General features: G+C 63.4%; 55 protein-coding genes and 7 pseudogenes (1 of these 62 only partly in view). 27 read left to right on the forward strand and 35 right to left on the reverse strand.

Going from position 1 to position 54970, the window contains the following annotated elements; genetic code table 11:
- Positions 1-31 (reverse strand): annotated as a pseudogene (gene gluQRS, locus ACHMW6_RS07165) (tRNA glutamyl-Q(34) synthetase GluQRS) (it extends 874 nt beyond the left edge of the window).
- A gap of 308 nt (positions 32-339) precedes the next feature.
- Between gluQRS and ACHMW6_RS07170 the strand changes: the two are divergent.
- Positions 340-1972: pseudogene (locus tag ACHMW6_RS07170) on the forward strand (M28 family peptidase).
- Positions 1973-2081: 109 nt separating this feature from the next.
- On the opposite strand, the gene ACHMW6_RS07175 reads toward ACHMW6_RS07170, so the two are convergent.
- Positions 2082-2837: an FCD domain-containing protein gene (locus ACHMW6_RS07175; protein WP_395406427.1), complete on the reverse strand. Its 756-nt coding sequence runs from the start codon at positions 2835-2837 to the stop codon at positions 2082-2084.
- 182 nt (positions 2838-3019) lie between these two features.
- Here ACHMW6_RS07175 and ACHMW6_RS07180 point away from each other — a divergent pair, with 182 nt between their 5' ends.
- The 3 genes from ACHMW6_RS07180 to ACHMW6_RS07190 are packed head-to-tail and all read left to right on the forward strand — an operon-like array spanning position 3020 to position 7586.
- Positions 3020-5719: a TonB-dependent receptor gene (locus ACHMW6_RS07180; protein WP_395406428.1), complete on the forward strand. Its 2700-nt coding sequence runs from the start codon at positions 3020-3022 to the stop codon at positions 5717-5719.
- Positions 5719-6855 (forward strand): acyltransferase family protein, encoded by a 1137-nt coding sequence (locus tag ACHMW6_RS07185; protein ID WP_395406429.1) that lies wholly within the window; start codon positions 5719-5721, stop codon positions 6853-6855. The genes ACHMW6_RS07180 and ACHMW6_RS07185 overlap by 1 nt, the downstream gene beginning before the upstream one ends.
- Entirely contained in the window at positions 6852-7586 is a 735-nt protein-coding gene (locus ACHMW6_RS07190; RefSeq protein ID WP_395406430.1) for a GntR family transcriptional regulator, read from the forward strand. Before ACHMW6_RS07185 ends, ACHMW6_RS07190 begins: the two co-directional genes overlap by 4 nt.
- Here ACHMW6_RS07190 and ACHMW6_RS07195 read toward each other — a convergent pair.
- The 10 genes from ACHMW6_RS07195 to ACHMW6_RS07240 form a co-directional block, all read right to left on the reverse strand.
- Positions 7583-8059 (reverse strand): DUF1003 domain-containing protein, encoded by a 477-nt coding sequence (locus ACHMW6_RS07195; RefSeq protein ID WP_395406431.1) that lies wholly within the window; start codon positions 8057-8059, stop codon positions 7583-7585. The two genes, ACHMW6_RS07190 and ACHMW6_RS07195, sit on opposite strands and share 4 nt — an antisense overlap.
- A gap of 57 nt (positions 8060-8116) precedes the next feature.
- Complete coding sequence (locus ACHMW6_RS07200) at positions 8117-9058, reverse strand: redoxin domain-containing protein (RefSeq protein WP_395406432.1); 942 nt, start codon at positions 9056-9058, stop codon at positions 8117-8119.
- Between the two features lie 40 nt (positions 9059-9098).
- A complete protein-coding gene (locus ACHMW6_RS07205; protein WP_395406433.1) occupies positions 9099-9701 on the reverse strand; it encodes a hypothetical protein in 603 nt (200 codons plus the stop codon).
- A 62-nt stretch (positions 9702-9763) separates the two neighbouring features.
- On the reverse strand, positions 9764-10459 hold the full coding sequence (locus ACHMW6_RS07210) for a hypothetical protein (protein WP_395406434.1): 696 nt from the start codon (positions 10457-10459) through the stop codon (positions 9764-9766).
- Positions 10446-11393, reverse strand: coding sequence for an AraC family transcriptional regulator ligand-binding domain-containing protein (locus tag ACHMW6_RS07215; RefSeq protein ID WP_395406435.1), 948 nt, complete (start codon positions 11391-11393; stop codon positions 10446-10448). The genes ACHMW6_RS07210 and ACHMW6_RS07215 overlap by 14 nt, the downstream gene beginning before the upstream one ends.
- A 16-nt stretch (positions 11394-11409) precedes the next feature.
- Positions 11410-11937: a DUF2059 domain-containing protein gene (locus ACHMW6_RS07220; RefSeq protein WP_395406436.1), complete on the reverse strand. Its 528-nt coding sequence runs from the start codon at positions 11935-11937 to the stop codon at positions 11410-11412.
- Between the two features lie 10 nt (positions 11938-11947).
- Entirely contained in the window at positions 11948-13549 is a 1602-nt protein-coding gene (locus ACHMW6_RS07225) for an OmpP1/FadL family transporter (protein ID WP_395406437.1), read from the reverse strand.
- Positions 13550-13559: 10 nt separating this feature from the next.
- On the reverse strand, positions 13560-14573 hold the full coding sequence (locus tag ACHMW6_RS07230; protein WP_395406438.1) for a transporter: 1014 nt from the start codon (positions 14571-14573) through the stop codon (positions 13560-13562).
- 21 nt (positions 14574-14594) lie between these two features.
- Positions 14595-15017, reverse strand: coding sequence for a C39 family peptidase (locus ACHMW6_RS07235; RefSeq protein WP_395406439.1), 423 nt, complete (start codon positions 15015-15017; stop codon positions 14595-14597).
- The gene (locus ACHMW6_RS07240; RefSeq protein ID WP_395406440.1) at positions 15014-15361 is read right to left on the reverse strand and encodes a hypothetical protein; all 348 of its coding nucleotides are present in this window, start codon (positions 15359-15361) and stop codon (positions 15014-15016) included. The genes ACHMW6_RS07235 and ACHMW6_RS07240 overlap by 4 nt, the downstream gene beginning before the upstream one ends.
- A gap of 523 nt (positions 15362-15884) precedes the next feature.
- Here ACHMW6_RS07240 and ACHMW6_RS07245 point away from each other — a divergent pair.
- From ACHMW6_RS07245 to ACHMW6_RS07260, 4 genes are read left to right on the forward strand one after another with little or no spacing between them, the layout of a single operon-like run.
- Positions 15885-16412: a DUF6160 family protein gene (locus tag ACHMW6_RS07245; protein ID WP_395406441.1), complete on the forward strand. Its 528-nt coding sequence runs from the start codon at positions 15885-15887 to the stop codon at positions 16410-16412.
- Positions 16413-16466: 54 nt separating this feature from the next.
- Complete coding sequence (locus ACHMW6_RS07250; RefSeq protein WP_395406442.1) at positions 16467-17246, forward strand: hypothetical protein; 780 nt, start codon at positions 16467-16469, stop codon at positions 17244-17246.
- Positions 17243-18103 (forward strand): hypothetical protein, encoded by an 861-nt coding sequence (locus tag ACHMW6_RS07255; protein ID WP_395406443.1) that lies wholly within the window; start codon positions 17243-17245, stop codon positions 18101-18103. Before ACHMW6_RS07250 ends, ACHMW6_RS07255 begins: the two co-directional genes overlap by 4 nt.
- The gene (locus tag ACHMW6_RS07260; RefSeq protein WP_395406444.1) at positions 18100-18561 is read left to right on the forward strand and encodes a hypothetical protein; all 462 of its coding nucleotides are present in this window, start codon (positions 18100-18102) and stop codon (positions 18559-18561) included. The genes ACHMW6_RS07255 and ACHMW6_RS07260 overlap by 4 nt, the downstream gene beginning before the upstream one ends.
- Here ACHMW6_RS07260 and ACHMW6_RS07265 read toward each other — a convergent pair.
- The 3 genes and pseudogenes from ACHMW6_RS07265 to ACHMW6_RS07275 all read right to left on the reverse strand — a co-directional run bounded on the left by ACHMW6_RS07265 (position 18558) and on the right by ACHMW6_RS07275 (position 21373).
- Positions 18558-19178, reverse strand: a complete 621-nt coding sequence (locus tag ACHMW6_RS07265; RefSeq protein WP_395406445.1) for a hypothetical protein — start codon at positions 19176-19178, stop codon at positions 18558-18560. The genes ACHMW6_RS07260 and ACHMW6_RS07265 overlap by 4 nt on opposite strands.
- A gap of 10 nt (positions 19179-19188) precedes the next feature.
- On the reverse strand, positions 19189-20388 hold the full coding sequence (locus ACHMW6_RS07270) for an MFS transporter (protein ID WP_395406446.1): 1200 nt from the start codon (positions 20386-20388) through the stop codon (positions 19189-19191).
- Positions 20385-21373, reverse strand: a pseudogene (locus ACHMW6_RS07275) (LLM class flavin-dependent oxidoreductase). Before ACHMW6_RS07275 ends, ACHMW6_RS07270 begins: the two are co-directional and overlap by 4 nt.
- 7 nt (positions 21374-21380) lie before the next feature.
- Here ACHMW6_RS07275 and ACHMW6_RS07280 point away from each other — a divergent pair.
- From ACHMW6_RS07280 to ACHMW6_RS07290, 3 genes and pseudogenes are all read left to right on the forward strand, one after another.
- Positions 21381-21833 carry a hypothetical protein gene (locus tag ACHMW6_RS07280; RefSeq protein ID WP_395406447.1) on the forward strand — a complete coding sequence of 151 codons (453 nt, stop codon included), beginning with the start codon at positions 21381-21383 and terminating at the stop codon, positions 21831-21833.
- A 54-nt stretch (positions 21834-21887) separates the two neighbouring features.
- Positions 21888-23402 (forward strand): dipeptidase, encoded by a 1515-nt coding sequence (locus ACHMW6_RS07285; protein ID WP_395406448.1) that lies wholly within the window; start codon positions 21888-21890, stop codon positions 23400-23402.
- 197 nt (positions 23403-23599) lie between these two features.
- Positions 23600-24480, forward strand: a pseudogene (locus tag ACHMW6_RS07290) (TraB/GumN family protein).
- Between the two features lie 6 nt (positions 24481-24486).
- On the opposite strand, the gene ACHMW6_RS07295 reads toward ACHMW6_RS07290, so the two are convergent.
- Complete coding sequence (locus ACHMW6_RS07295; RefSeq protein ID WP_395406449.1) at positions 24487-24870, reverse strand: hypothetical protein; 384 nt, start codon at positions 24868-24870, stop codon at positions 24487-24489.
- A gap of 142 nt (positions 24871-25012) precedes the next feature.
- Between ACHMW6_RS07295 and ACHMW6_RS07300 the strand changes: the two genes are divergently transcribed.
- Positions 25013-25243, forward strand: a complete 231-nt coding sequence (locus tag ACHMW6_RS07300; RefSeq protein ID WP_395406450.1) for a hypothetical protein — start codon at positions 25013-25015, stop codon at positions 25241-25243.
- Here ACHMW6_RS07300 and ACHMW6_RS07305 read toward each other — a convergent pair.
- The 7 genes and pseudogenes from ACHMW6_RS07305 to ACHMW6_RS07335 form a co-directional block, all read right to left on the reverse strand.
- Positions 25187-25585, reverse strand: coding sequence for a VanZ family protein (locus ACHMW6_RS07305; RefSeq protein WP_395406451.1), 399 nt, complete (start codon positions 25583-25585; stop codon positions 25187-25189). The two genes, ACHMW6_RS07300 and ACHMW6_RS07305, sit on opposite strands and share 57 nt — an antisense overlap.
- 143 nt (positions 25586-25728) lie before the next feature.
- Complete coding sequence (locus ACHMW6_RS07310) at positions 25729-27603, reverse strand: methyl-accepting chemotaxis protein (RefSeq protein ID WP_395406452.1); 1875 nt, start codon at positions 27601-27603, stop codon at positions 25729-25731.
- A 208-nt stretch (positions 27604-27811) separates the two neighbouring features.
- Positions 27812-28576 (reverse strand): SDR family NAD(P)-dependent oxidoreductase, encoded by a 765-nt coding sequence (locus ACHMW6_RS07315; protein WP_395406453.1) that lies wholly within the window; start codon positions 28574-28576, stop codon positions 27812-27814.
- Positions 28577-28744: 168 nt separating this feature from the next.
- Positions 28745-28885 carry a hypothetical protein gene (locus tag ACHMW6_RS07320; protein WP_395406454.1) on the reverse strand — a complete coding sequence of 47 codons (141 nt, stop codon included), beginning with the start codon at positions 28883-28885 and terminating at the stop codon, positions 28745-28747.
- Entirely contained in the window at positions 28882-29268 is a 387-nt protein-coding gene (locus tag ACHMW6_RS07325) for a TPM domain-containing protein (protein ID WP_395406455.1), read from the reverse strand. Before ACHMW6_RS07325 ends, ACHMW6_RS07320 begins: the two co-directional genes overlap by 4 nt.
- 533 nt (positions 29269-29801) lie before the next feature.
- Positions 29802-30341 (reverse strand): annotated as a pseudogene (locus ACHMW6_RS07330) (TPM domain-containing protein); the annotation flags it as partial.
- Between the two features lie 267 nt (positions 30342-30608).
- Entirely contained in the window at positions 30609-31202 is a 594-nt protein-coding gene (locus ACHMW6_RS07335) for a LemA family protein (RefSeq protein WP_395406456.1), read from the reverse strand.
- A 123-nt stretch (positions 31203-31325) separates the two neighbouring features.
- Between ACHMW6_RS07335 and pyrF the strand changes: the two genes are divergently transcribed.
- Positions 31326-32144 (forward strand): orotidine-5'-phosphate decarboxylase, encoded by an 819-nt coding sequence (pyrF, locus tag ACHMW6_RS07340; protein ID WP_395406457.1) that lies wholly within the window; start codon positions 31326-31328, stop codon positions 32142-32144.
- 114 nt (positions 32145-32258) lie between these two features.
- Here pyrF and sbcB read toward each other — a convergent pair.
- Positions 32259-33700: pseudogene (gene sbcB / locus ACHMW6_RS07345) on the reverse strand (exodeoxyribonuclease I).
- A 50-nt stretch (positions 33701-33750) separates the two neighbouring features.
- Here sbcB and ACHMW6_RS07350 point away from each other — a divergent pair.
- Together ACHMW6_RS07350 and ACHMW6_RS07355 are read left to right on the forward strand one after the other, a co-directional pair.
- A complete protein-coding gene (locus ACHMW6_RS07350; RefSeq protein WP_395406458.1) occupies positions 33751-34080 on the forward strand; it encodes a DUF5610 domain-containing protein in 330 nt (109 codons plus the stop codon).
- A 31-nt stretch (positions 34081-34111) separates the two neighbouring features.
- Positions 34112-34288 (forward strand): DUF5610 domain-containing protein, encoded by a 177-nt coding sequence (locus tag ACHMW6_RS07355; protein WP_395406459.1) that lies wholly within the window; start codon positions 34112-34114, stop codon positions 34286-34288.
- 97 nt (positions 34289-34385) lie between these two features.
- Here ACHMW6_RS07355 and ACHMW6_RS07360 read toward each other — a convergent pair whose 3' ends face one another.
- A complete protein-coding gene (locus ACHMW6_RS07360) occupies positions 34386-35363 on the reverse strand; it encodes a GGDEF domain-containing protein (protein WP_395406460.1) in 978 nt (325 codons plus the stop codon).
- Positions 35364-35459: 96 nt separating this feature from the next.
- Here ACHMW6_RS07360 and ACHMW6_RS07365 point away from each other — a divergent pair, with 96 nt between their 5' ends.
- Positions 35460-36239 (forward strand): helical backbone metal receptor, encoded by a 780-nt coding sequence (locus tag ACHMW6_RS07365; protein ID WP_395406461.1) that lies wholly within the window; start codon positions 35460-35462, stop codon positions 36237-36239.
- Between the two features lie 24 nt (positions 36240-36263).
- On the opposite strand, the gene ACHMW6_RS07370 is transcribed toward ACHMW6_RS07365, so the two are convergent.
- The 4 genes and pseudogenes from ACHMW6_RS07370 to ACHMW6_RS07385 form a co-directional block, all read right to left on the reverse strand.
- A complete protein-coding gene (locus tag ACHMW6_RS07370; protein WP_395406462.1) occupies positions 36264-36617 on the reverse strand; it encodes an HPF/RaiA family ribosome-associated protein in 354 nt (117 codons plus the stop codon).
- Between the two features lie 59 nt (positions 36618-36676).
- Positions 36677-37330 carry a DUF1345 domain-containing protein gene (locus ACHMW6_RS07375; RefSeq protein WP_395406463.1) on the reverse strand — a complete coding sequence of 218 codons (654 nt, stop codon included), beginning with the start codon at positions 37328-37330 and terminating at the stop codon, positions 36677-36679.
- Positions 37331-37344: 14 nt separating this feature from the next.
- Positions 37345-38567, reverse strand: a pseudogene (locus ACHMW6_RS07380) (MFS transporter).
- 80 nt (positions 38568-38647) lie between these two features.
- A complete protein-coding gene (locus ACHMW6_RS07385) occupies positions 38648-39676 on the reverse strand; it encodes a CDP-6-deoxy-delta-3,4-glucoseen reductase (RefSeq protein ID WP_395406464.1) in 1029 nt (342 codons plus the stop codon).
- Between the two features lie 12 nt (positions 39677-39688).
- On the opposite strand from ACHMW6_RS07385, the gene ACHMW6_RS07390 reads away from it, so the two are divergent.
- The 3 genes from ACHMW6_RS07390 (at position 39689) to ACHMW6_RS07400 (ending at position 41402) form a co-directional block, all read left to right on the forward strand.
- Positions 39689-40570: an NAD-dependent epimerase/dehydratase family protein gene (locus ACHMW6_RS07390; protein ID WP_395406465.1), complete on the forward strand. Its 882-nt coding sequence runs from the start codon at positions 39689-39691 to the stop codon at positions 40568-40570.
- 110 nt (positions 40571-40680) lie between these two features.
- Positions 40681-40923, forward strand: coding sequence for a hypothetical protein (locus ACHMW6_RS07395; RefSeq protein ID WP_395406466.1), 243 nt, complete (start codon positions 40681-40683; stop codon positions 40921-40923).
- A gap of 236 nt (positions 40924-41159) precedes the next feature.
- A complete protein-coding gene (locus ACHMW6_RS07400) occupies positions 41160-41402 on the forward strand; it encodes a hypothetical protein (RefSeq protein ID WP_395406467.1) in 243 nt (80 codons plus the stop codon).
- A 74-nt stretch (positions 41403-41476) separates the two neighbouring features.
- On the opposite strand, the gene ACHMW6_RS07405 is transcribed toward ACHMW6_RS07400, so the two are convergent.
- The 3 genes from ACHMW6_RS07405 to ACHMW6_RS07415 form a co-directional block, all read right to left on the reverse strand.
- Positions 41477-42436, reverse strand: a complete 960-nt coding sequence (locus ACHMW6_RS07405; protein WP_395406468.1) for a glycine-rich domain-containing protein — start codon at positions 42434-42436, stop codon at positions 41477-41479.
- Between the two features lie 349 nt (positions 42437-42785).
- Positions 42786-44570 (reverse strand): CHASE domain-containing protein, encoded by a 1785-nt coding sequence (locus ACHMW6_RS07410; RefSeq protein WP_395406469.1) that lies wholly within the window; start codon positions 44568-44570, stop codon positions 42786-42788.
- Between the two features lie 200 nt (positions 44571-44770).
- Positions 44771-46531, reverse strand: a complete 1761-nt coding sequence (locus ACHMW6_RS07415) for a glutamine--tRNA ligase/YqeY domain fusion protein (protein ID WP_395406470.1) — start codon at positions 46529-46531, stop codon at positions 44771-44773.
- A gap of 134 nt (positions 46532-46665) precedes the next feature.
- Here ACHMW6_RS07415 and ACHMW6_RS07420 point away from each other — a divergent pair, with 134 nt between their 5' ends.
- The 4 genes from ACHMW6_RS07420 (at position 46666) to ACHMW6_RS07435 (ending at position 49226) form a co-directional block, all read left to right on the forward strand.
- Entirely contained in the window at positions 46666-46959 is a 294-nt protein-coding gene (locus ACHMW6_RS07420) for a DnaJ domain-containing protein (protein ID WP_395406471.1), read from the forward strand.
- A 113-nt stretch (positions 46960-47072) separates the two neighbouring features.
- Positions 47073-47501, forward strand: a complete 429-nt coding sequence (locus tag ACHMW6_RS07425) for a hypothetical protein (protein WP_395406472.1) — start codon at positions 47073-47075, stop codon at positions 47499-47501.
- Positions 47502-47577: 76 nt separating this feature from the next.
- Positions 47578-48354: a hypothetical protein gene (locus ACHMW6_RS07430; RefSeq protein WP_395406473.1), complete on the forward strand. Its 777-nt coding sequence runs from the start codon at positions 47578-47580 to the stop codon at positions 48352-48354.
- Positions 48354-49226 carry a hypothetical protein gene (locus ACHMW6_RS07435; protein WP_395406474.1) on the forward strand — a complete coding sequence of 291 codons (873 nt, stop codon included), beginning with the start codon at positions 48354-48356 and terminating at the stop codon, positions 49224-49226. The genes ACHMW6_RS07430 and ACHMW6_RS07435 overlap by 1 nt, the downstream gene beginning before the upstream one ends.
- A gap of 148 nt (positions 49227-49374) precedes the next feature.
- Here the strand turns inward: ACHMW6_RS07435 and ACHMW6_RS07440 are convergent, their stop codons facing one another.
- Together ACHMW6_RS07440 and ACHMW6_RS07445 are read right to left on the reverse strand one after the other, a co-directional pair.
- The gene (locus tag ACHMW6_RS07440) at positions 49375-50277 is read right to left on the reverse strand and encodes a LysR substrate-binding domain-containing protein (RefSeq protein ID WP_395406475.1); all 903 of its coding nucleotides are present in this window, start codon (positions 50275-50277) and stop codon (positions 49375-49377) included.
- 31 nt (positions 50278-50308) lie between these two features.
- The gene (locus tag ACHMW6_RS07445) at positions 50309-50536 is read right to left on the reverse strand and encodes a hypothetical protein (protein WP_395406476.1); all 228 of its coding nucleotides are present in this window, start codon (positions 50534-50536) and stop codon (positions 50309-50311) included.
- Between the two features lie 50 nt (positions 50537-50586).
- On the opposite strand from ACHMW6_RS07445, the gene ACHMW6_RS07450 reads away from it, so the two are divergent.
- The 3 genes from ACHMW6_RS07450 to ACHMW6_RS07460 all read left to right on the forward strand — a co-directional run bounded on the left by ACHMW6_RS07450 (position 50587) and on the right by ACHMW6_RS07460 (position 52799).
- Entirely contained in the window at positions 50587-51576 is a 990-nt protein-coding gene (locus ACHMW6_RS07450; RefSeq protein WP_395406477.1) for an MFS transporter, read from the forward strand.
- Between the two features lie 152 nt (positions 51577-51728).
- Complete coding sequence (locus tag ACHMW6_RS07455) at positions 51729-52373, forward strand: DUF1223 domain-containing protein (RefSeq protein ID WP_395406478.1); 645 nt, start codon at positions 51729-51731, stop codon at positions 52371-52373.
- A 99-nt stretch (positions 52374-52472) separates the two neighbouring features.
- Positions 52473-52799, forward strand: coding sequence for a hypothetical protein (locus ACHMW6_RS07460; protein ID WP_395406479.1), 327 nt, complete (start codon positions 52473-52475; stop codon positions 52797-52799).
- A gap of 110 nt (positions 52800-52909) precedes the next feature.
- Here ACHMW6_RS07460 and ACHMW6_RS07465 read toward each other — a convergent pair whose 3' ends face one another.
- The gene (locus ACHMW6_RS07465; protein WP_395406480.1) at positions 52910-54136 is read right to left on the reverse strand and encodes a CaiB/BaiF CoA transferase family protein; all 1227 of its coding nucleotides are present in this window, start codon (positions 54134-54136) and stop codon (positions 52910-52912) included.
- A 69-nt stretch (positions 54137-54205) separates the two neighbouring features.
- Between ACHMW6_RS07465 and ugpQ the strand changes: the two genes are divergently transcribed.
- On the forward strand, positions 54206-54958 hold the full coding sequence (gene ugpQ, locus ACHMW6_RS07470; protein WP_395406481.1) for a glycerophosphodiester phosphodiesterase: 753 nt from the start codon (positions 54206-54208) through the stop codon (positions 54956-54958).
- Positions 54959-54970 lie beyond the last annotated feature (12 nt).

A 54970-nucleotide genomic window follows, 5' to 3' on the forward strand; every position in this document is an offset into this window, starting at 1 on the left:
AGCGGCCGATATAAGGCATGTGAGACGTCATAGCCCCAGTATACCTTGCGTCCCGCCCCACACCGTGGGCACACCCTGGGGTCAGATCCGACATTCGGACATTCACTTTGATAGCTATTGTCAGTGCGGGCGTCGTTCGGTAATTTTTGATGATGAGCCCGATTCAAAAGTTGCAGCGTCTTTGTAGAGGAGAAAAGCGGCACTAGGGCTGTGCTCGTGTCCGAATGTCGGATCTGACCCCATGGTGCGGCGCACATTTTTCGGGGAGGCAAATCGCATACAATGCGCTCGCGGCGCTGCCGCCGCCATCAATTCACCTCATCGGATTATCAAAACAGCATGCAGAAAATTATCCCGACTCTGATTGCCTCTTTGTTCGCCACGAGCGTCGCCACAAGCGTTGCGGTGGCGGCCGCGCCGAAGGCGGCGCTGCCGCAAGTGCAGGAAGCGCCGTTGCGCGGCCACCTTGCTTTCCTGTCCAGCGACTTGCTGGAGGGACGTGGCACCGGACAGCGCGGCGGCGAGCTGACCGTGTCCTATCTCGAAAACCAGGCGATGGCCGCAGGCCTGAAGCCGGCCAATAACGGCAGCTACCGCCAGCTGGTGAAGATCGCCGGCGTAAAGACTGATGCCGCCGCTAGCACGCTGCGCCTGGAAGCCAATGGCGCCGCAGTGCCTTTCAGCTTCGGCAAGGACTGGGTCTATGCCCCCGGCGACGCGCAGGCGTCGCACAGCTTCAACAGCGATCTGGTTTTCGTCGGCTACGGCATCAATGCATCGGAAGAGGGGTGGGAACGATTTCAAGGGCCAGGATCTGAAGGGCAAGATTCTCGTGATGATGGTCAACGATCCGCAGCCGACCGCGGAGCAGCCGAACCGCTTCGGCGGCAAGGCGCTGACCTATTACGGCCGCTGGACCTACAAGTTCGAGGAAGCCGCGCGCCAGGGCGCGAAAGGCGTGCTGCTGATTCATACGACGGAATCCGCATCCTACAACTACAGCGTAGTGCAGAACAGCTGGGCCGGCGTGGAACGCTTCCAGCTGGCGCAAGGCACGCCGGGCACGGAGCTGCAGGGCTGGATCACGAATGAAACCGCGCAGGCCCTGTTCAAGGCTGCCGGCCAGGACCTGGATGCGCTGCGCAAGGCCGCCGAGAACAAGGACTTCAAGCCCGTGCCGCTGAACGTGAAGCTGGCCGGCGACATGAAGGCCGAGGTGCGCAATGTGGACCAGTACAACGTGGCAGGCGTGGTGCCGGGCACCGATCCGAAGCTGAAGGCGGAAGTCGTGATCTATTCTGCGCACTGGGACCACCTGGGCAAGCAGGGCGAGGGCAAGGACAATATCTTCAACGGCGCCGTGGACAATGCGTCCGGCACCGCGGCGCTGCTGGCGATGGCGCAGGCAGCCGTGCAGGCGCCTGCCAAACGCTCGCAGATGTTCTTGTGGGTGGCAGCGGAAGAACAGGGCCTGCTGGGCAGCTCGGCCTATGCGGAGGCGCCGTTGTGGCCACTGGATAAAACGGCTGCCGCCCTGAATCTGGATTCGCTGAACTGGATCGGCGTGACGCGCGATATCGGCACGGCGGGCAGTGAGCGCACGGACTTGCGCAAGCTGGCCGAGGCGACGGCGAAGTCCATGCATATGGTGCTCGCCGAGGAGCAGCCGGATTTGAGCGGCGGTTACTTCCGCAGCGATCACTTCAGCTTTGCCAAGGTTGGCGTGCCGGCGTTCTCCGTTGGCGCGGGACGCGATTATCTGGGGGACAAGGAGGCGGCGAAAGTCAAGAAGGAGGCTTACCGCAAGTCTTATCATCAGGTGTCGGATGAATATGATCCGTCGTGGAACCTGGCGGGGATGACGCAGCAGGCGCAGTTCACGCTTAACCTGGGACGCGCGGTGGCGGATGCGCCCAGGATGCCGGAGTGGCGGGCGGGGGATGCGTTTGGGAAGGCGCGCTTGAAACCCTGAGGCGAAACCCTGGTGGCAGGCACCAAGGTGCCAGCCACCTGTTCGAAGTCCGTGGCCGCAATCAGGTGGCTGGCACATCGTGCCTGCCACCAGCCTTTGGGGTGGGTTCTCAGGCCATCAAGCGCCGCGACGCGCGGTTGCGCCGCTCTTCATTCTTCAGCGTCTCCACCATCGTCTGCTGCACGAACTCGATGTGATGGCAGGCCGCGCGGGCGGCGGTGTCGGTGCGGCGTTCGCGCACGGCGTCCCAGATCGCGCGGTGCTGCACCTTCAGCTGCTGCCACAGTTCGGGACGCGCATTCAGATACTCCAGGTTACTCTGCACATGCCCCTGCACCACTTTGTGCAGACTCGCGCTCAGGTGGCCGATCAGCACATTGTGCGACGCCTCGGCGATGGCCTGGTGGAAGGCCACGTCGGTGCTGATGCAGGTTTCCATATCGTCGTTCTCGAAAGCTGACTCCAGCGCCTCGTAGCAGACGCGGATGCGTTCGATGTCCTCGTCGGTCGCGCGTTCGGCCGCCAGCTGGGCCGCCTGGCCTTCCAGCATATGGCGGAATTCCAGCATGTCGCCGTGGATGTTCGGGTGGCCCTTCAGCATCTGCTGCCAGGGGTCGACAAACGGCGCTTCCATGAAGTCGGTTACAAACGTCCCGCCGCCGTGGCGCGTGACGAGCAAGCCCTTGGCCACCAGCGCCTGCAGCGCGCCGCGCAGTGAAGGGCGCGACACGCCCATTGCCACTGCCAGCTCGCGTTCGGCGGGGAGGCGGTCGCCGGGCTTCAGCGAGCCCTCAAGAATTCGTGTTTCCAGTTCGTTCGCGACAACGTCCGAAAGGCGGGCCGCCGCAGGCATGCGAGAGGTCATAAATGTGCGTCTGGTTTGCGTTTTATTAGTGGTATTACCAATAAATCGTAACGAACATTCACCGCACGGTCAAGAAAAACAATTGACCCTTAAAAATAGATGGTTTATATTGTTTTGCCAATATTGAAGTGGTATTACCAGTTGTCCATAACGAAAAAATCACCGAAGAGGAGAGTCCCCGGATGAAGTTGCACCCTGTCGCCGCCGCAGTGTCGATCGCACTGCTCAGCATCAGCCATACGGCCTACGCCGCCGACCCAGAGCCAGCGCAAGAAAGCGGCGCGCAGGCAGCCGAATCACCAATGCAGGTTGTGGACGTGACGGGTATTCGCGCGTCCAAGCAGAAATCGCTGGACCGCAAGAAGAACGCCAGCATCAACCTGGAAGCCGTTTCGGCGGAAGACATCGGCAAAATGCCGGACAAGAATATCGCCGACGCCGTGCAGCGCCTGCCAGGCGTGAACGTGGGCGCGACTTCCGCCGGCCAGTTCGACGAAGCGGAGCGCGTGTCCCTGCGCGGCTCGTCGCCCAACCTGACCCTGACCCTGCTGAACGGCCATGCCGTGAGCAGCGGCGACTGGCACGTGGCCGACCAGACCAGCAGCGGCCGCAGCGTGGGCTTCGCCCTGCTGCCGTCCGAACTGGTTAGCCAGGTCCTGGTGTACAAGACCTCCCAGGCCGATATCGTTGACGGCGGTCTGGCCGGCACCGTGGACATCATCTCCCGCAAGCCGCTGGACTTCAAACAGCCGTTGACCCTGGAAGCGTCGATCGGCGGCGTGTACGCCGACCTGCCGGGCAAGACCACCCCGCAATTCTCCGCGCTGGCCAATTGGAAGAACGCCGACAACACGCTGGGCGTGCTGGTGCAGGGCTTCTCCGAAGAGCGCAAGCTGCGCCGCGACTCGCAGGAACACCTGTGGTGGACCGCGATCTCGCCGACCAGCGCTGCAGCCAAGGCCCATCCTGAACTGGCCAACGCGCGCTACTCTGGCCTGATCGGTTCCGCCCTGTTCGAAGGTGAGCGCAAGCGCCAGGGCGGCCTGGTGTCCGTCGAGGCGAAGCCGAACCGCGATCTGACCCTGGGCGTGACCGGCATGTATTCCAAGCTGGAAGCGGAAAACTACAACCGCAACCACATGCAGTACTCGCGCGCCATGCTGGGCACCGGCGACGGCGTGCAGAACTTCCAGTACACGCTGAACCCGGCCAAGAATGTCATCACTTCGCTGAACATCCCGAACCCGGGCCCGAACTACGCGGCAGAAACCACCGAGAGCTTCGTGCGCAACGGCGCCAGTTCCACGTCCTCTTTCCTGGACCTGAACGCGAAGTACCGCGTGAACGAGCGCCTGGAAGTGAAGGGCCAGGTCGGCTACACCAAGGGTGAAGGCCGCACGCCGAAGCAGTCCTCGCTGGAAGTGATGACCTATAACAGCGGCCTGTCGTACAACCTGCACGGCATCGACAGCGCGGCGGACGTGAGCTACTCCAGCCTCGATCCGTCCAAGCTGGATGCCAACACCAAGCTCTCCGGCGCGGGCGGCACCAGCATCCGCACCACCGACGACGAGCGCAATGCGCAGGTCGATGCGACCCTGTCCACCGACTGGGGCATCGTCAACAAGCTGAAATTCGGCGCGCGCGCGTCCGACCACAACCGCGAACTGCGCCAGGTGGCGCCTGGCCTGAACGCGGGCGTGGGCCTGCCGACCTGGGGTGGCCAGACCTATCCGGGCGACTTCGGCCAGGGCCTGGGCGGCAAGTTCCCGACCAATGTGTGGCAGATCGACCCGGCCACGCTGGAGCAGTGGAAGGATGCCAATATCGACGCCGATCCGGTACGCCGCGAACTGCTGCGCTCCGAGTTCACGCTGAAGGAAAAGATCAACGCGGCCTACGTGATGGCTGAAGCGGAGGAGGGCAAGTGGTCCGGCAATATCGGCGTGCGCGCCGTGCAGACCAAGGACGATGTGCAGCTGTACGTGCCCGTCGCCGCAACCCTGTGCGCACCGCTGGCGCCTTGCTCCGTGCCGGGCGCGATCAACACTTCGATCTACGGCACCTACTACAAGCAGGACGTGAGCAACAAGCACTTCAACCTGCTGCCTAGCCTGAACGTGCGCTATGAGTTCGACCGTGACCTGATCGCCCGCTTCGGCGCGAACCGCACCCTGTCCCGTCCGAACTACTCGGATATCGCAGGCGGTATCTCCTCCGTGGACAACCTGACCCACAAGGCGACCGGCGGCAACCCCAACCTGAAGCCGATCAAGGGCGACAACGTGGACGCGTCCCTGTCCTGGTACTTCGCGCCGCGCGCGCTGCTGTCCGCAGGCGTGTTCGCATCGAACCTGCATGACTACGTGAAGTTCGGTGAAAGCGACATCCAGCTGTTCAACACCAACACCGGCGCGCTGGAAACCTACCGCCTCACTTCGCCGGGCGCCATCTCGGCCAAGCTGCGCGGCGTGGAACTGGCTTGGGAACAGCCGATCGGCGCGGGCTTCGGCTTCAACGCGAACTACACCTATGCCGATTCCAAGGATGGCGAAGGTGCGCGCATGCTGGGCCAGTCCAAGCACACCTACAACGTGGGCGGCTACTATGAGAACGACCGCTGGAGTGCACGCCTGGCTTACAACGGCCGTTCGGACTACATCATCGCCATCGACCGCGTAGGCCCGACCATCCACGCCGACGACTTCGCGACCCTGGCTGCCTCGCTGCAGTACAAGATCAACGAGCATGTGTCGCTGTCGCTGGACGGTGTGAACCTGAACGACCCGATCTCCAAGAACTATGTGCGCAGCAAGGATGAACCGCACTCGTTCCGCCGCAACGGCCGCCAGTACTACTTCAACGTGCGCGTGAAATACTGATGAAAAGCCAGTCGCCGGGATCTACGCAAAGGCTGGCGTCCCTGGACGCCTTCCGCGGGTTCACCATTGCCAGCATGCTGCTGGTGAATAATCCCGGCGACTGGAGCAATCTTTACTCCCAGCTGGCCCATGCACACTGGAACGGTTGGACTTTCACCGACTGGATCTTTCCCTTCTTCCTGTTCATCGGCGGCGTGTCGATGACGTTCTCGCTCGGCCGCCAGGCCGAAGCCGGCGCCGACAAGGGCGCCTTGCTGCGCAAGCTGTTCAAGCGCGCAGCCCTGATTTTCCTGATCGGACTTGCGTTGAACTTCATTCCGAAGTTCGATCCTGCGACCTTGCGCATTCCCGGCGTGCTGCAGCGGATCGCGCTGTGCACCGCGCTGGCGGCGCCGCTGGTCGTGTATTTCAACTGGCGCCAGCAGCTGGCGTGGATCGCCGGGCTGCTGTCGTTCTACAGCATCGCGATGCTGGCCGTGCCGGTGCCCGGCGCGGACGGCGTTGTCGCCGCGGGCCTGCTCGAGCCGGGCCGCGATGTCGGTGCCTATATCGACCGCCTGTTCCTGACCGGCCATATGTGGGTCCAATCCAAAACGTGGGACCCGGAAGGCCTGTTCACCACCATTCCCGCGCTGTGCAGCCAGCTGTTCGGCGTACTCACGGGCCGCTGGCTGCTGGCGCGGCGCGCGCCGGCCGAGACTACGGTGTGGATGCTGATAGCAGGCCTGGCCGCGCTGCTGGCCGGCGCGGTGCTGGACGTGGTGCTGATGCCGATCAATAAGAGCTTGTGGACCACGTCCTACTGTGTCTTCATGACCGGTTGGGCGCTCGTCATGTTCTCGGTTTTCTATTGGCTGCTGGACGCTGCGCCGGCCACCGCGCTGCGCGCCGCCGTCGCCCGCCGTACGAAGTTCTTCACCATCTACGGCATGAATGCGCTGTTCATTTTCGCACTCTCCGGCCTGGTGGCGAAGATGATCGGTTTCTTCAAGCTGGGGCCCGTGCTGTATGCGCCGATCAAGGCGCTGCCGCTGGAGCCGCAGGCTACGTCCCTGCTGTATGCGCTGGGCTTCAATGCCGTGATGTTCGCGGTGGCCTGGTTCATGTGGCGCCGCCGCTGGTTCGTCAAAGTATGATGCATATCGCTCCCGCACTGCTGCAATGCCACCCGGACGAAGCGGATACCTCGCCGCTGTACGTGCAGGTGGCGCGCAAGCTGGGGGAGCTGGTGCGCACAGGCCATTATGCGCCGGATGTGGCGCTGCCGCCGGAGCGCGTGCTGTCCGAGTGGCTGAACGTGTCGCGTGTGACGGCGCGCAAGGCGCTGGACCAGCTGGTGGAGCAGGGCCTTGTTGTGCGTCGCCGCGGCTCGGGCACTTATATCGCGCCCCAGGTCGGATCGCCGCATTTCTCCGAAGCGGTGGGACAGAGCGGCGCGGATGCCAGCACCGTGTGGCTGAAACGCGCGCTTGCGGGCGCCACCGCCGAGGAGCAGTTTGCGCTTGGTCTGGCTGATGGCGCTTCCGTGGCGCGAGTCGAACGCTTGCTGGTCGCCGATGGTGTGGTGATGGCCTATGAGATTGGCGCCGTGCGCGCGGCCATGCTGCCGGCGCCGGATTCGCTGCTGGACTCGCTGGACGAGCACCTGGCGCGCACCGGCTACGCGCTTGTCCGCACCGTCCAGCACATCCGCTCCATGAATTCGGACGCTGTCGTCGCCGGCCTGCTCGGCCTGACCGCCGGCGACGCGGTGCTCTTCATCAAGCGCGTTTCCTACGACGCCTCCGGCCAGGCGCTGGAGCTGGCCCATTCCTACTGCCGCAGCGACCGTTACGATTTCGTGGTCGAGATGCGGCGCGCCCGCTAGCGTTGCGGCGCGGGCAGCAAGTGCCCGTGTATCTCAGCGGTCAGCTTGTCGATGCGCGCGGTCAGTTCAGTATTCTGCTTCAACAGTTCCATCATCTGCGCTGAATGGTGCGCGGCAGTGATGGCCAGCGCTTCGCGGTGGCGGGCGTCGGCGTCGGCATGGGCCTTGTCGCGCTCGGCCTGTCGCGTTTGCGCCAGCAGGATCAGCGGCGCCGCGTAGGCCGCCTGCACGCTGAAGGCGAGGTTGAGCAGGATGAAGGGGTACTGGTCGAAGTGCGCGAGGCCTAGCACATTGGCTGCGATCCAGAGTATGACGCCGATCGTCTGCGCGCCGAGGAAGAGTGGCGTGCCGAAGAAGCGGGCAAAGGCTTCGGCGCGCAGCCCGAAGACGTCGCTGCCGAAGGCCTTGCTCAGGTGCTCGTGCTGGCGGTGAAAGCGCAGGTGGTCGGAATGCTGGTTGGGCGTGGTACTCATGATGCGCTCCGCAAGTTGGGACCGTACCACTATACCGCAGCGCCCCACTGCCTTCGGTCAGGGGCCGAAGGTGAAGACGTAGGCGCGGAAGCCTGGTTCGTTTGAGACCAGGGTGAGCACGTGATTGCCTTTGCCGGCGCCGTTGACCAGGCGCAGCATGCCCGAGCGGTCGAAGCGGGCGACGCCGTCTTCGCCGACGTCCGCACCGCGCGCGGCGCTCACCGGTTTCCCGTCCAGCAGCACGGTCAGCGCGCCCTTGCCGGTGGGCGGCGGCTGCACGACCAGGTTAACTTCGCCGCCCGTGAAGGGCATCACGATCTTGCCGCCGGCCTTGCGCAATTCGATGTACTGGCCCTTCGTTTGCCAGTCGCCTTCGAGCTGGAAGGCGCCCGGCTCGCGCTGGTCGCCGCCGACATAGGTTTCGCCGGTGATGCCGGCGTAGGAGGGCTGTCCGCTGCGGGCGAAGGCTTTCGCTTCGCGGCTGGTGTCCGGCAGGGTGATGCCCGGATGAGCAGCCATCAACAGGCGCCGCACTTCGGCCTCGATTTCGTCGTAGCTGCCTTCGCCGACCCAGCGGCGCACCATGTTGCCCTGGGCGTCGAACAGGTATTTGGCGGGCCAGGCGTCATTGTGGAAGGCCTGCCAGACGGTGAACTTGTTGTCCAGCGCGACCGGGTAAGTGAGCTGGTGGTCGCGGATGCCGCGGTCGATGTTGGCGGCCTGCTTGCCGAATTCGAATTCCGGCGCGTGTACGCCGATCACGGTCAGGCCGTACTTGGCGTAGTCGCGGTCCAGTGCCTTGGTGTAGGGCGAGCTGCGAATCCAGTTGATGCAGGTGTATTCCCAGAAGTCGACCAGTACGACCTTGCCCTTCAGGGCGGCCGGGGTGAGCGCGGGCGAATTCACCCAGCGCTCGGCCTGCAGAGCGGGGATTTCGGCGTTTGCCAGCGCCGGCAGGAGGGCCGCGGCGGCGGCCAGCGTGGTGATCAGCTGTCTCATGTACTTCATGGTACACGAGCTTTGGGCGCATTGCTGGCGTCTACATTGTCGCGGCACGCCCCCGCAGGGCTTCCAGCGTGCGCGGGAGGCTGCGCTTGCTCATCAGGTCCACGATCCAGCCGAAACCGAATGGCACGGGGCCGGGGTCGGCGTAGACGTGATACTCAACCACCGACTTTTCCGATGCGCCGGCCGCGGGCCTGAAGAGCCAGTAGCCGGTAGTGTCGGCAATGGTGTCGGATTGCTTCAGGTCTGGGCGGGGGATCAGCTTCCAGGACAGCTTGCATTGGTTGCCGCTCGCGTCGGCGTCCAGGCGCAGGCGGTATTTCTTTTCCTGGCCCAGCGGGAGGTCGAGGGTCATGTCCACCAGCACGTAGCCTTCGCCGGCGCCGACGGGCAGGGCGCTTTTGGTGTTTGGCATATAGCTGGCGTAGGACGGGTAGTCCTGCACGATGCCGCACAGCTTTGCTACCGGGGCGGCGATCAGCGTGACGGCCGTGAACGTTTTGCCGGGCTGGCCGGTGGCCGGCTGCTCGGTGACACGGACCTGGTCTTCGCCTGGCGCCGTGTCGGCGTGGGCGCTGCCCGCCGCGCTCAGTGCGAGTGCGATTGCCAGCAGGCCCGCGCCATGTCCGACAGCCAAACCGCAACCCCAAGTGTCAGGCACGATGTGCCTGACACTAGCTTTTGCTTTGGTGGTCATGATCACGGTTTTCGGGCGAGGGTGATGACGGTGCCGGTCAGGTCGATGCCGGTCATGGTGATGCTGCCGAAGCTTGGCCCGCTGGCGGCGCCGCCGTGGACGCGGATGTTCTTGAAGCTGATCTCGCCGATGGTGGTCGGCAGGCTGAGGGAGATGGAGCCGTCCGCATTCAGCATCGAAGCCGCGCGGTTGGGCGCATACACCACATTGTGCATGGTCACATCGGAATCGAGGAAGCCAAGCACCGGATTGACCAGCTTCGCCAGGTCGCCGATCACCTCCACGTTGTTATCCTTGAGCTGCTGGCGCACCTGGTGCACGAGGTCATCGCCGAGCCCCTGGGCGGATACCGCGTCCAGCTGCGTCTCGTCCAGCGGTTCCATGGCGCGGCGCGGCACGATGGCGGGCGTGCTGATCGAGGTCGCTGGCAGCGCCGCTTCTACCGCGTAGGATTCCAGCGGCGCGAAGACAGCGCTGATGAAGGCCGCCGCCATGCGCACGCGGCGCTGCTTGCGCAGGATGTCCTGTACATGCTGATGCGACACCAGTTCCCACTCGGCGAAAATCTCGCCCAGGCGCTGGCCCGTGCTGCGCTGGTGCTCGATCGCGTGCGCCAGCTGTTCTTCGGTAATCAGCTTGTGTTTGACCAGCATCTGGCCAAACAGCTGCGTCGTTTGCTCCGCTCTAAACCATGCCATGTTTTTCTCCGTGGTGGACGATATCCGAAGGCGTCATGCCGAACCAGCGCTTGCAGGCGCGGTAGAAGGCGCTCGGTTCGGAAAAGCCGAGCTGGAAACTGAGCATCTTGAGCGACAGGTCGCCCGCTTCAAGCGACTGGCGCGCCAGCTCGCGGCGCGTGTCGTCGACCAGGCTGGTGAAACTGGTGCCTTCCTCGGCCAGGCGGCGCTGCAGCGTGCGTTCGCTCATCATCAGCCGCGCCGCGACGGCATCGCGGTGCGGCGGACCTTTCGGCAGCATGGCCGCCAGGATTTCCTGCACGCGCGCCGTGAAGCTGGGCGGCGCCGCATGCGCCAGCCGCTCCAGCACGGGCGAGGCATGCGCCGCCGGCGTGAGGGCATCGACCAGGTCCGAGTCCGAGAACTCCATCACATTGTGGCGGCGGCCGAAATGCACGGGGCAGCCGAAAGTCTGTTCATAAAAGGCCGCATTGGCCGGTTCGGGGAAGGCATACTCCACCACCACCGGCACCGCGTCGTCACGGCCGGACGCGCGGCGCAGCGTGCGCAGCAGCACGCACCACACGAAGTCATAGCGCTGGATGGGCACCGCGCGATCCAGGCCGGGCAGCACGATGCCGACCCGCGTATGGCCGTGGCAGCGCTCGATCGTGCTTTGCACGGTGGGAGAAACGAGCATGATGTGCCCCATCACGCCCAGCCAGCCAAGCCGGTGCGGCGTCGAGACCTTCAGCCCTATCAGCGGATCGCCCGCATGGTCCACCAGCAGTTCCCACAGGTGACTCAGCTTATCGGACAGACTCAGCGCGTCGCAGGCCAGGCCGTCGCCTTCATTCAGGCCGGCCAGTTCGAACAGCGAATCCGCCACGATGCCCGACAGGGCCAGGCGCGATTTCACGCCGCGAACCAGATGGAGAGCCGAGGAGTAGCTCATGGCGCGTTTCCCGCGATCAGGGCGTCACCGCCGTGCGCAGGCGCGTGCCGATGCGCTGTTGCAGTTCCTGCAGCTTGGGGTCGATCACGGCGCGCGTATCGGCCGCCACGCTTTCGCCCAGCTTCTTCTGCAATTCCGGCACCATGGACTCGAACTTCGCCTTCACCGGCGATTCGAGAATGGCGATGATCTGCTTCAGTTCCTCCTCCGTGAAGCGCTCGGCCAGCATGGGCGCGATCGTGGTGGGGATCAGCTTCTCGGCGCTGGCGCGGGTCACGCTCTTGTTGTCCTCCATGAATTTGCGCGCATCTTCCGCGATTTCAGTCAGGGCCGCATCGCGCTTTTCCGGCGCGGCGCGCCCCTGCAGCATCACGCGCGCCTGCTGCACCGCATTGCCCACGGGCTGCTGCAGCATGGATTCGCCGATCGTCTCCACATGCCACAGCTTCAGCACCCGGTTCACCAGTTCCTGCTTGCTCGTTGCCGCCGCTTCGGCGCCGGTGCACAGCGCCAGTGCGGCGCACATGATCGCTAGTTTTTTCATAACGTCCTCCTTAGAATTTGTGGTTGAGACTAAAACCGACGTAGCGGACCTTGATATCGCCCGCCACATCCAGACCTGCATATGGGTTGTAGATCACGTTCAGGAATTTGCTGCTGTTCATGTTGTCGTCCGTATTGGCGGGGGCGGCGAAGCGGCCCTTCATCAGGGACGCAGTCAGGCTCACGTCATAGGACTTGGAAATCCTGTAGTTCAGGCCAAAGCTGTACAGCCGCGTATCGGGCAGCGGCGCAATGAGGTCGATCTTGTTCACCGGGACGGACGACTTGCGCGGCTCATAACCGAAGCGCAGCGCGAGGCTATCGAAGGGGAAGAGCTGCACGCCATAGCCGAAGTTGACGAGGCTCTTGTAGCCGCGCGGGATTTTCAGCTTGGTCGAATCGGGAATGCCATACAGGCGCGCCACTTCCAGCAGGCGCACGCTCTGGTCGAATTCGAAAGTCAGCGCATTCCAGTCGCTCCAGCGCGCATAGCTGGCGTCCACATTGACCTGGATATACTTGATGGGCTTGAGCTTGATGCCGACCTGCAGGTGGGCAGGGAAGGGGATAGTGGCGCTCAGGTTGCCCTTCTGGACTTCTGGAATGGACTGCGGCAGGCCAAGCACGGCGCCCGCGATGGGGCCGAGCAGGCTGGAATTCAGGCCCTTGACGAAGTTGCGCAGCATCGGCTCTGTATCGAATTCGTACTTCCCCGTGTAGCGCGTGTTGGAGCCGCCCTGGTAGACGATGCCGAGCCCCAGCCAGGGCCGGGGTTCCCACAGCACGCCGAGATTGATGGTCGGGTCCACCGGCGCCGTCATTTCCATGCGCATCGAGGCCGCCTTCTTGAAGGGGCTGACGAAACCATCCTTGCCGCCGCCGCACAGGCCGAAGCCGAAGATGTCGATCACATTGCCGCCCTGTTCCGGGCACCAGCCCTGCTGCAGCTTGCCGAACACGCCCAGCAGCTCATTGGGGAAGCGCATATTCGTGTCGATCACGAAAGCCGAGTGGGCGATGGGCACGGAGACGCCGAAGCGCAGCGTGTCCGAATACTTGTAGCCGATGGAGGGCGACAGGTAGACCAGGCGCTGCAACTGGATCAGGCGCCCGTCGTAGCTGCCCGGATCGTTCGGGTCCGTGCTGCGGTCGATGCTGATGGCCTGCGCCATGTAGTTGTTGGTGGCGAAGGTCCAGGGCGAACCTGGCTTGTTCCAGGCGAAGCCGATGCCGGGGATGACCACGCCGGGCAGGCGCCAGCCCGGCATGCCGTAAGCCGGGACGTACATCTTCTGGCGCACCGGGCCCGTGCTGGTGCCGGCCAGCGGGTCGTTGGTCCAGCCGCCGATGTCGAGACCGTCCGGCTGGTGGAAGCTGGCCCTGGTGCGGATCGAAGCGCCGAAAGCGGAGTGGGTGGCGCTGTCGCCGACCAGGCGCGCCAGGCCGGCCGGATTGAAATGCACGGAATCGATGCCGGGCGGATCGGCCGTGACGGCATTCCCCAGCGCCATTGCGGTGACGCTGGTTGTCAGGTTCTCCACCAGTGCGGCACGCGCGGGGAAAACGCAGCAGAGGGCGGCGGCCAGCGCCGTCATGCGGACCTGGGCTTGCATGGCGTTTCCGTCAGAAGGCCAGCGGCACGTTCAGGCCCATGGACAGGTTGGGCGAATCGTTGGTGAGGCCGATGCCGACCGAGAAGTTGAGTGTGGTCTTGGGCGAGACGCGATAGCCCAGGCCCATGTTCAGCATGCCCGAAGTCTGGGTGCTGGTCTTCACATTCAGCCCATCCTCGAAGCGCAGCTTGGAACCCTGCGATACCGCTTCCTGGAACGACACCGTAGTCGTGATGCCGTAGGAGAGCGCATAGGCGAAGCCCAGGCCGAAGCCGATGCTCATGCCCGGCTGCACGCGCGTCAGGACGCGAGTGCCGGTGACCTGGCTCAGGTCCTTGGCCGGTGCGCTGGCCGTCACGTTCAGGGAGCCGAACAGCGCCACGGGATCGACGATGCGATTCACGTTTACGCCCAGCGACAGCGCAGTGACGCCGCTGCCGGTCGCCTCGCCGCTGCCGGCAATGATCTTGAAGGGGCTGCGGCCGCTGGGCAGGCGCAGGTTGGAAGTCAGTGTCAGGCCCGGCGCATCGCGGCGCGCTTCGAAGGGCTGGAAGCGGGCGCCCAGGACGATGTCGCCGACCGAGTTGGACACGCCGCTGTGGCCGCGCGTTTCTGCGTATTTGGTGATCAGCGGCAGCGTGACGTTGGCGGTCAGGTTGTCGCGCACGCCGTAGTCGGCGGAAAAGGTGTTGGTGATGATGTGCGAGTTGACGTTCTCGATATCGAACAGCGTCAGGCCGCTGGAGGTGAAGTCGGTGACGATCTTTTCCTGGCCGATGTAGCTGTAGTTCAGGTCATAGGTGAACTGGGTCTTGCCACGGCGGATAAGGCTGTATTGCTTGTCGACGGCGGTCAGGGTTTCCTTCAGCAGGGCGCTCTGGTCGCCTTCGCCTTCCTTCTTGGCCAGCGCGTCACGCGCGGCGGCAGCGCTGGCAGGCGCTGTCTGGCTCTCCTGCGCCCCTGCGTTCATCGAATGCACCAGCAGGGCTGAAGCAAGAAAGACAGGCAGTGTGCTCAATTTCATACTTTGGTTCCTTATGCTGACTTATTGACGATGCATCCACGTGCCGGAGACGCCGGAGTTGACGGCGCGTTCCAGCTGCAGGGTGGCGTGGTTGAGGGCATCCAGGCGGCCCTGGTTGGTGACGCGGTCCATGTCGACCACGCCCAGTTCCCTGTCGGTGAGCGCCAGTTGCGCCGGCGCGTGCTGGCCTTGCGGCAGCGAGAGAATGAAGAGGGTGTTCTTGTCCCACAGGGACGCGAACTCCTCGACAGAGAACACGATATTGCCGGCCGATGGGTCGGCGATGTAGACCACGCCGTCGCGGATCCCGCGCAGCACCACGAAGTGCTTGGCCCCGGCGTAGTCGATGGGAACGATGCCTGGTTCGGTCAATGTCAGCAAATCCTTGATTTCGGCGCGGTAGCCGGCGCCGCTCACGTTCAGCGAGGCGGCGTAGCGCTTCATGTCCAGCAGCGAAAAGCCGCGCCTCTCGATGATCTTTTCCTTTCCCCCTTGTCCAGCATGCCTTCCATGGCTTGCTGTTCCGTGACCTGGATGCCCAGGTGGTAGTTGAGGATGGTGACCAGGGCCGCGGAGCCGCAGCTGTAGTCATAGGCCTGGCGCACGATGTGCTTGTACTTGAGCTCCGAGAAGGGCTCCATCGTCACCGCCTGCGTGTAGGCGCCGCCGCCCAGCATGGTCTGTGGCATTTCGAACTGGGCTTTCGGACGGTCCTGCACTTCATGGCGCGACAGCACGCCGGCCCCTCCGACCAGGGCGGCGATCACGCCCATCAGCAGCATCAGCATGGCGTCCCCCTGTGCGTAGGGACGAGCGGGGCCACACGCGTTGTGCGCGCGCAAAATTTTGAGCTTCCCATGTTGTCTCCGTATTTATCGAACGACCGTGCTAATAAAAAGCGAGCGTTCGTCCTTATGTTTTTGGTAATGATTAACGCATGATTGCCGCGCGCACGGCAGCAAAAAAATTAGAAGCACATCTCTAATGCGACGCGCCGGAAATTGGGTTATTACGCGTACGCGAGCGTGCCTGCGAGTGCACATGCGCGCGCGAGCACAGGCTGTTGTGTGTATGTTGTTGCGAGGTTTGCATGCAACATGCGCTTCACTCTGGCTGGCTCGCCAAGCCAAGTATTTGGCCTGAACGGTCATGCCAAAAAGATAGACCCGGCCGAGGGCGGGAACCTATCATAAATTTAATTAATATTGAAAAAATATTAAGAATGCGTCTCGTCGTTCCGCACCCACCAGGGCGTGACGGCAATGGGACGCGGAGGACGAAACCAATCAAAAACCCTACGGAGATAAACCTATGAAACGCATTACCGCTGCTGTTGCTGTCGCCCTGTCCACCCTGGCCCTGTCCGCTTCGGCCATGACCCCGATCCAGGATGCTGACCTGAGCAAAGTGACCGGCCAGGATGGCGTGTCGATCGGCGCCAATCTGAACATCAAGATGGATTCCTTCGTCTACACCGATACGGACGCAGTCGATCCGACCACCGGCCTGGGCGGCGGTAGCGTGAGCTTCAACGGCATTCAGGTCAAAGGCCTGATCGCTGCTTCCATCGACATCCTGTCGAAGGCATCCTTCGCCCAGGCAGCAGCTGCGGCCGGCGTGGACCTGGTCAAGACCGCGGCCTTCGGCGCTGCTGCCTTCGTGCCGCCAGGCGACGTGGTGCAGATCGCTATCCCTGACAAGATCGAAGTGGCTGCCGGCAAGCTGCTGGACATCAAGGTCGACTCCATCAAGATGGGCGGCAGCAATGCCTCCTACGGCTCCATGGCCATGAACCAGCTGGACCTGCGCGGCACCACCGTGTGGATCTGGGCACACTGATCTGACCAACGGCGGCCGCACAACGGCCGCCTCTCCTACTTAACCCATGAGCAAATGTCTCGGTTTGGCCGCTACGGCGGCCTTCTTTTCGCCGCCCCTGCGATGGCGCAGCTGCAGGCGATGAGCGATGAGGAAATGTCGCGCACGCGCGGCCAGGGCCTGATCGCCATCAGCAACAGCCGCCTGGGCGACTTCGACTTCACGCGCATCGCGCTCGATGCGGACGTGACGCTGAACGCCAGCTTCCGCAACATGCGCCTGGGCGATTACCGTTACGCCTCGCGCGAGGGACTGGGCGCGGACATCGATATGCCGCTGCTGCAGTTCGGCCGCAGCGATGGCACGGCCGCGCAACGTACCGTGCAGATTGCCAATCCCTATTTCGAATTTGTTTATCGCGCCGGCGCCGATGCCACAGCGCCGCGCGAAGTGATCGGCATGCGCCTCGGCTTCGACGCCATCAGCGGCGACGTGGGCCTGAAGCTGAACAGCCTTTCCGGTTCCATGCTGGTGAACGGCACGGCAGCCGACGGCAGCACCGTCACGCTCGACTCGCGCACCGACGCGGGCGGCGGCAAGCGCTGGGACGGCAGCTGCACCGCGCCCTGCCTGAACTTCTCCCAGCTGGGCAGCGTGCGCGCGGGCGACGCCGGCGGCCCAAGCCGCGATTTCTGGATCTCGGTGCTGAAGACGGGCGTGCAGTTCCAGGCGCCGTCCGGCACGACGCAATTGCCGGACATGGCGCAGGCGGGCATCTGGATGAACTGGCGCGACAAGCTGCAGGCGCTCGGCACGACGGCCGTGGCGCCGCCCAGCCTGCCGGCGGTGAAATGATGCGCAAGCTTGCCTTCGTCTTCGGGATGGGCCTTGCATGCGCTGCGCCTGCGCAGGCGCAGGGCCTGAAGCCGCTCAGCGACGATGCACTGTCGGACGTGCGCGGGCGCGATGGCGTGAGTTTCGACCTTTCCGGTTTTTCGATGAGCGGCAATGCGCGTGCGACCTTCACGGCGTCGCCTGGCCGCAGCATCTGGATGGAAAACCTGAGCGCGTCGCGCAGCGACAGCGCCGTGGCCTTCTCCGATCCCTACCGGCTGGACATCGTGGCCGGCGCACCAGGCCTGGCGGACGTGATCCGCTTCAACTTCCCCGTCAATGCGGACGGCGCCCAACGCTGGCAGAAAGCCTGGGACTTCGGCGTGGAAGCGGACGGCATTGTCAGCAAGGGCGGCAGCCTGGTATTCAGCGATATGGTTTTCTATGGCGGCGGCTGGCAATTCTCCACGCCGCGGGTGGCCGACGGCGTGGCCTTCGGCGCGGCGCTGCGGCTGGACATCGGCCAGCTCGCGCTGCGCACCGCGGGCCGCAACAACGCAGGCGAACAGATGGCGCTGCAGGGCATACGCATTGGCGAAGTGGACGAAAACGGCAACTTCACCGGCGCACCGTGGAAGATTGCGGACGTGGCGAGCCAGCCCGCCGTCATCAACGCGGTGGCCGACGAAAACGGTCCGCGCCTGCACATCGGCATCGACTGGCCGGATGCGAAATACGGCAGCGGCCAGGCGGCGTTGGGCGGCATCCAGATCGACAGGATTTCATTTACCAGCCCGGCAACCGGCACCACAGATCTCGGTTCCTCGCGCATCGGTTCGGTGCAGATCAACTTCCTCGATATCAAGTTCCGCCAATGAAGCGCGCCCTCGCCATCGCACTGCTGCTGTCCGGCGCTGCCCATGCCGGGCCGCTGCGTGCGCTGGACGACGGCGAACTGGAACAGGTCAATGCGCGCGACGGCATCAGCTTCGCCGCCCACGTGGCGATCAACGACCCAACGCTGGTGGGCGCGGTCAGCGATTCGCGCCTGTCGCTGGGCTTCCACGATAACGGGCAAACGCGCTTTATCGTGCTGCGCAATGTGCGCGGCGTGATCGATATGTCCACCATCAATATCGATGTGCACGCGAAGCCGGATGGCAGCGGCGATTACGTGGCGCTGACCCTGCCCGGCACCGTGCGCTTCAGGAACTTCGGCTTCGAATCAATGAGCGTGCAGAACGATCCGCTCGCGCCCGTGACCAACAGCCTTGGCAGCTTCAACGTGAACGGCGATATGAATATGACCGGCCAGGTCAGGATGTGGGCGCACTAGGGTTTCTTGTCGACGTAGATGACGGTGGTGCGCAGGTCGATGGATTGCATGGTGGTGTTGCTGCCTTCCACGCGGACATTGCGCACATTCAGCGCGCCTGCCGTGAGGGGCAGGGTGAGCGAGAGCGTGCCGTCCGGCAGGGCTGCCGACGTGGCGGGGCCGGTAGGGGAGAGCGGGCGCTCGGGCGTGAAGTCGCGCTCGATAGCGTCCAGCACCGGATCGAGGCGCTGGGCCAGGTCGCCGATGGCCTGACCTGCAGCGTCGCGCGCCGCGCTGTCGGTCGCCGCGCCGCTGTGGATCGAACCACCGGTAACGCCGCCAAGGCGAGCATCGTCGACTGCGGAAGCGGAGATGGCCGCGGGCGTCGTGGTGTCGGCTGCGTGGGACTCCAGCGGTGCGAGGATGGCGCCGACGAGGGCCGCGGCCATGCGCAAGTGGCCTTGCTTGCGCAGCATTTCCTGCACTTTCTGCTGCGAGAGCAGATGCCATTCTGCGAAGATTTCACCGAGGCGCTGGCCGGTGGCGTGCTGCTGCTCAATGGCGCGCGCCAGCTGGTCCTCGGTAACGAGATGATTCTTTACCAGCAGCTCTCCGAACAACTGCGGCGATCGGTCCATGGCGCTCCCCTCATGCGGGTACTCGTTGCTCTGCAAATTCCGTCAAGTATATCGCGAAGGCCACGGCGGGGAACATCAGGCCGGCCACCAACACGCCGTGCCAGCCGTGGTTGGCGAACATCCAGCCGCCCAGCGAGGAACCGGCTGCGCCGCCAAGGAAGAAGATCGAGATGTACAAGCCATTCAGGCGGCTGCGCACTTCCGCGCCCAGCTGGAAGATGGCGCGCTGGCCGAGCACCAGGTTGGCGGAGGCGCCCATGTCTAGCACCACGGCGGCAACCACCAGCAGGCCCAGTTCGAAATCGCGGCTGCCATGCAACAGCAGGGGCACTGCAAAGGCCAGCATTGCGGCGATCATGGCCATGCCGGTGGTAGAACGGGTCTTGCCCTGGTCCGCGCGGCGGCCGGCGAAGGGCGACGCCACGGCGCCGGCCACGCCGACCAGCGCGAAGATGGCGATGCCCGTTTGCGACAGACCATATGCCGGGCTGGCGAGGATCAGCGGCACCGTGGTCCAGAACAGGCTGAAGGCGCCGAAGATGCAGGCCTGGTAGGCGGCGCGGCGGCGCAGCACCGGTGTGGTTTTCAGCAGGTCCCACATCGACGCCAGCAGCTTCGTGTACTTCATGGCGCCTTGCGGCTGGCGCTGGGGCAGCTGCCTGGTGAGTACGAAGGCGAGGATGGCGGTCAGCACAGCGGAAATAATGAAGATGGCGTGCCAGCCGAAGACGTCGGTGACCAGGCTCGCGACGGGCCGCGCCAGCATGATCCCCAGCAGCAGGCCGCTCATGACCGTGCCCACCGTTTGTCCGCGCCGTTCGGGCGCGGACATGTGGGCTGCGATCGGTACTAAAACCTGGGCGGCGGTGGCGGTGAGGCCAATGGCGAAAGCGGCAGAGAGGAACAGCGTGGCGCTGCTGCTGGCGGCGGCGGCGACGAGGCTGAGCGCCGTGGCAATCAGCAGGGAGACGGCGAGCTTGCGGTTTTCCAGCAAGTCGCCGAGGGGAACGATGAAGAGCAGACCAAGGCAGTAGCCGATCTGAGTGAGCGTTACGATCAGGCCCGCGGCGCCCGGATCGAGCCCGGTGGCGCGGCTGATCGGCCCGACCAGGGGCTGCGCGTAGTACAGATTGGCGACGATCAGGCCGGCGGCGGTGGCCAGCAGCCAGACCGTGCCAGCGGAAATGGTGTGTTCTTCTTGATGACTCATTTAAGCTCGCGATGGATGTCCGCCGCAATCTCGTAGGAGCGCAGGCGTGCCTTGTGCTCGTAGATCTGCGACGTGATCATCAGCTCGTCCGCTCCGGTGCTGGCGATAAAGCCTTTCAACTGGCTACGCACGGTGTCGGGCGAACCGATAGCCGAACAGGATAGCACCGAATCGATAATCGCGTTCTCCTGCGGCCCGAGGCCACTGCGGTAGTCCTTTAAGGGCGGCGGCAACTGGGACGGGCGGCCGCTGCGCAGGTTGACGAAGGCTTGCTGGGCCGAAGTCACGAGGAATTGCGCCTCTTCGTCGCTGTCCGCCGCGAACACGTTATAACCCAACATCACGTAGGGTTTTTGCAGCTGCGCGGACGGCTGGAAATTGCTGCGGTACAGGTGCAGCGCCTGCATCATCATCTGCGGCGCGAAGTGCGATGCGAAGGCGAAGGGCAGGCCGAGATGGGCCGCCAGCTGGGCGCCAAAGGTGCTGGAGCCGAGAATCCACAGCGGCACCTTGGCGCCGCGGCCCGGCGTGGCCATCACGCGCTGGCGCGGCTCGTCGGACATATAGTCCTGCAGCTCCAGCACATCCTGCGGAATTCGTCCGCACTGGCGGCGAGGTTGCGGCGCAGGGCGCGCGCCGTGGTCTGGTCCGAGCCGGGCGCGCGGCCCAGGCCCAGGTCTATGCGGCCCGGGTGCAGCGCTTCCAGTGTGCCGAACTGCTCGGCGATCACCAGCGGCGAGTGATTGGGCAGCATGATGCCGCCCGCGCCCACGCGGATGGTCGACGTGCCGGCTGCGATGTGAGCCATCACTACCGACGTCGCCGCGCTGGCGATGCCGGGCATGCCGTGGTGTTCGGCCACCCAGTAGCGGTTGTAGCCCCAGCGCTCGCCGTGCTGCGCGAGGTCGAGGGAGTTGCGCAGCGAAGTGCGGGCATCGCTGCCTTGAGCGATGGGCGAAAGGTCGAGTATGGAGAAGGCGGTCATTCCAATCATGTCAGGGCTGCTGGCGGGGCTTTCAAGCAAGGCCCTGAAAGTATCAGGGGAATTGCGTTACTATCTCGGCATGAATGTCTTGCGAATAATATTGCTTGCCCTGCTGTTCAACGGGTCCGCGCACTCGGCGCCAGCGCCGCAAAGCCTCGTTGACCTGGCCGGGCGCCCGATCGGCACCGTCTTCGGTTTTCAGTATCCGGACCTGGAGCAGGCCCTGGGCACAGGCTTCGTGCGCGAAGACGGACCATCGAACCTGAGCAACCTGCGCAAGCTGGCCGCCGGCCGCGTGCCGCATGTGTCCACCATCAAATATTTCTACGATTATCAGCTGAAGCAGCGGGAGCCGATCGACGTGCACCCGCCGCTGCTGGTTAAGCAGTACCTGACAAGATGCGCCGTGTCCCAAAAGGGCCGCGTATCCCTGGCCGACGTCGACACCGCGCTCACATAACTGGTGCGCGACGGCGCCATCGCGAAGATTCTCTCCACCTACCAATAAGAGACGATGCTGAAGAAACTTGCCCTCCTGCCGCTGCTTGCCAGCGCCGCCCTGCATGCCGCGCCGCTTAGCGACGCCGCCACTTCCACCGCCAGCTATGCCCGCAAGACTTACCAGAAGCAGGTCGTGGACAGCCTTGCCAGTATGGTCAGCTTCAATACCGTGGCTGATCCCAAGGTGCCGTTCGAACAGAATCCGCAGCATATCGGCTTCAAGAAATTCCTGAAGGACGAAGCGGACCGCCTCGGCTTCGATTACCGCGACGATGGCTATATCGTCGTCATCGGATATGGCAATAGCGAAGACCGCGTGGGGGTGGTCACGCACGGCGATGTGCAGCCGGTCGATCCCTCCAAGTGGAAACAGTCGCCGTTCAAGCTCGATCGCACCAGCGAGCCAGGCTTGCTGCTGGGGCGCGGCACGGAAGACGACAAGGGACCGATCGCCACCGCGCTGTATGCGATGAAGGCGATCAAGGACCGCAAGGTGGCGCTGAAGAAGCGCATCGAACTCTATGTCTATATGGCGGAGGAATCGGACTGGGCGCCGCTGGAAGCCTGGCTGAAAACGCACACGCCGCCGCAGGTGAACATCACGCTCGATGCGGAATACCCGGTGGTGACGGCGGAGAAGGGCTGGGGCCTGATCGCCGTTTCCATGCCGCCTGATGCGCCGCGCGCCGCAGCGCCGGCCGCCAATGCATCCACGCCGCAGCTGGCTTCCTTCACGGGCGGCTTTTTCGCCAGCCAGATCCCGGAAGACGCACGTGCTGAAATCGACAACGCCACGCCGGAACTGGAGCGCGAAATCCGCCTGCGCGCCATGAAGCAGAAAGGCATGTCTTACCAATACTCGTGGGACGGCAAGCGCCTGCTGGTTACAGGCAAGGGCTACGCCGCGCATTCGTCCAAGCCGTGGGAGGGCGTGAACGCAATTGCCATGCTGGCCGACGCGCTGGCGGTGCGCAGCTGGTCCGGTACCCAGGCCGGCGCGATCGCCGACTTCACGGCGGAGATGGTCGGCACCGGCCTGTATGGTGAGCGCTTCGGCAAGATCGCCTACCGCGACGGCTTCATGGGCCAGATGACCGTGGCGCCGACCACGCTGAAGATGGACGCCGACAAGAACCTCGTCCTCGGCATCAACCTGCGCCGACCGCGCGGCAAGAGCCATGATCAGCTGGACCAGGAGATCAAGTCCGCGTTCGAGGAATGGAAGCAGAAGCGTGGCGTGGCCGCGACGGTGTCCACCACCATTGGCGAACCGTGGGTGCAGGATAAGGCGCCGCAAGTACCGACCCTGATGGCGGTGTTCAATCACTACAGCGGCATCGTCGACGCCGCGCCGATCGCCATCGGCGGCGGCACCAATTCGCGCCTCTTCCCGAGTGCGGTGAGCTTCGGCCCCACCATGCCCGGCAAGGTCTATACCGGCCACTCCGAACACGAGTACATCACGGAGAAACAGCTGCTGCTGAATCTTGAAATGTATACAGCAGTGCTGGTCGAATTGGCACGATAGCCTTTCTGTAACGCAAAAAAAACGATTTCTTCTCAGCCGTTCTTGCTTTACCATGGGCAATAAGGGCTTCCGCACCGGAAGCCCTCAGCCCATGCCTGGCTGCATCTCAGGCATCACGTTACTGAGCCCCTGTAATGCGCCGCCCGATCGCCTTCCTGCTCTCCCTCGTCCTTTCCTGGACCGCCCACGCCATGGATATGAGTATTCCGCCGGGATCGTCCGGTGCGGCCGAGTACGTCTCCGCCTCTCCCGAAGTGCCGCGCCGCGGCGCACTGTACCGCGTACGCCACGATGGCAAGACCAGCTATCTGTTCGGCACCATCCACGTCGGCAAGCAGAACTTCTTCCCGCTGGAGCCGGAAGTGACGCGCGCGCTGGCCGATTCCAGCTCCCTGGTGCTGGAGCTGGACGTGCGCGCCGCCGAGCCATTCCAGAAGGCGCTGGCGAAGTATGGCGATTATCCGGCCGGCGAGACGATCCGCGACCACCTGTCGCCGCAGGCGCTCGGCGTGCTCAACCGTGCGCTGGCCCGCGCCAACCTGAGAATGAAGGACGTGGAACGCTATCGTCCCTGGCTGGTGGCAAACATCCTCGTCGGGCAGGAAATTGAAAAGATTGGCTTCCAGCGCAGCAATGGCGTGGAAGGCTACCTGCTGCAGGCGGCCACGCGCCAGAAAAACCGCTGCGCGAGCTGGAAACGGCTGACTATCAGCTCAGCCTGTTCTCGACCCTCAGCGACGCCCAGCAGGAAAAATACCTGCTGGAGAACATCGCCGAGATCGACAATGGCATGGCGGTCAAGAAGTCCGCCGGCCTGATCGAAGCGTGGGGTACGGCCGATGCCAGCCGCATCGCCGAGCTGACGCGCGAGCTGACCACCGGCGATACCGTGAGCGCCAGTTTCATGGGCGGCACGCTGCTGGGCAAGCGCAACCCCGAGATGGCAGACCGCATCGGCGCCATCATGGAAGGCGGCGGCACGCCTTTCGTCGGCATCGGCCTGCTGCACCTGGTCGGCGAGCATGGCGTGCCGGCGCTGCTCAGGCAGCGCGGCTACGATGTCGAAAAACTGTACTGAGCCGGCTTAGCGCGCCATCATCACCGTGCCATTGCGGTAGCTGACCCGGTCGCCCGCCTTATAGCCGGGCATGGCGTTAACAGTCACCATCTCGGTGGTGCCATCCTCCTTGCGCAGGGTGACGCGGTAGGACTTGTCCATCGGCGTGCCGGCCGCCGCCGCGCCTACAGCCCCACCTGCCGCCGTGCCCAGGTCCGAGCGCGGCATCTCTTCCACCAATACCACCGTCGCCTCATACTGGTCGGCGCTGCTGGCCGCCGTGGATTTGGCTGTGCCATAGTCGCTGCTGGTGCTGGAGGCGCCGCCGTCCGTGCTCGCGCTGCGCTTCATGCCCATTTCCGAGCAAGCGCCCAGGGCCAGGCATACGGCCATCATCATGATCGTCTTCATCTTCAACTCCTGTTATGAACGTCCGAGTCAGACAGTCTGCGCCGCACGATATTCGAGCACGGTTCGAACTAGTTTGATCCACATCAAACTGCTTTAAGATAGTTGAAGGATAATTGTCCCGTAGTAATTTTAGGACACTATCATGCAGCAACGCAGGACGGAAACAGTCATCTCCGAATTGACCGACGCGACCGTTGGGTTGAATGACGACCCGCGCTACCGCTTCGTTTTCAACCAGGCGCTGCACAGCCTGGTGCGCCTGGCCAAATCCGAACAATTGCTGGAAATGCGGCGCGATGCCGAGCGGGCGGCCGGCTTAGACAGTGCGGACCTTGCTCGCGGTCCAGAGCAGCCACATAAGGCTGGCGGATAACAGGGCAGCGGTGCAGTCGATCATCCAGTCGTCGATGGAGCCGTGGCGGTAGGGCAGGAAGCTCTGCACCATTTCATCGATCGCGCCCATGGCGGCGATATGCAGTACGGCTTTCAGCGCGCGCTGCGCATTGTTGCCGCTGCAGCCCGTGAAGATCAGGAAAGCGAGGCCCGCATAAGCCATGCCATGCAGCACCAGGCCGGTCGCCCAAACAGCGGCTTCGGCGCGTGCGCCGGGAATCGATCCGATGATGACGATCAGCACGAAGAGAACGATGGCGCTCCAGTAGCGCAAGCGGGCACGGGAGGGCGTCAGCAGGAGCTGGTGCAGGAAATTTAGCATGGGGGGAAGATACCACGGAATGGGGTGCGCCGGATGGGCTCCGGCGCACCTCTCTGCCACCACGCATATCGGTTGCATGTGTCGGCAGATGTGCCCATTATATGGAGCGTCTGTGACCTCTCTATGACATAGATCAAGCTTTTCTACGCTTTGAAGAAAGCGACTGCGGCGAGCAAGGTTTCCGACTGGCTGTTCAGTTCTTCGGCGGTGGCTGCCAGTTCCTCGGCCGCGGCCGCATTGCGCTGCGTCGCCTGGCTCAGCTCGTTCATTGCCTGGCTGATCTGGCTGGCGCCGCTGCTTTGCTCGCGTGAGGCCGCGCTGATCTCCTGCACGCGTTCCGAGGTGATGCGGATGCCGGGGACGATGTCCTTCAGCAGCGCGCCCGCGCGTTCGGCAACGGCCACGCTGCTTTGCGCCACCTCGCCGATTTCCTGCGCCGCGACCTGGCTGCGTTCTGCCAGCTTGCGCACTTCGGCCGCCACCACGGCGAAGCCCCGGCCGTGATCGCCGGCGCGCGCGGCTTCGATGGCGGCGTTCAGGGCCAGCAGATTGGTCTGGTAGGCGATGTCGTCGATGATGGCGATTTCACGCGCGATGCGCTGCATGGCGCTCACCGTTTGCGCTACGGCTTCGCCGCCTTCGGCCGCATAGCGCGCGACGCGGGACGCTGTTTCTTCCGTCACGCGCGAATTGTCCGAATTCTGGATGATGGACGCGCTCATTTCCTCGACCGAGGCGCTGGTTTCTTCCACGCTGGCGGCCTGCTGGCCGGCGCCCTGGCTCAGGCTTTGCGCCGTGGCGTTGGCCTGGGCTGCGGCAAGCGCGAGATCGTCCGCCGCCTTGCGCACTTCGCCTACGGTCCGCGCCAGATGCTCGGCCATCGCGTGCAGCGCGTGCGCGAGGCTGGACTGGTCGTCGCGGCGCAGGGCGATGCGCTGGGTGAGGTCGCCGCTGGCGATGCGGGCGAGGGCGGCGCTCACGTCGCGCGGCTCGCCGCCGATCTCGCGGATCAGGTGGCGGCTGATCATCCACCCCACGAAAGCGGCCAGCAGGGACAGCAGCGCGAGACTGGCTTCCAGCCGGTTGCGTGTGCTGCGCTGGACTGCCACGCGTGCATCGATGCGGGTGGCCAGCGTTCCCAGCGCGGCATAGGCGGCGCTGAACTGGGCATCGATGGCGCGCGTGGTGAAGACGAGGTATTCCGGCGCGGGCAGGTCGAGCGTGTCGGCCATGGCGATGCGGCTGCGCGCCAGTGCGGCAGCCTCCTTGCCCAAGGCCGCGGCGGCGCCGACGGACTGCTCCAGCTGCTTGCGCAAGGCCGGATTGGCGGCGTAGGCCTTGTCGAAGGTTCGCTGCATGGCTTCGCCCGAGGCCAGGGCCTTGCTCAGGAGGCTGTACATGATGGCGCGGCCTTCGGCGTCCGCGCGGCCCGCCGCCAGCATGCCGGCGCCGCGGGCGCGGGTCTGGCCCAGGTCTTCGGCTGCGCGCGGCAGGTCGAAATACACAGCGCGCATCAGATAGTAGCTGTCCGGATCCGGATCGAGGGCGAGGCCGTACTGGTCGGCCATCTGTTCGATGAAGAGCAGCGTGTTTTCGCACAGGGCGGTGTGGCGCTGGTAGCTTTGCAGGGTGTTGATGGAGTGCGAGGACACGTCGCGTGACAGCGCCTTCCACTCCTCGCCAATACCGGCCAGCATTTGCGCGGGCTTGGCGTCGCCGGACGGCAGCAGGGCCTTCATGCCCGCCAGCAGCTGATCGACCTCCGTCTGCTTGGCCATGCGCTGCGCCGACAGCTGTCCGCCGCCAAGGAAGGTGGCGGAGAGTCCACGGTGCTGCTGGATCACCTGCAGCAGGCGCATCGCATGTTCGCCCGGCTTCAGGCCTTTCTGCTCGCGGGCCGAAAAGGCAATGCTCTTATTGTTCTCGCGGACGAACAGCCAGGACGGCGGCACCACGAGCAGGACGCCCATCAGGCCAAGCAGCGCGAATCGCTGCCAAAGCTTCATCCGGTTCAGCACAATCGCCCCCTCCTGTCGGGTCCGCTCTCCGCGATTATGCCGCTATTTGGAGGCAGATCTGACTGCGCAAAAAAAAGCCCGCTGGTTAAAGCGGGCTTAAACTATTTTCTTGGAGGAGAATAGTGGAGACAGGTGCAATTATGGTGCATCACAGCATATATGTCTAATTTCTGTTTTCGATAAGCGACATAAAAATTCAATATATCTCTCAATCCTTGACCGGAACCGTGTAGTTCAGCGCCATCCGGCCGCCGTCCACAAACAGGGTCTGGCCAGTCATATAGCTGGCGTCGTCGCTGGCGAGGAAGGCGGCGATCGAGGCCACTTCTTCCGGTTCGCCGCAGCGTCCCAGCGGGGTGCGCGAGAGGATGGTGTGGCGCGCTTCGGGGCTGGACAGCACCGCCTGCTCGGCCAGTTCGGTCAGGATGGTGCCGGGGCCAATGCCGTTCACGCGGATGCCATAGGGCGCCAGGTTGAGCGACATGACCTTGGTCAGCTGGTTGATGCCGCCCTTGGATACCACGTAGGGCACCTGGTCCGGGATCGCCAGTTCCGAGTTCACGCTGGACATATTGATGATGCAGCCCGACTGCTGCCTGACCATTTCACGCGCGGCCGCCTGGCTGCACAGGAACATGGACTTCAGGTTGATCCCGAGCACACGGTCGAAGTCTTCTTCGGTGAGGTCGAGGAAGCTGGCCTTGTGGGTGACGCCTGCGTTGTTGACCAGGATGTCGATGCGGCCGAATTCCTTGACGGTGGCGGCGACCATCGCGTCAACGTCGGCCTTGTGGCTGACGTCAGCGGCGAAGAAGCGGGCCTGGTCGCCCAGTGCTTCCGCAGCTTGCTGGCCTTCCGGCTTGACATCCACCAGCATGACCTTCGCGCCTTCCGCGATCAGGCGCTTGGCGCAGGCCAGGCCGATGCCCTGGGTGGCGCCGGTGACAATGGCTACTTTGTTGTGCAGTTTCATGTTCGTTGGGACGGCGGATCAGGTGATGTGCCCGGGACGCGCGGGAAACCAGAGGCGCAAACCTGGTGGCTGCCACATCGTGGCAGCCACCTGTTTAATGCCCTTGGTTCTTTATGCGTCGCGGAGCGGGTCAATGATGTGCAGCCTGTGATTGGTGAGAACACAATTTTAGAGGATCACAGCCTGATCGGGCAGTTGATTTGGCCGTGACCCGTCATTCGGGTAGAGCCGCGTGAGCAGGGTATTGAGCTGCTCCAGTGCGGACAGGGTGCTGTTGTGGAAATCGCCCATGGCGAAGCCCTGTGTCATGGTCTGGCAGATGGTTTGCCATTCGGTGTCGGCGACCAGTCGCCGACATGGCGGTCCGCCACAATATCGACCGCGCGCTCGGCGAGGTTCACGTAGATCAGCACACCGCAGTTTTCTTCCGTGTCCCACACACCGTATTCGGCGAACAGCATGCGCGCGCGTTCACGGTTGGCGAGGCCCCTGAATGCGGCGCCTGCGGTCAGCGCGGGCTCCACGATCAATCGTACTTCGGCGCGGTGCTTTTGCTCGCCTTGCGCGATGGCTTGTTCGATGGCCTTCAGCGTGGTTGGCGGGAAGCAGTCCTTGCCTCTGCCGGCGCCTGTTGTGGCGTGGCGCAGCGCACGCTTTAACCTGCCTGCAAAGCTTGTGGGTAGTTGTGCCATTACCAGTCTCCCGACGCGCCGCCGCCGTCAAAGGTGCCGCCGCCACCGCCGCTGAAGCCACCGCCGCCGCCACCGAAGCCTCCTCCTCCTCCGCCATAGCCGCCATGTCCCCAGCGGCCGGCGTTGCTGATGGCATTGCCCAGCGCCGCGCCTATCAGTACGCCGCTGGCGCCCGAGCCCCAGCCGCCGCGTCGCAGGCCGCTCCGCCGCCCGCGGCCCCGCAACAGGAACCAGCCGGCGCCGATCAGCACCAGGGGCATCAGCCAGCCAAAGCCGCCGCCTTCGCGCGCCGCACCGCGCTCCGCATTTCCGCTCGCCTTGCCGTTGCGGCCAGCGGGAGCCGCGTCAGCGCCGGTCGTAGTGGTGTCGGACGTGGCGCGTGGCTGCGTTGACGGCTGGGCGCCGCCGATTGCGCCGGAGCCGGCCGCCTCGGCCAGGCGGCCCAGGCCCGTAGTGCCGGCGCCAGCGGACGCGGGCGGCGCTGCTTCGGATGTCGTGGACGCGCCGGGAGAGGCCCCGGGGACAGGCGCGGGGCGTCCGGCCGCGCCAGCCGGCGCCGGGAGATGCTCCTTATCGATCAAGGTCGAAATCGCGCTGACGCCTGCGGCCAGTCCGCCGTAATAATCGCCCTGCCGAAAATGCGGCGCAATCACGTCCTGCAAAACGCGTTTCGACTGCGCGTCGGTCAGCGAGCCTTGTACGCCGCGTCCCGCCTCGATACGCAGGCGGCGCAGGGACGAGGGATTGTCCTTGGCAACCAGGAGCAGCACGCCATCGTCCACGCCCTTGCGCCCCAGCTTCCATGCCTCGGCCACGCGAATGCCGTACTGCTCGATCGCTTCCGGCGCGGTGGAGGGCACGAGCAGCACCGCAATCTGGCTGCCTGAACGCGCCTCATAGTCGCGCAGCACGCCTTCCAGGGCGCTGCGCTGCTGGGCGGTCAACATGCCCGCCTTGTCGGTGACGCGTGCGGCGTAAGGCGGCACGGGGACGAAACTGTCAGCCGCGCGGGCGGTGGTAAGGATCAGAAGCAGCAGGAATACCGCAGTAATCGCCAGGAGAATACGCGCCAGCCCCGAGCGGGGCAGGAAGCTGAAAGGAGCGCCGGAGCGGAAGGATGCGAGCACCTGGGACCGGCGCGTGCGCCGCCAGACGCTGCGGTCGCGGCGGGCGGCATCGCGGTCCAGCAGGGGATCGGTCCACTCCTCATCTTCGCGCATGCTGGTCTTGCCGCCGCCGCGCACATGGCGGCCGTCGCGACGCGGGCGGCGGCCATCGCCGTTCGCCCCGTTGCCGCGGGAGGAGCCATTGTCAGGAGAAGTGGCCAAGAACAGGACTCCTTACTTCTTGCCGAAGTCCACCGACGGTGCAGTCGAAATGGACTTTTCATTCTCGACCTGGAAGCTCGGCTTGACCTCATAGCCGAACATCTTGGCCGTAAGGTTGGTGGGGAAGCGCCGCGCCAGGGTGTTGAAGTCCTGGACGGAGGCGATATAGCGCTGGCGCGCCACGGTAATGCGATTTTCCGTACCTTCCAGCTGCGATTGCAGGTCGCGGAAAACGGTGTCGGCCTTCAGGTCCGGATAGCGTTCCGAGACAGCCATCAGCCGGGACAGGGCCGACGTCAGCTCGCCCTGCGCCTGCTGGAACTTCTGGAAGGCGGCTGGATTATTCAGCACCTCGGGCGTGACCTGTATGCTGGTGGCCTGCGCGCGCGCCTTGGTCACCGCTTCCAGTGTCTCGCGCTCGTGCGAGGCGTAGCCTTTGACCGTATTGACGAGATTGGGAATCAGGTCGGCGCGGCGCTGGTACTGGTTCACCACCTCGCCCCAGGCAGCCTTCACCGACTCGTCCTTGCCCTGGAATTCGTTATAGCCACAACCGGAGAGTGCTGCCGCCAGCAAGGCTGCAGCCAGCCACTGAAAGGTACGCATAGTCGCTCCCGAAGACGTATTATCGAAATATACACGCAAGCGCGTCCCGGCATGGTGCGGTGAGACACACAGCGCGGCAGCTATAATGTAGGGTTTGCGTAAAAAAGATTAAAGGGGTTTGCCGTGACATTTATCCAGAAATTGACCGCCGCGTGGGAAGCCAACAACTCGCTCCTGTGCGTCGGCCTCGATCCCGACATGGCTCGCCTGCCGGTCCAGTTCCAGCACGATCCGAACGGGATCTACAAATTCTGCACGGAGATCATCGACGCCACCGCTGACCTGGCATGCGCTTTCAAGCCGCAGATCGCCTATTTCGCCGCCCTGAGCGCCGAAAGCCAACTGGAAGACATCTGCGCCTATGTCCGCGAAAAGTACCCGCATATCCCGCTGATCATGGACTCCAAGCGCGGCGATATCGGCGCCACCGCCAGGCAGTACGCCCGCGAAGCCTACGACCGTTATGGCGCGGACGCGGTGACCGTGAGCCCGTACATGGGCTCCGACTCGGTTGAGCCCTACATGGAATGGAAGGATCGCGGTGTGATCGTGCTGTGCCGCACCTCGAATCCGGGCGGTTCGGACCTGCAGTTCCTGCAGGTGGACGGCAAGCCGCTGTACCAGCACGTGGCGCGCATGGTGGCCGAGAAGTGGAATGCGAACGGCCAGTGCGCGCTGGTGGTCGGTGCGACCTTCCCTGAAGAGCTGGCGCAGGTGCGCGCGATCGTGGGCGATATGCCGCTGCTGGTGCCAGGTGTCGGCGCGCAGGGTGGGGATGTGGAGGCGACCGTTAAGTCGGGACGCACGGCGAATGGCGCGGGCATGATGATCAATTCGTCCCGCGCGATTTTGTATGCGACGCAGCAGGCGGGCGAGGATTTTGCTGCCGCCGCGCGCCGCGTGGCGCAGGAAACGCGGGACGCGATCAACCTGTATCGATGAAAATCCGGGGTCTGACCCCAACACGAAACATGCTGCGCATGTCTCATGTCGGGGTCAGACCCCTACCGCCGCGGGCCGATCGCGGCGCGTAGGGCGGATCATTGATCCGCCGTGCTAGCGGTCCGGCGCAATCATTTCCACGTAGTCGTAGAGTGCGGCCAGGATGTGCTCCCCCCGCTCATCGGCTTCGTTCTGCAGCTGATCAACTTCTGCAAACAGATCATCCACGGTCCGTGCCCCTCCGGCGCCGTCGTAGAGGCGGGCGGCGCGATGCTCCTCCCAATGCTGCATCTCTTCTTCCGACAAGGTCTGCGGGAAATTACGCGCGCGGTAGCGGAACAGCAGTTCGCCCAGCCGCTCATCCTGGAACGGCGCCGCAACTGACGCCAGCTTGGCCGGATGCTCGCGCCGCAGCGATTCCAGCAGGCGGCGGTCGCCGTTGCCGACAAAGCCGCCGTACAGGTCTTCATCCACATCCGCCGGCTCGCCGGCCGGGCGATGGAACACTTCTGCCCAGATTGCCGTCATATCCGGCCCAGCGGCCGCGATCCTGGCGTAGGCATGGCCCTGTTCCAGGTCGATCCCCCAGCGCGCCGCCATCTCCGGACGCAGCGTCTTCAGGTTGGACACCAGCATCGGCGACTTGTTGAGGTGGATGCTCTTGATCGGCAGGCGTGTCATGCCTTCGGGCATGGCTTCGCTGCGCGTGAAGAGGCGGATGCGAATAGTATCCGCATCGAGAGCGAACAGTTCGGACGGGTCGTAGGCGCAATCCCAGACCAGCAATTCGTTCTTGTTGGTAGGATGTCCCGCCAGCGGCCACACCAGGCCCAGGCAGCCGCGCTCGGCCGGGAACATGCCGGACACGTGCAGGAAAGGCTGGCGCAGCGCCGGCGCCAGGTGCATGCCGATCTCGTCGGCCACGCGGTCCTTCTTGTGCAATGCCAGGCAGAAGTCCCACAGCCTCGGCTGCTTCTGCCGGATCAGGCGGGCGAGGGCGATGGTGGCGCGCACATCGGACAGCGCATCGTGCGCCGCCTCGTGCACCAGGCCGTTTGCCTTGCTCAGGTGCTCAAGCTTGAAGCTTGGTTTGCCGTTATCATGGACAGGCCACTCGATGCCTTCGGGGCGCAGGGCGTACATCATGGGGACCACGTCCAGCAAGTCCCAGCGGCCACACTGGTTCTGCCATTCGCGGGCGTAGGGATCGATCAGGTTGCGCCAGAAAAGGAAGCGCGTGACTTCATCGTCGAAACGGATGGTGTTGTAGCCGACGCCGATAGTGCCCGGCTCGGAGAACGCTTTCTCGACGGTAGCAGCAAATTTGTACTCAGGAACACCTTGCTCCAGGCACTGCTGGGCGTGATGCCGGTGATCAGGCACGCGGTCGGGTCCGGCAGGTAGTCGTTGGCGGGCTGGCAGAACAGCATGATCGGCTCGCCAACCTCGTTCAGTTCGGCGTCGGTGCGGATCGCTGCAAACTGGGCTGGACGGTCGCGGCGCGGAACGGCGCCAAAGGTTTCATAATCGTGCCAAAGGAAGGTGTGGTTACTCATGGTGCGGTGGTGAATTCTCGTTACCGAATGCTGAGGCAAGGAGGACTATTGTGTCAAATCCAGTTTCCATCAATACACGCACGGCGCCGGCTGCGGCCAGCACGGATACCTCCATCTCGTCCACACAGCGCGCGAAAATGCAGCTGAATGTGTCGATCTTGCAGGAATCTGCTTCGATCTCCCTGCAATCGGAAAATGATCCGCTGGCGCTGGTCTACCAATCGGCCATCAACAGCATCAATGAGCATTTGCAGGCGGAGTTCGGGCCTGATGCGATCCAGAATGCCGCTGGGCAGGATAATTCGCCGGAGGGGACGGCGGGACGCATCGTTTCGCTGTCCACGGCGTTCTTCTGGGGCGTTCCAGCAGCAGCATCCTGAGCTGGAAGGGGATGAGGCGCTGACGCGCTTCATGGACACGATCAAGGGCGGCGTGGAGCAGGGGTTCAAGGAGGCGCGCGATATCCTGCAGGGATTGAATGTGCTGGGCGGGGATGTTGCTGCGAATATCGATAAGACCTATGAGCTGGTGATGAAGGGATTCGATTCCTTCGCCAAGGGACAGACGCCGACGACGGATAACGCCTAACCGCATCTCGTTAATCCGTGACGCGGCGTAGGGCGGATCATTGATCCGCCGTGTATGATCCGTCGACGGCGCGAAAGCCGGCCACGGGCGGCGAGGGTTACGGCCCGCCGTGAACGGCAACGCGGTTGCGCCCGGCTTCCTTGGCGCGGTACAAGGCCGCGTCGGCATTCGCGACCAGGCCCAGTTCATCCTGCCCGACCTCCAGGCTCGCCACACCAAACGAGGCCGTAATATGCGGCAAAGGCAAGCGCATGTCGCGGAACACAATCGCCCGCTGCATGCGTTCGCACAGGCGCTCGGCCACGGAAATGGCCACATTCTCCGGCGTATCCGGCAGCACGACCATCATCTCCTCGCCGCCGTAGCGCACGGCAAAGTCGGAAGGACGCAGAGCGCTGCTCAGCACCTGGGCCGCCGTGCGCAAGGCCTGGTCGCCCAGCTGATGTCCATGCGAATCATTGAAGCGCTTGAAGTGATCGATATCGATCATCACCAGCGACAGGGGCGACTGCGTATCCTGCGCAGCAGCAACCAGGGACGGCAGAGCATCGTTCAGCCAGGCGCGGTTGTAGAGACTGGTGAGCCCGTCCACCATCGACAGCTGGCGATAGAACTCACCAAGCTTCTGCCGCCGGCGCAGCTGGGCATTGGCGGCGCGGATGCGGAAGGACAGCAGGCGCAGCAAGTTGCGCGCCACGCCATTGCAATTGTCGATCAGCTTCCACACCAGTTCGGCCTCGACCAGTAGCACTTCGCTGGCTTCCAGCGCCGTAATGTGGGACAGGCCCGCTTCCTCGTCCAGCACCGACTGCTCGCCCACGCTCTCGCCCGGCAGCACCTTGCTGATCGTGCCATCGTTCACCCCGGAGCGAGTGTCGGCGGACACGGCCAGCGCACCGCGCAGCACGATATAGAGCCGTGCGCGCTGTGGATCGGACACGGTTTCGCCATCCTCCACCCGCATCACAGGGCAGGACGCCAGCAAGGGCGCGACTTCAGCCTCGTCCGCGTCGCGGAACAGTTGGAGATCGCGGATAGAGTGGGAAGAAGCGGCGAAGGTGCTTATCAGTTTCAAGGGACTTCCGTACAGCGCGGTGAACAGGAGACAATGATAGCGCACTCGCTGTCGAGTGTGTTTCAATAACGCCATGATTGTTTGTTTCCAAGCACTATGACCTTCACTGATGTTCTCGGCCAGCAACATGCAGCCGCCCCGGAGGCGCGCATCGTGTCGCTCGTGCCGTCGATTACCGAACTGCTGTGCGACCTTGGCCTTGCGCCACAACTGGTGGGCCGCACGGGCTTCTGCATTCATCCGGCCGATACCGTGCGCGCGATTCCGAAAGTTGGCGGCACCAAGGACGTGAATATCGAAAAGATCCGCAAGCTCGCGCCGACCCATGTGGTCGTGAACATCGACGAAAACGAGAAGCCGACCGTCGGCAAGCTTGCCGAGTTCGTGCCCAACATCGTGGTCACGCATCCGATCACGCCGCGCGACAATATCGCGCTGGCCCGGCTGATGGGCGGCGTGTTCTGCGCGCAGCAGAATGCGGACGAGTGGTGCGATGCCTTCACGCGAGAACTGGCGGAACTGGAGTCCGCGCCGAAAGGCCCGCCGCAGCGCGTGCTCTACTGCATCTGGCAGGACCCGTGGATGACCATCTCGCGCGACACGTACATCGCCCACATGCTGGCGCTGATCGGATGGACGATTCCAGAGATGGGCGAAGCGCGCTATCCGAGCTTCAGGTGGTCGGAGGACGTGGTGGCGCAGATCGACCAGGTGCTGCTGTCGACCGAGCCGTATCGCTTCACCGAGCAGCATGCGGATGCGCTCGAGCGGCAGATCGGCAAGCCGGTGCAGCTGGTGGATGGGGAGATGATGTCCTGGTATGGCAGCCGCGCGCTGCGTGGGCTGCGCTACTTGCGGAGGTTGGCGGATCAGTGATCCGCCCAACAGCCCAACGGGCCCTTATTCCTCCGTCTCGGTATATTCAGGTTGCGGCGTGTGGCGCTTGTCGTACAGGCGGCCCAGCGTGCTCTCGAGTGCGCGCTGCAGCTTGTCCGCGGCGCCGTTGATGGATTGGTGCAGGGTGGCGTTATGGTCGCTCACAGCAACCGGTTGATAACCGTTTACACGCGCTTCCATCAGGCAGCGAATATCGCCGTCCGAGGATTTCTGTGCATTGTTTTCGCTGAGGTGGACTTCGACGCGGCTGATGTGTTCGCCGAACCGCTGAAGCGCGGCTTGCACGACTTTGTGTACGTGGTCGTCAAGGCCGGCATGTCGTTCGATGGTTTTATCGGTGTTCACATTGATTTGCATATGCTGCTCCCGTTTGTTCATCAAAACGCGTTTTCACGCGGTTCCATCCTACTCCTTTCTCAGGAGTTCAGCAAAGAGGCCGCAATGTTCACGGATAAACCGAGGATCAGAAGGTTGAAGAAAAAGCTGAGCACGGACTGGCCGAGCACCAGCTTGCGCAAGTCCTGCGACAGCACCGTCACATCCGACGTTTGCGCAGCCACGGCAATCGTGAACGAGAAATACAGGAAGTCCCAGTAATCGGGCTGGAGTTCGTTGCCGGGGAATTGCAGGCAGCGCTGGCCTTGCCGGTAATACAGGTGGGCATAGTGGAAGCAGAACAGCGCGCCAAGCAGGAACCAGGAGCCAAGCAGTGTGGTGATGACGAGCGCGTAGTGCAGACTGCGCGCGTCTTGCGCCATCCTGCTCATGGCGGATAGTTCGCCGACGATGGCGCCCAGGCTCATCACTGCCGCGATGACCAGTGCGCCGAGAATCACTGCGCCGCGTTCATCCTGCTGCGCGGCGATGCGCTTCACTTCGCTATGATCGGCGCGCATCATCATCCAGCCCATCGTGAGCAGGTAGAACCACACGGCGATATTCCACGCGACGAGTGTGCGCGTGAGCCAGAGCCAGGAGGAGGGAAGGAAAATGCCGGCCACGCCGCCAAGCAAGATGGCGACGCTGAGGTGAGGACGGCTGCGAACGAAGTAGTGGACGGCAGTTTTCATTGCCGCCCATCTTACTACTTGTTGTGATGCGGGAAGCGGTCCATATGCGTGAGCACGGGGAAGATGCGGGCCCACAGGCCAGTGACCAACAGGGTGGCGGCGCCGCCGAAGATTACGGCGCGCGTGAGGCCGAACCAGCCGGCCGTAAGGCCCGATTCGAATTCACCCAGTTCGTTGGAGGCGCCGATGAATACCGAGTTCACCGCGCTCACGCGGCCGCGGATCGCGTCCGGCGTTCGAACTGCACCAGCAGGTGGCGCACATAGACGCTGATCATGTCGCCCGCGCCCATTACCAGCAGCGCGGCCAGTGCGACGGCAAAACTGGTGGTGGCGCCGAGGATCACGGTGCAGACGCCGAACACCGCCACACCGCCGAACATCCACGCGCCCACGCGGCGCGTGATAGGCCAGAAGGCGAGGGCGATCGAGCAGGCCGCGGCACCGGCGCCGGGTGCTGTGCGCAGCAGGCCGAGGCCAGTTGGACCGATATGCAGCACGTCATGCGCCAGCGCAGGCAGCAGCGCGGTGGCGCCGCCGAACAGCACGGCGAACAGGTCCAGCGAAATGGCGCCCAGCACGATGGGGCGTGAGAACACGAAGCGTAAGCCTTCCAGCACGCTATGCCAGGTGGCCGGTTCGTTGCGCGTGGCTTGCGGGGCGGGGCGCGTGAGCAGCATCAGCACCACGGCGCCGGCCAGCATCAGCGCGGAGGTGGTGTAGACGGTGGCAGGGCCGTAGATGTACAGCAGGCCGCCCAGCGTGGGGCCGAGGATCACGGCCACCTGGAAGCTGGAGCTGCTCAGGGCCACGGCGCGGCTGAAGTCTTCGGTCGGCACCATGTTCACCAGCACCGCTTGCGTGGCGGGGCTCATGAAGGCGCGGGCGCTGCCGAACACGATCAGGATGGCGAACACGGGCCACACGGCTTGCACGCCGCTGTGCGTGTACGTTAGCAGCAGGAGGGATGTCAGCAACTGCGCGCCGACGCAGCAGGTGATGATGTTGCGGCGGTTGTAGCGGTCGGCCGCGTGGCCGGCGATCAGGATCAGCAACAGGAAGGGCGCGAACTGCGCCAGGCCGATCATGCCGAGGTAGAACAGGTTATGCGTCTGTGCATAGACCTGCCAGCCAATGGCGACGCTTTGCATCTGTACTGCCAGGGTGCCGAGGATGCGGGCGGAGAGATAAAGGGAGAAGTTGCGGTGGCGGAGGACGTGGAAACCGTTGGATGACATGGTGTGCGTTTGTTAGGCGCGGCCATGCGGGCCGCGCTGGGCAGGGCGCGTTGCGCCCCACGGCGCGCGGCGCAGGCGAATCAGGGCTTGAGCAAATCGGCTTGGGAAGTGAACGCGTCCGCGTAGAACTCGTCTTCAGGCAGCTTGCACTGCTGGACGAAATCGCGCTTGGCCGATTCCACGACGATGGGTGCGCCGCAGGCATAGACCTGGTAGCCGGACATATCCGGCACATCTTCCATCACAGCCGAGTGCACATAGCCGCGGCGCCCGGACCAGTGCTCGTCCTCGAGCGCATCGGAAACCACCGGTACGTACTTAAAGTTCGGGATCTCGTCCGCCCACTGGCGGCACAAAGTATCCATGTACAGGTCCTGCGGGCGGCGGCCGCCCCAGTACAGCACCATCTCGCGTTTCGTATCCTTGGCGCGCTCATGCTCCACGATGGCCTTGATCGGCGCGAAGCCGGTGCCGGATGCCAACAGGATCATCGGCTTGTCCGAATCGTCGCGCACGAAGAAGGTACCCAGCGGACCTTCGAAGCGCAGGATGTCGCGCTCCTTCATGGTGGTGAAGACCTGGTCGGTGAACAGGCCGCCCGGCATGTGACGGATGTGCAGGGTCAGCGGCCCGCCGCTTTCCGGCGCGTTGGCGATGCTGTAGCTGCGGCGCTTGCCGTCGCGCAGCATGAATTCGACATACTGGCCGGCGCGGTATTGCAGCGTTTCGTTGGCCGGCAGCTGCAGGGTCATCACAATCACGTCCGGCGCCAGTTTTTCCAGCGTGGTCACGCGCGTCGGCATCTTCTTGATCGGGAAATCGCTGCTGCCCGCTACCTCGCGCACTTCCAGCACCAGGTCCGAATGCGGCACGGCGCAGCAGAACAGGGACTGGCCGGCAGCTTCCTCTTCCTCGCTCAGCGCGCGGCGCTGGTGCGCCTTATGGCTCACGGAGCCTTCCAGCACCTTGCCCTTGCAGGAGCTGCAGGCGCCGTTCTTGCAGCCGTAGGGCAGGCCGACACCGGCGCGGATCGCCGCCGCCAGCACGGTTTCATCTTCGTCGCAGCTGAATTGGTGGCCGCTGGGCTGAACAGTAATTTGGAAAGACATACAATCTCAAAAATGGAAATCAGAAAAAAATTCAACAAGCCGCGCCTGCTCATCATCGGCTGCGGCGATGTGGGCATGCGTCTGCTGCCCCTGGTGCGCGATCACTATCGCGTTTTTGCCCTCACCAGCCAGCGCGAGCGCTTTGCCGAATTGCGCGCCGCGGGCGCCGTGCCGCTGCTGGCGGACCTCGACCAGCGTTCTTCGCTGGGACGTCTCGCCGGCCTGGCGCACACGGTCGTGCATCTGGCGCCGCCTGCTGCCGAGGGAGAAAAAGACCTGCGCACGCGCAATGTGACCGCCATTTTACCTGACAGGGCAAAGATCGTTTATGTCAGTACAACAGGCGTCTATGGCGACCTTGGCGGTGCGCTGGCCGATGAAACGCAAACAGTGGCGCCGCACAATGCGCGTGCACGCCGCCGTGTCGATGCGGAACGGGTGTTGCGGGCCTGGGCGCGGCGCGCGGCCGGGCGGCTGTCCATTTTGCGCGTACCGGGCATCTATGCGAACGACCGTTTGCCCATCAAACGGCTGCAGCAGGGGACCCCAGCGTTGCGTGAAGCAGACGATGTCTATACCAATCATATCCATGCCGACGACCTCGCTCTCATAGTGGCGGCGGCCCTTCTGCGCGCCCAACCGTGCCGTATCTATCATGCGGTAGATGACAGCGATATGAAGATGGGAGACTATTTCGATGCCGTCGCCGATACACATGGTCTGCCACGGCCGCCACGACTGCCCCGGGCCGAGCTGGCGCAGGCTGTTTCGCCGACCCTGCTGTCGTTCATGTCCGAATCGCGCCGTCTGTCAAACGGCCGCATCAAGCGTGAACTCGGCGTAAGGCTGCGCTACCCGACTGTTGCTTTTTTTCTCAGTGAAAGCCGGTTGTAAGCTTCGGCAAGCAGACTTGCATGTGGAGACAGGCACCTGTCCTGACCTGGATTAAAGGCGGGGCCTCAAACTGGCGCTATTGTGAGGCCAGCACAACGGAGGAGAGCGCAATGAACGCCACCCATCCCAGCAAAGAGCAGGTTCGTGCCTACCTGATGCAGCGCAATCATGCGCATCTGCCGCCCCCATCTCCCGACGAGATCCGCCGCCGGCTCGACTGGCGCTGTGTGCGCCCCATACCTTCGTCCGGACTGCCCGCCGCCATCTTCCTTCCACCGACCCTGATCCACCTCGGCGCCCTGATGGCGCTGGCCTGGATCTGCCAGCCTTTTGTGCCAATCGATCGACGCTGATTTTGCATTTTTGTGGTCGAAAATTTCCTACCATAAGATTTCGCTGTAGAATCTATCGAAATCTAACAAAAGTTGCGTCGCGTTAAGCAATCAGCAACGAAACAAGGTATCATATCGGCCAACTGCCACAAATTGTGTCAACCGCGAGGGTTTTGGACGCTTTTTGTGAAAAATACCGCCGAATATTTTGCAAAAATTTTGTCGCATCACTGCAACAACTAGAGAAGATTTAGATCATGTCTGCCCTGAAAGAAATTACGTCGTCTCCGACTTACAATCCGAACCGCGTACTTGACGCGATCATTGAAAAACTGCAACTGAAGAACGATGCGGCCCTGTCGCGCGCGCTGGAAGTTGCGCCGCCGGTGATCTCCAAGATCCGCCACAACACGCTGCCGATTGGCGCGACCATCCTGATCCGCATGCACGAAATCAGCGACTTGAGCATTCGTGAACTGCGCGACTTGATGACTCACTAAGCTGTCTTCGCAGGAATAAAAAACGGCCGCACCTGTCCCAGGATGCGGCCGTTGCCGTTTGTAGAACGGCGAATTTATGCAGTGGCCAGGCGCGGACGCTCGGCGTAGAAGTTATTGGTATCCGCAGCGGCCGGTGCGCCAACGCGGCCAGAGTAAGCAGTCTTCGCTTCAGCACTGACGCGGCCGGAGTACGCAGTTTGCGCCTCTGCGCTCACGCGGCCCGAGTAAGCAGTCTTCGCCTCGGCGGCGACGCGGCCGGAGTAGGCGACCTTTTCGCCCGCCACACGTCCGGAATACGCAACCTGTTCGCCGGCCACCCGGCCGGAGTAGGCGGTCTGCGCCTGCGCTGCCACGCGGCCCGAGTAAGCCGTCTTCGCTTCCGCGGCAATACGACCCGAATAGGCAGTCTTCGCCTCGGACGCGACACGGCCGGAGTACGCGACCTGCTGGCCTGCTACGCGCCCCGAATACGCCACCTGCTCGCCCGCCACACGTCCCGAATACGCCACCTGCTCACCAGCCACGCGGCCGGAATAAGCCGTCTGCGCCGCCACACGTCCCGAATACGCCACGCTGACGCGGCCCGAGTATGCCGTCTTCGCGCTGAAGTCCGGAGCGGATGCAACGCGGCCCGAGTAGGCCGTATCCGAACGCAGGTAAGCTTCGCCGAAGGTTTCCTCGTACAGCTCCTTCATACGGTTGCCCACGCGCTCGTGCGCTTCCTCGTCATCCTCGCCGCGCAGGCCGATATAGGGGAAGTGGTGCAGGAAATAGCCAAACACTTTCTCGCAATCGACGGCGTACTTCATCGTATCCAGGATGTGGTAATGCCAGAAGATATCCACGTCCATCAGCGGCGCCGTCTGTTCATTCGGGAACATCTTCATCAAGTACAGGAAGCGGCGATACTCGAACTCCACCGCATTTACTTTCTCCAGCGACCAGCCTTCACCGGATTCCACGTGCATCAGTTTGACTTTGATCGGTTCCAGATCGAGGTCGGCAACAGCCTTGAAGCTTTCAGACGAGATCATGAGTGATATCCCTTTTTCAATTGAGAGCGAGTTATTGATGAAAAAGACGCCGTTCTTGGGGCTGGGTTTCATGCCGGGCGTCAGGGACGTTCAGAAGTTTGGGAACGCTGCGTTGATGTAGATCAACACGCTCTAGTATAGACAGGGACCCCCAGAAAACAAGTAACAATTCAATTGTGCGCAGACGAAACAACAGCGCATAGTCCCTTTTAAATCAGGAGTTTGTGACTATTAAATTGTTACACACTCATCCATATAACTTTGGGGTCAGGCACGAAATGAAACATGAGCTCGCTTATCAAAGCGGGCTCATGTTTCATTTCGTGCCTGACCCCAAAAGTCACAAAAGTCAGATCTGACCCCAGATAAGTTCGGAGGGGCGGGGGGCGGGATCGGGGCGGGGATGGAGGGGGATGGAGACGGCAACGGTGGTGCCGCTGTCGGGGTTGCTGAGGATGGAGCAGTGTCCGCCGAGCAGGCTGATGCGTTCTTCGATGCCGACCAGGCCGAAGGAGCCGGTCTTGTTGCGGCTGTCGTTGCGGATGCCAACCCCGTTGTCGCTGATGCTCATGCGCAGCATGCCGGCCGCGCGGCGCAGTTCGACCCGCACCATGCTGGCGTGCGCGTGCTGGTAGATATTGCTCAGCGATTCCTGCAGCACGCGGAAGAGGGCGGTGGCGCAGTGGTCGTCGATGCTCACGTCCACGCCGTGTTCGACTAGTTCGCAGTCGATGCCGGAGCGTTGCCGGAATTGCGCCACCTGCCATTCGACCGCGGCGCCCAGCCCAAGGTCGAGAACAGTAGGACGCAGGTCGTTGATGATGTGGCGCACGCTGCGGATGGTTTCGTCGATCTGGCGCAGCGTGGCCTGGGCCCGCGCATGCAGTCGCGGGTGGCGCTGTGCCGTGCGGGCGACGAGGATGTCCACCTCGATGCGCAGCACCAGCAGGTTCTGTCCCAGGTCATCGTGGATCTCGCGCGCAATGCGCTTGCGTTCTGCTTCCTTGATCTGGTCGGCGTGCGCGGCAAGCCGGCGCAGGCGGTGGTGGGATAACTGCAGCTTGGCCTGGCTGTCGCGCAGTTCGCGCGTCATGGCGCGCGCCATGCGCAGCGCCCGGCGCTGAGATGACGCCAGGGTCAGGAACAGTGCGCAAATCAGCATGCTGGCGCCAAAGCCCACGCAGGCCGCCAGCGCCGGCAGATAGGCATCGAAGCGCGAATACATGACGCGGCGCGGCGAGACAAAGTTGGCTTGCCACAGGCGGCCATTGAACTGGATCGGCAGCGTGAGCGCGAAGCTCGCATCCGCAGCGGGCAACGGCATGCCGACGTGGCTGTCGAACAGCATGGGGCCGGGACGATCGCTCGGCAGCGGCGTGCTGACCAGGCCGCCGTCGCGCAGGATCACCCGCACCTCATGTTCGGACATGTCCCCCAGCGCGCCATTGATCAGCTTTTGCACATTGAAGCCCAGTCCCACCGAGCCGATGCATTCGGCGCGGCGTTCTTCCACGGTGGCGTAGTGCTGCTTGTTGCGGTAAATGGGGATGCGCATCCCCATGCCGATATCGCTGGGGAAGCGGCGCAGCGGAATCGGCTGGCCAGAACTGCTCATGCTTCCGCTGTCGCGTGCGGAAAACAGAGCGTCCGCCACTTTGGGCAGCGAGGCCAGGTCGAAGCCATAGCGGTTGGCAAACTGGTCCAGAGGTTCGATCATCGTCAGCACGGCATATTCGCGACGATGGCCGGCGGGCTTGATCTGGTAGCTGGGATAGCTGTGGTCGATGCGTTCGAGCTGGCGCATCTGCGCTTCGTGCGCGGCGCGCTCGGCATCGGTAAAGTAGGCGGCGAAATTGATGCTGTCGACGGCGGGGAAATTGTGCGCCAGGTCCAGGCCCTGCACGTAGCGGTGAAAGCTCTCCCGTGTCATGTGCTCCGGTGACGCAGCCTGGAAATGGCTGGCCGTACCGCGCAGCACTTCGGTGTACGCCTTGATACTGGCGCTGATATCGAATTGGGCATTGCGCGCCAGGTGGCGGAACCGCTCTTTGGCTTCATTTTCGACCGTGTTGTCGGCCAGGGTGTAAAAGCCGCATCCAACGCATAGCGAAAGCAGCGCACCGGTCCACCACATCGGTTTCGCGGGGGATAGAAGGCGTTTGAAAAGCGGTGTCACAAGACGATACCTTGAGGGAAAGTTGGTTGAATATATGTACTTTCCGTAACGCGCGCAAGGCAAAACCAACAGTGCGGACCTACCAATTTGATTGAAATCAAAGTGCTAAAAGAAAAGCCGCCCGAGGGCGGCTTCTTGTCCAAGACACAGGCGTAATCTTATTTCGCCCAACTGTCTTTAAGTGTAACGATGCGGTTGAATACTGGTCGTCCAGGCTGCGAATCGACACGGTCGGCCACGTAGTAGCCATGGCGTTCGAACTGGAAGCGCTGCTCGGCGACAGCGTCTTTCAGGCCCGGTTCCAGATAAGCCTTCACGACTTCCAGCGCTTTCGGATTCAGGAATTCCTTGAAGTCCTTGCCCCCTGCGTCGGGCTTTTCCTCGGTGAACAGGCGGTCGTACAGGCGCACTTCCGCTTCCAGAGCAGCAGGCACGCTGACCCAGGTGATATTTCCCTTCACCTTGTAGTTGTCCGCGCCCGGCGTGCCGGATTTGGAATCGGGGAAGTAATTCACGTGCACGGCGATGACCTTGCCGTTTTCATCCTTGTCGTAGCCGGTGCACTCGACCACGTAGCCATACTTCAGGCGCACGCGGCTGCCCGGATTGCCATCGATCGGCGGCGTGAAGCGGAAGTAGCCCTTGGTCGGCACTTCCATGAAGTCTTCCTCTTCGATCCACAGTTCCTTCGTGAACGGGAAGGTACGGTGGCCCAGTTCCGGATGGTGCGGGTGCACCGGCGACGTGCACTCGTGTGCTTCGCCTTCCGGGAAGTTATCGACGATCAGCTTCAGCGGACGCAGCACGGCAATCGCGCGCGGCGCTTTCGGATCGAGGTCTTCGCGCACGGCGCCTTCCAGCACGCCGAAGTCGATCCAGCCGTCCGACTTGGTCACGCCGGTGCGTTCGCACATCAGCTGGATGCCTTCCGGCGTGAAGCCGCGGCGGCGCATGCCGGCCATGGTCGGCAGGCGCGGGTCGTCCCAGCCGTCCACGATGCCTTCTTCCACCATCTGGCGCAGCTTGCGCTTGGAGGTGACGATATAGGTCAGGTTCAGGCGAGCGAATTCATACTGCTTCGGCACCGGCTGTTCGAAGAAGCCGCCTTCCGCCAGCGTGGCCAGCAGCCAGTCGTAGAACGGGCGGTGGTCCTGGAATTCCAGCGTGCAGATGGAGTGGGTGATGTTTTCCAGCGCGTCCGAAATCGGATGGGTGTAGTCGTACATTGGGTAGATGCACCAGTCGTCACCCGTGCGGTGGTGGTGGGCATGGCGGATGCGGTAAATCGCCGGATCGCGCATATTCATGTTCGGCGACGACATCGCGTCTTCCGTGATCTTGGCGCGCAGTACGTGCTCACCATCCTTGTACTTGCCCGCCTTCATGTCGCGGAACAGCTGCAGGTTTTCCTCTACGGAGCGGGTGCGGAAGGGCGAGTTGGTGCCTGGCGTGCTGAAGTTGCCGCGGTTGGCGGACATGTCGGCCGCGCTCTGGCTGTCGACATACGCCCTGCCGGTCTTGATCAGGTACTCGGCCATCTCGTACAGCTTGCCGAAGTAGTCGGACGCGTAGTACAGGTGATTGCCGGCGCCGACCGGGCCCTTGTAGTCCCAGTCGAAGCCCAGCCAGCGCACGCTGTCGATGATGGAGTCGACGTATTCCTGTTCTTCCTTTTCCGGATTGGTGTCGTCGAAGCGCAGGTGGCAGCGGCCGCCGAAATCGCGCGCCAGGCCAAAGTTGGTGTAGATGGACTTGGCATGCCCCACGTGCAGGTAGCCATTCGGCTCCGGCGGGAAGCGGGTGATCACGGATGGCAGGCCGGGACGGTCGTGGGCGCCCGTTGCGAGGTCACTTTCAACGATATTGCGCAGAAAATTCGGCGCAGGCGCCGGAGCGGTGCTGTTTTTGTCGTTGCTCATGTAGGAAAACAGTGGAAAAAGGGTCGAATAGCGCGCATTTTACCGTACGGCGGGGGTTATGACGGGACGAGCATGCCTTTATATAGGATAATTCGTCTTTGCACGTTTTAAAAATCGACCCCGGAGTTTCCTGTATGGAAAATTTATATAATGTGCTCGGTGTCGCGCCCAATGCCTCGGATGAGGAAATCAAGAAGGTCTACCGTTCGCTGGCCATGCGCTTCCATCCGGACCGCAACCAGGAGCCAGGCGCCGACGCGCGCTTCAAAGGCATCGTAAAGGCTTATGAGGTGCTGTCCGATCCGGCCAGGCGCGAAGAGTATAACCAGAGCCTGCACCACCGCATCATCATCGATCCCGAAGCCGAGGCGTATAGCCAGTGGCGGTCGGTGTTCAGCCTGCACGGCGTATCCGTGCCGGCGGCATAGCATACACGGCGGATCAATGATCCGCCCTACGCACCGCGAATAAATCGATTGCGTGTGCGAGGCGCAATAATGTAGGGCGGATCATTGATCCGCCGAATATGAGCAGAGAAACAATGAGCAAAGTACACCACGAGTTCGCCTACCAGGCGCGCGAGTTGGCCGGACAGATCGAAGGTATCCTCGGCGATCCGCCCGACCACAAGAACTACAAGAAGATGCTGGACACCCTGGTGTCCGAATACGCCAACGGCGGCGGCATCGAAGACCTGAACATGATGGCTTTCGCGCTGGTCGACGTGATCGAGTTCCACGACCCGAAAGCCGTGCTGAAGGACGCCGAAGACTTCGAGTATGGCGACCCGGCGCGCGTGTTCGGGGCCGCATCCTGCCCCGATGGCGCCGCAGCGAAGATGCTGCAAGCGATTGAAGAGAATCACCCGGACCTGGGCCGCCAGGCGATTATCACAGCCTTCCTCCACAAGCATCCGCGCATGTGGGATGAAAGAGGATACCTCCCTCGACCAGTTGGCCGAGGGCGATGAAGGCGATGACGAATACGAGGACGAAAGCGTGAGCGACGATTTCGCCCAGATCTTTGACCAGGGAGAGGAGTAAGCGATGTCCGATAAAAATCTGCCGGCAATCAGCAAGCAGGTCACCGAACTCGTATTGGCCGGCTCGCTGGAGCATGCCGAGAAAGCCTTTGCCGAAGCGGCCGAGACGCACGGCGACCTGGCCGTAATCGAAGTGCTGCAGAATATTCCGCCGCACGTGACGGCGCTGCATATGTCCGGCTTCGACGGCGGCAAGCTGTCGCTGGCCACGCTGCTCGTGCCGCCCAAGCAGTGGGCGGAGAGCCTGGCCTACCTGGCCGCGACCTGGTCGGACGATATGATCGAGGATGATCCCGAGCGCATCGCCGAATCGCTGTTCGCGCATGTTCACGGCGTGGTGTTCGGCACCGAGGATGAAGAGCGCCGCGTGGAGCTGCTGAAGGAAGCGTCGGCCACGGACTGGGGCTGCACGGCGTTTGCCATCCTGTTCTCGATGGCGCCGCGCGAGGTGCTGGAAGTGGCGGGCGAGGTGATCTCGAAGGGCGCTTACCTGACCGGACAGACCGCGGCCGATAACGATGTGGTGCCGCTGGCGGTAGCGCTGGCCCAGGCCAATGAAGATGGCTGGGACCGCGCGCTGTTCGAACTGTTCCCGGAATTCCGCCACAGCGCCGACCTGGCCGATGCGGAGTTCAGCGACGATCCGGATGAAGAGCCGGAACACCTGCAACGCACGACCAAAGAGCTGCTGTACCGCCTGCGCAAGCAGGTGCCGACGACGCGCAGCGCAACGGGCAAGGAACGTCCGCGCCGCTCCATCGGTACGGGGATCTTCAACTGATGCTGCCGGCACTCGTACAAGAAAACCTGCCGCGGCTGACGCGCGCGATCAAGCTGCTGCCGGGCGATCCGCGTCCGGATGCCGCCGTGGTCCTGGCCGAGGAACTGGCCACCATCACGGCCAACGTGGCGGACAAGTTCACCAACAACCGCACGGCGGAAGGCATCCAGAAGGCCATCAATCTGACGGTAGGTGGCGTGTCGCTTGGCCTGGAGCAGTTGCTGGCCGTGGACAGCGACCAGGCCGCGCTGGACTTCCTGGTGGAGCAGGGGCCGGAGGCGGCGTTCCAGGCGGGCTTCCGCCAGCTGAAGGAATTGTCCGCCATGCCGGAAGATACGCTGATCGGCGAGTACGACGCGGACCCGGTCTACGCCCAGCGCCGCCTGCGCGACCTGTTCTTCGATATCTGCTTCACTGATCCGAACCAGAACTGGAATGGTGTGTCCCGGTTCCAGCAGCAGCTGGCACAGCGCCATGAGGTGCAGGCGGTAGTGCGGCTGGCGAACTGGCTGCGCCGCCATCATTCGGAAGGCGCGATCAAGGATGAGGATCTGAATGCGGAAGGGGTGATTGCGCTGGCCATCATCTTCGCCGTCGAAGGCAAGGGACGCATCGTGGCCCGCACGGGGCAGAAGGAGTTCGAACGCTTCGTGAAGGCGGTGCGCAAGGATAAGCCGGATTTCGAGGCGGGATGGGAGCAGCTCTTGGCGCTGGTGCCGGCGCAGCATCATGCGGTGCTGATGAATCGGATCGATTTGTACCGGCGCACTTGCACCGTGCTGCAGAAGATTCCGGGGCGGTCGGCGATGAAGACGCTGTTTGCGGATCTGGAAAATTACGCGGGCTCGGAGCTCGAAGCCGACTACGACTGAGCATACACGGCGGATCAATGATCCGCCCTACAGCCCCTTCGGGGCCAAAACCGTTGTCATCGGCCGGGGGGCAAAACCATGATCCGTCGAGGTGCGTAGGGCGGATCATTGATCCGCCGTGCGTGCGGCCCCGCGGCGCACGCCCCGATCACGCGGCCGTGCTGCCTGCCTCCTCCCGCGCCAACGCCACAAACGCCTCCACCAACGCCGACCGATCGTCCCGCCGCTGCGCCAGCAACAACGACGTCGCCGCCGCCGGATCATCGAGGTGCCGGTACGCCACCCCCTCCATATGAATGCTGTTGAAAGGACTCGGCAGCACCGACACCCCAATCCCCGCCGCCACCAGCCCGATGATGGTGGACGCCTCCCCAGCCTCCATCGCAATCTGCGGCACAAACCCCGCTGCGCGGCACAGGCGGAAGATCTGGAAATAAATCCCGGTCCCAGCCTCCTTCGGATACATCACGAACGGCAGCCCCTCCAGATCCTTGATGCGTACCTTGCGCTTGCGTGCCAGAGGCGAATCCGAAGGCAGGATCAACAGCAACGGATCGTCGCGCAAATGCGCCAGCTCCAGCGCATCCTGCACCGCCACCTCGGGCGGACGCACAAATCCCAGGTCCATCTTGCGCGTCTCGATCGCCTCCAGCTGGTGTAGGGTCGCCATCTCGTGCAAGGTCAGCGACACATGCGGATACAGCTGCCGATAGCGCTTGATCACCTTCGCGAACAAGGGCGTGAACGGCGTCGAAAAGGTGAAGCCGACGCGCAGCTCGCCCGCCTCGCCGCGCTGCGCCCGCCGCGCCGTAACCACCGCGCGCTCGGACTGCGCCAGGATCTGCCGCGCGTCCTCCAGGAATAGCTTGCCCGCTTCGGTGAGCCTCACCCAGCGCTTGCTGCGCTCCAAAAGGCGCGCGCCGACTTCCGCTTCCAGGGCCTGGATTTGCTGGCTGAGGGGAGGCTGTCCGATGTGCAGCCGTTCGGCCGCGCGCGTGAAGCTGAGTTCTTCGGCGACGGCGACGAAGTAGCGCAGGTGACGTAATTCCATGGGTGTTATCTGTTTAAGCGATTAATAACTCCTAAAATATATATTGGACAGTATTAATGGGCAATCCTAAGATGATTCCCATGAATACCACTGCCATCACCGCCGGATCACCTGAATTCAAGCGCACCAACCGCGCGCTGTTCTTCGGCGGCTTTTCCTGTTTTGCATTGTTGTACTGTGTACAACCGCTGCTGCCCCTGCTGGGGCATGAGTTTTCGCTGACGCCGGCGCAGGCAAGCCTGTCGCTGTCGATTTCCACTGGCGCCCTGGCCATTTCGCTGCTGGCGTCCAGCTTTGTTTTCAGACCGCATGGGGCGCAAGCCCCTGATGGTTGCCGCCATGATGATCGCGGCCGTGATGACCGTACTGTGCGCCTTCGCGCAGAATTATGGGCAGCTGCTGGTCATGCGCGCGCTGCTTGGGCTGGCGCTGGGCGGCATGCCGGCAATTGCGATGGCTTATCTGTCTGAAGAGATCGAGCCAACGTCGCTGGGTTTGTCGATGGGCCTCTATATTTCGGGCAGCGCGTTCGGCGGCATGCTGGGGCGCATGCTGACTTCCGTGCTCAGTGACTTCCTCAACTGGCGCGTGGCGCTGGGCGTGATGGGCGTGGCCGGCGTGCTGGCGGCGCTGGAATTCTGGCGCAGCCTGCCGGCGTCGCGCCGCTTCCGTCCTGCCGATGGTGGACTCTCTGCAGTGGCTAACGGCGCCCGCCGCCACTTCACGGATGACGGCCTGCCATGGCTGTTCGCACTGGCCTTCCTGTTGATGGGCTGCTTCATCAGCGCCTACAACTACATCGGCTACCGCCTGCTCGGTGCCCCATTCAGCCTGCGCCAGAGCGTGGTGGGCGGCATCTCGCTGCTTTACCTGCTGGGCATCTTCAGCTCTGTCTGGGCGGGCCGGCTGGCGGACAAGTTCGGCCGCCGCGGCGTGCTGTGGATGATGCTGTCCGTGATGATGACCGGGCTGCTGCTGACGCTGTCCGGTGCGCTGGGTCTGATTGTGCTGGGCATGGCCCTGTTCACCTTCGGCTTTTTCGCCTCGCACTCGATCGCCAGCAGCTGGATCGGCCGCCGCGCCCGCGCGCCGCAGGCACTGGCGTCCGCGCTCTACCTGTTCTTCTACTACCTCGGCTCCAGCGTGGTCGGCTGGCTGTGCGGCCTGGTGTGGGCGCACCGCGGCTGGCCTGGCGTTGTCGCGCTGCTCGCCAGCCTGCTCGCCGGCGCGCTGCTCATCGCCCTCCGTCTGCGCACCCTGACGCCGCTGGCGTCCGCCACGCCCGCCCTGGCCACCTGACGTGTAAGGAATCCTGCCGCCGCCAGACCAAGTAATATGAACCTGGGAGGCGATCATGGAATTCGGGGCGGCGTGGGCGTTGGCGGTAGTGGCGGCGGGAGCAGGAGCGGGCACCTGCACGGTGCAGAGCCCCGGCGCACCGGGTGGCGCTGGTGGAGTTGTATACGTCGGAGGGTTGCAGCAGCTGTCCGCCGGCGGACAAGTATCTGGGCGAGCTGCAGGCGAGCGACAAGCTGGTGCCGTTGGCGCTGCATGTCGATTACTGGAATTATCTGGGCTGGAAAGATCCCTACGCACGCGCCACGTTCACGGAACGTCAGCGCTGGCTCAGCGACCTCGCGCGTTCGCGCACTATCTATACTCCTGAACTCTTTGTCGGTGGACGCGAGTTGCGCTCCTGGCCGGGCGGCGTCGCGGCGGCCGTGGAGCGCGTGAATGCCCAGCCGGCGGGGGCGCAGATCAATATCAGCATCGGGAGGCCGCAGGCGGGCGCGCTGCCGCTTGAGGTGCGGGCCAGCGCGCCGCGCGGCGGCAAGCTGCACGTGGCGGTGACGGAGGATGGCTTGAGCAACCAGGTCGTCGCCGGCGAGAACCGGGGCAGGGTGCTGCGGCATGAGCACGTGGTGCGCGAGTGGCTGGCGCCGGTGCCTGTCGCGGCGGGCGGCACGGGCGGTGTGGCGCAGGCGGTGTCGCTGCCGGCGGGCGTGAATGCGGACAGGCTGGCGGTGGTGGCTTTCGTACAGACCACTGAGGGCGAAGTGTTGCAGGCTGCGTCACTTAAGGTTTGCAAGCGTTGAGCTAGCTCAAACGTGGCTGAACGGCCGGGAACCGGGCAGGGGGACGAATCTCAAATCATGATCGGCGCACGACGTGCCGCTTTCGCATGGGAGGGGATCATGATGCACGATAACGAGATTCGCAGCCGCTTGAACAGCCTTCAGCTGGCGGTGAGCCAGGCGGCGCAGCATATGTCCGCGGAACGGAACCTGACCGGGGAGTTGCGCGAATATATCCAGAAGCTGGATCGGCGGTCGGATGATATCAGCGAAATTCTCGCCAGCCAGGATTTTGAGAATGTGCCACGATTGGTGGACGATATGGAGTTGCTCGGGGCGCGGGCGCGGCGGTGTTGCAGTAATGGAGTGCCGGTGACGCAGGAGTTGCGGGCGGCGGTGAATCATATGCACAGTGAGTTGTTTGATTTTAAGTTGCACCTTCACTGAGCTGCGGCGGATCAATGATCCGCCCTACGCCGCGCGGCGGATCAAAGTGGTCCACCGGGCGTCGCGTGGCGGATCGAGGCGGCCCTCGCGATGCGGCGTCGGGACGCGGCTTAGATGGCGCCGGTGGCGCGGAGGGAGGCGATATCGTCGGCGCTGCGCCCGAGGACTTCGCGCAGGACTTCTTCCGTATGCTGCCCGAGCAGCGGCGGGGCGACGTTGGTCTCGGCCGGGCTGGCGGAAAGGCGCATCGGGTTGCGCACCAGCTTGACCTTGCCCGCCGTCGGATGCGGCGCCTCAACAACCATGCCGCGTGCCTGCACCTGCGGATTCTGGAACACATCGTGCAGGTCGTTGATCGGTCCGCAAGGCACGCCAACGGCTTCCAGTTGCTCGATCCACCAGTCGCGCGGCCGTGCTTTTACCATCTCGGCCAGGATGGGCACCAGTTCATCCCGGTTCTGCACGCGCAGGGGATTGGTGGCGTAGCGCTCATGGAAAGCCAGGTCCGAACGTCCGCCCACTTCAACGAATTTCTGGTACTGCCCATCATTGCCGGTAGCGACGATGATATAGCCGTCCGAGCAGGCAAAGGTCTGGTAGGGGACGATGTTAGCGTGGGCATTGCCCCAGCGCTTTGGCGGCTTGCCGCTGTTCAGATAGTTCGAGCCCATGTTCGCCAGCATCGCCACCTGCACATCCAGCAGCGCCATATCGATGTACTGACCTTCGCCCGTCCGGTCGCGATGGGTGAGGGCGGCCAGGATGGCAATAGTGGAGTACATGCCCGTCATCAGGTCGGTCAGCGCCACACCGGCTTTCTGCGGACCGCCGCCCGGCAGGTCATCGCGCTCGCCGGTCACGGACATCAGCCCGCCCATGCCCTGGATCAGGAAGTCGTAGCCCGCGCGGTGGGCGTAAGGACCATCCTGGCCGAAGCCTGTTACGGAGCAGTAAACCAGGTCCGGCTTGACGGCCTTCAGCGAATCGTAATCGAGACCGTATTTTTTCAGCTGGCCGACCTTGTAGTTCTCCAGCACGACGTCCGAATGCTTTGCGAGTTCGCGGATCAGCGCCTGCCCCTCCGGCTTCGAGATATCGACCGTCACCGAACGCTTGCCGCGGTTGGCGGACAGGTAGTAAGCCGCTTCGGTGGTATCGGTGCCGGCCGCATCCTTGGCATATGGCGGACCCCAGGCGCGCGTATCGTCGCCAGCGCCGGGACGCTCGATCTTGATCACGTCCGCGCCAAGGTCCGCCAGGTTCTGCGAACACCAGGGACCGGCCAGCACGCGGCTCAGATCCAGTACGCGAATATGTCCAAGGGCCTTTGGCATCATGTTGTCTGTTCCATACTAAATTCAGGGAGCGTTAGCTTAACGCATTCAGCCGTGGTAGTGTTTTAAACCATGTGGCCCTATCCGAAAATTGTCGCGCACCGTGGCGGCGGCACGCTGGCGCCGGAGAATACGATTGCCGGCTTGCGCGCCGGTCTGGCTTACGGTTTCCATGCAGTGGAATTTGACGTCATGCTGTCCAAGGACGGCATCGGCGTGGTCGTTCACGACCCGGAATTTGGACGCACCATTTTCGGGCAGGGCAGGGTGGCTGATCACACGGCCGCCGAACTGGCGCGCATGGACGCGGGCCGCTGGCTCAAGCCGGAATTCCGCGGCGAGCCGGTGCCGCTGTTCCTGGAGTTTGTCGACTACTGCAAGGCCCACCGGATCTGGATGAATATCGAGATCAAGCCGTCCGAAGGGCAGGAGGCGACGACGGGGCGCTGGGTGGCGCAGACGACGCGGCTGCGCTTTGCGGCCGAAGTGGCGGTGGGGGATCCGGCGCAGTTGCCGCTGCTGTCTTCGTTCAGCATGGAAGCGCTGGCGGCGGCGCGCGATGCGGCGCCCGATGTGCCGAGGGCTTGTCTTTTTGATCAGCTGCCGGGGAATTGGGCTCACATTGCGAGCGAGCTGGGGGCTGTTGCCATTCATACCAATCATAAGCACCTGTCGCCGGCCACTGCGCGGGCAGTCAAGGAAGCTGGATTCGGGCTGTTTTGTTATACCGTCAACGAACCGAAGCGAGGACGCGAGATTCTCGGCTGGGGCGTGGACGGCTTCTGCACTGACCGCATCGATCTGATCGCGCCTACTTTCGCCTAGAACCCAAAGCAG

The sequence above is a fragment of the Pseudoduganella sp. UC29_106 genome, assembly GCF_044055365.1.
In the GTDB taxonomy this organism is placed as follows: Bacteria; Pseudomonadota; Gammaproteobacteria; order Burkholderiales; family Burkholderiaceae_D; genus Rugamonas.

Coding starts and splice junctions, on each gene's coding strand:
- ACHMW6_RS07465 (WP_395406480.1), bottom strand. CDS start 54,136: ATGATGCCAAAGGCCCTTGGACATATTCGCGTACTGGATCTGAGCCGC.
- ACHMW6_RS07370 (WP_395406462.1), bottom strand. CDS start 36,617: ATGCAAATCAATGTGAACACCGATAAAACCATCGAACGACATGCCGGC.
- ACHMW6_RS07190 (WP_395406430.1), top strand. CDS start 6,852: ATGATGCATATCGCTCCCGCACTGCTGCAATGCCACCCGGACGAAGCG.
- ACHMW6_RS07325 (WP_395406455.1), bottom strand. CDS start 29,268: ATGGCACAACTACCCACAAGCTTTGCAGGCAGGTTAAAGCGTGCGCTG.
- ACHMW6_RS07235 (WP_395406439.1), bottom strand. CDS start 15,017: ATGAAGCGCTACGCCGCCTCGCTGAACGTGAGCGGCGCCGGCTACCGC.
- ACHMW6_RS07400 (WP_395406467.1), top strand. CDS start 41,160: ATGTCTGCCCTGAAAGAAATTACGTCGTCTCCGACTTACAATCCGAAC.
- ACHMW6_RS07315 (WP_395406453.1), bottom strand. CDS start 28,576: ATGAAACTGCACAACAAAGTAGCCATTGTCACCGGCGCCACCCAGGGC.
- ugpQ (WP_395406481.1), top strand. CDS start 54,206: ATGTGGCCCTATCCGAAAATTGTCGCGCACCGTGGCGGCGGCACGCTG.
- ACHMW6_RS07280 (WP_395406447.1), top strand. CDS start 21,381: ATGTCAGGGCTGCTGGCGGGGCTTTCAAGCAAGGCCCTGAAAGTATCA.
- ACHMW6_RS07300 (WP_395406450.1), top strand. CDS start 25,013: ATGCAGCAACGCAGGACGGAAACAGTCATCTCCGAATTGACCGACGCG.
- ACHMW6_RS07230 (WP_395406438.1), bottom strand. CDS start 14,573: ATGAAATTGAGCACACTGCCTGTCTTTCTTGCTTCAGCCCTGCTGGTG.
- ACHMW6_RS07185 (WP_395406429.1), top strand. CDS start 5,719: ATGAAAAGCCAGTCGCCGGGATCTACGCAAAGGCTGGCGTCCCTGGAC.
- ACHMW6_RS07440 (WP_395406475.1), bottom strand. CDS start 50,277: ATGGAATTACGTCACCTGCGCTACTTCGTCGCCGTCGCCGAAGAACTC.
- ACHMW6_RS07200 (WP_395406432.1), bottom strand. CDS start 9,058: ATGAGACAGCTGATCACCACGCTGGCCGCCGCCGCGGCCCTCCTGCCG.
- ACHMW6_RS07355 (WP_395406459.1), top strand. CDS start 34,112: ATGGACACGATCAAGGGCGGCGTGGAGCAGGGGTTCAAGGAGGCGCGC.
- ACHMW6_RS07225 (WP_395406437.1), bottom strand. CDS start 13,549: ATGCAAGCCCAGGTCCGCATGACGGCGCTGGCCGCCGCCCTCTGCTGC.
- ACHMW6_RS07240 (WP_395406440.1), bottom strand. CDS start 15,361: ATGCTGATGCTGCTGATGGGCGTGATCGCCGCCCTGGTCGGAGGGGCC.
- ACHMW6_RS07395 (WP_395406466.1), top strand. CDS start 40,681: ATGAACGCCACCCATCCCAGCAAAGAGCAGGTTCGTGCCTACCTGATG.
- ACHMW6_RS07415 (WP_395406470.1), bottom strand. CDS start 46,531: ATGAGCAACGACAAAAACAGCACCGCTCCGGCGCCTGCGCCGAATTTT.
- ACHMW6_RS07175 (WP_395406427.1), bottom strand. CDS start 2,837: ATGACCTCTCGCATGCCTGCGGCGGCCCGCCTTTCGGACGTTGTCGCG.
- ACHMW6_RS07295 (WP_395406449.1), bottom strand. CDS start 24,870: ATGAAGACGATCATGATGATGGCCGTATGCCTGGCCCTGGGCGCTTGC.
- ACHMW6_RS07425 (WP_395406472.1), top strand. CDS start 47,073: ATGAGCAAAGTACACCACGAGTTCGCCTACCAGGCGCGCGAGTTGGCC.
- ACHMW6_RS07220 (WP_395406436.1), bottom strand. CDS start 11,937: ATGAAAAAACTAGCGATCATGTGCGCCGCACTGGCGCTGTGCACCGGC.
- ACHMW6_RS07285 (WP_395406448.1), top strand. CDS start 21,888: ATGCTGAAGAAACTTGCCCTCCTGCCGCTGCTTGCCAGCGCCGCCCTG.
- ACHMW6_RS07265 (WP_395406445.1), bottom strand. CDS start 19,178: ATGGACCGATCGCCGCAGTTGTTCGGAGAGCTGCTGGTAAAGAATCAT.
- ACHMW6_RS07255 (WP_395406443.1), top strand. CDS start 17,243: ATGATGCGCAAGCTTGCCTTCGTCTTCGGGATGGGCCTTGCATGCGCT.
- ACHMW6_RS07260 (WP_395406444.1), top strand. CDS start 18,100: ATGAAGCGCGCCCTCGCCATCGCACTGCTGCTGTCCGGCGCTGCCCAT.
- ACHMW6_RS07305 (WP_395406451.1), bottom strand. CDS start 25,585: ATGCTAAATTTCCTGCACCAGCTCCTGCTGACGCCCTCCCGTGCCCGC.
- ACHMW6_RS07180 (WP_395406428.1), top strand. CDS start 3,020: ATGAAGTTGCACCCTGTCGCCGCCGCAGTGTCGATCGCACTGCTCAGC.
- ACHMW6_RS07320 (WP_395406454.1), bottom strand. CDS start 28,885: ATGACACAGGGCTTCGCCATGGGCGATTTCCACAACAGCACCCTGTCC.
- ACHMW6_RS07245 (WP_395406441.1), top strand. CDS start 15,885: ATGAAACGCATTACCGCTGCTGTTGCTGTCGCCCTGTCCACCCTGGCC.
- ACHMW6_RS07215 (WP_395406435.1), bottom strand. CDS start 11,393: ATGAGCTACTCCTCGGCTCTCCATCTGGTTCGCGGCGTGAAATCGCGC.
- ACHMW6_RS07435 (WP_395406474.1), top strand. CDS start 48,354: ATGCTGCCGGCACTCGTACAAGAAAACCTGCCGCGGCTGACGCGCGCG.
- ACHMW6_RS07250 (WP_395406442.1), top strand. CDS start 16,467: ATGTCTCGGTTTGGCCGCTACGGCGGCCTTCTTTTCGCCGCCCCTGCG.
- ACHMW6_RS07410 (WP_395406469.1), bottom strand. CDS start 44,570: ATGTGGTGGACCGGTGCGCTGCTTTCGCTATGCGTTGGATGCGGCTTT.
- ACHMW6_RS07430 (WP_395406473.1), top strand. CDS start 47,578: ATGTCCGATAAAAATCTGCCGGCAATCAGCAAGCAGGTCACCGAACTC.
- ACHMW6_RS07335 (WP_395406456.1), bottom strand. CDS start 31,202: ATGCGTACCTTTCAGTGGCTGGCTGCAGCCTTGCTGGCGGCAGCACTC.
- ACHMW6_RS07195 (WP_395406431.1), bottom strand. CDS start 8,059: ATGAGTACCACGCCCAACCAGCATTCCGACCACCTGCGCTTTCACCGC.
- ACHMW6_RS07420 (WP_395406471.1), top strand. CDS start 46,666: ATGGAAAATTTATATAATGTGCTCGGTGTCGCGCCCAATGCCTCGGAT.
- ACHMW6_RS07460 (WP_395406479.1), top strand. CDS start 52,473: ATGATGCACGATAACGAGATTCGCAGCCGCTTGAACAGCCTTCAGCTG.
- ACHMW6_RS07365 (WP_395406461.1), top strand. CDS start 35,460: ATGACCTTCACTGATGTTCTCGGCCAGCAACATGCAGCCGCCCCGGAG.
- ACHMW6_RS07390 (WP_395406465.1), top strand. CDS start 39,689: ATGGAAATCAGAAAAAAATTCAACAAGCCGCGCCTGCTCATCATCGGC.
- ACHMW6_RS07270 (WP_395406446.1), bottom strand. CDS start 20,388: ATGAGTCATCAAGAAGAACACACCATTTCCGCTGGCACGGTCTGGCTG.
- ACHMW6_RS07210 (WP_395406434.1), bottom strand. CDS start 10,459: ATGGCATGGTTTAGAGCGGAGCAAACGACGCAGCTGTTTGGCCAGATG.
- ACHMW6_RS07375 (WP_395406463.1), bottom strand. CDS start 37,330: ATGAAAACTGCCGTCCACTACTTCGTTCGCAGCCGTCCTCACCTCAGC.
- ACHMW6_RS07450 (WP_395406477.1), top strand. CDS start 50,587: ATGGGGCGCAAGCCCCTGATGGTTGCCGCCATGATGATCGCGGCCGTG.
- ACHMW6_RS07385 (WP_395406464.1), bottom strand. CDS start 39,676: ATGTCTTTCCAAATTACTGTTCAGCCCAGCGGCCACCAATTCAGCTGC.
- ACHMW6_RS07405 (WP_395406468.1), bottom strand. CDS start 42,436: ATGATCTCGTCTGAAAGCTTCAAGGCTGTTGCCGACCTCGATCTGGAA.